Source organism: Vallicoccus soli (genome assembly GCF_003594885.1).
Taxonomy (GTDB): Bacteria; Actinomycetota; Actinomycetes; order Motilibacterales; family Motilibacteraceae; genus Vallicoccus; species Vallicoccus soli.
The window spans coordinates 57,152-113,186 of the sequence record NZ_QZEZ01000006.1 but is presented as its reverse complement, the minus strand read 5'-3'; the positions used below and the strand labels follow the sequence as shown (position 1 = coordinate 113,186).

The 56,035-nt window shown below is 76.6% G+C and carries 56 protein-coding genes and 1 pseudogene (2 of these 57 cut by a window edge); 28 read left to right on the top strand and 29 right to left on the bottom strand.

From position 1 onward, the window contains the following. Positions 1-1,030, top strand: the 3' portion of a protein-coding gene (locus tag D5H78_RS13245) for an alpha/beta hydrolase domain-containing protein (RefSeq protein WP_133412062.1). The gene continues 671 nt to the left of window position 1, outside the view; the window shows 1,030 of its 1,701 coding nt (coding positions 672-1,701); its start codon lies beyond the left edge, outside the window; its stop codon occupies positions 1,028-1,030. Between the two features lie 4 nt (positions 1,031-1,034). Here D5H78_RS13245 and D5H78_RS13240 read toward each other — a convergent pair whose 3' ends face one another. Then, positions 1,035-1,553 carry a nucleoside deaminase gene (locus tag D5H78_RS13240; RefSeq protein WP_119951124.1) on the bottom strand — a complete coding sequence of 173 codons (519 nt, stop codon included), beginning with the start codon at positions 1,551-1,553 and terminating at the stop codon, positions 1,035-1,037. Then, positions 1,550-2,332, bottom strand: coding sequence for a sporulation protein (locus tag D5H78_RS13235; protein ID WP_119950967.1), 783 nt, complete (start codon positions 2,330-2,332; stop codon positions 1,550-1,552). Before D5H78_RS13235 ends, D5H78_RS13240 begins: the two co-directional genes overlap by 4 nt. Before the next feature lie 240 nt (positions 2,333-2,572). Between D5H78_RS13235 and D5H78_RS13230 the strand changes: the two genes are divergently transcribed. Further along, complete coding sequence (locus tag D5H78_RS13230) at positions 2,573-3,775, top strand: MFS transporter (RefSeq protein WP_218566584.1); 1,203 nt, start codon at positions 2,573-2,575, stop codon at positions 3,773-3,775. Positions 3,776-3,986: 211 nt separating this feature from the next. On the opposite strand, the gene D5H78_RS13225 is transcribed toward D5H78_RS13230, so the two are convergent. The 4 genes from D5H78_RS13225 to D5H78_RS13210 form a co-directional block, all read right to left on the bottom strand. Then, positions 3,987-4,493 carry a GNAT family N-acetyltransferase gene (locus tag D5H78_RS13225; RefSeq protein ID WP_119950966.1) on the bottom strand — a complete coding sequence of 169 codons (507 nt, stop codon included), beginning with the start codon at positions 4,491-4,493 and terminating at the stop codon, positions 3,987-3,989. 42 nt (positions 4,494-4,535) lie between these two features. After that, positions 4,536-5,207: a glycerophosphodiester phosphodiesterase gene (locus D5H78_RS13220; RefSeq protein WP_119950965.1), complete on the bottom strand. Its 672-nt coding sequence runs from the start codon at positions 5,205-5,207 to the stop codon at positions 4,536-4,538. Next, on the bottom strand, positions 5,204-6,127 hold the full coding sequence (locus D5H78_RS13215) for a lysylphosphatidylglycerol synthase domain-containing protein (RefSeq protein ID WP_119950964.1): 924 nt from the start codon (positions 6,125-6,127) through the stop codon (positions 5,204-5,206). The genes D5H78_RS13220 and D5H78_RS13215 overlap by 4 nt, the downstream gene beginning before the upstream one ends. Before the next feature lie 76 nt (positions 6,128-6,203). Next, the gene (locus tag D5H78_RS13210; RefSeq protein WP_119950963.1) at positions 6,204-6,707 is read right to left on the bottom strand and encodes a GNAT family N-acetyltransferase; all 504 of its coding nucleotides are present in this window, start codon (positions 6,705-6,707) and stop codon (positions 6,204-6,206) included. Positions 6,708-6,801: 94 nt separating this feature from the next. Between D5H78_RS13210 and D5H78_RS13205 the strand changes: the two genes are divergently transcribed. Further along, a complete protein-coding gene (locus tag D5H78_RS13205; protein WP_218566583.1) occupies positions 6,802-7,491 on the top strand; it encodes a phosphoribosyltransferase in 690 nt (229 codons plus the stop codon). A gap of 3 nt (positions 7,492-7,494) precedes the next feature. On the opposite strand, the gene D5H78_RS13200 is transcribed toward D5H78_RS13205, so the two are convergent. Continuing rightward, positions 7,495-8,133 carry a PadR family transcriptional regulator gene (locus D5H78_RS13200; RefSeq protein WP_119950962.1) on the bottom strand — a complete coding sequence of 213 codons (639 nt, stop codon included), beginning with the start codon at positions 8,131-8,133 and terminating at the stop codon, positions 7,495-7,497. Between the two features lie 66 nt (positions 8,134-8,199). On the opposite strand from D5H78_RS13200, the gene D5H78_RS13195 reads away from it, so the two are divergent. From D5H78_RS13195 to D5H78_RS13170, 6 genes are all read left to right on the top strand, one after another. Then, positions 8,200-9,063 (top strand): class I SAM-dependent methyltransferase, encoded by an 864-nt coding sequence (locus tag D5H78_RS13195; protein WP_119950961.1) that lies wholly within the window; start codon positions 8,200-8,202, stop codon positions 9,061-9,063. Next, positions 9,060-9,896: a methyltransferase domain-containing protein gene (locus D5H78_RS13190; RefSeq protein WP_133412061.1), complete on the top strand. Its 837-nt coding sequence runs from the start codon at positions 9,060-9,062 to the stop codon at positions 9,894-9,896. The genes D5H78_RS13195 and D5H78_RS13190 overlap by 4 nt, the downstream gene beginning before the upstream one ends. Positions 9,897-9,947: 51 nt before the next feature. After that, positions 9,948-10,499 (top strand): putative glycolipid-binding domain-containing protein, encoded by a 552-nt coding sequence (locus D5H78_RS13185; protein WP_119950959.1) that lies wholly within the window; start codon positions 9,948-9,950, stop codon positions 10,497-10,499. Positions 10,500-10,580: 81 nt separating this feature from the next. Further along, positions 10,581-11,255 (top strand): alpha/beta hydrolase, encoded by a 675-nt coding sequence (locus D5H78_RS13180; RefSeq protein WP_119950958.1) that lies wholly within the window; start codon positions 10,581-10,583, stop codon positions 11,253-11,255. Positions 11,256-11,305: 50 nt separating this feature from the next. Next, complete coding sequence (gene hflX / locus D5H78_RS13175; protein ID WP_119951121.1) at positions 11,306-12,505, top strand: GTPase HflX; 1,200 nt, start codon at positions 11,306-11,308, stop codon at positions 12,503-12,505. A gap of 31 nt (positions 12,506-12,536) precedes the next feature. Beyond that, on the top strand, positions 12,537-13,340 hold the full coding sequence (locus D5H78_RS13170) for an SDR family NAD(P)-dependent oxidoreductase (RefSeq protein WP_119950957.1): 804 nt from the start codon (positions 12,537-12,539) through the stop codon (positions 13,338-13,340). Positions 13,341-13,409: 69 nt separating this feature from the next. Here the strand turns inward: D5H78_RS13170 and D5H78_RS13165 are convergent, their stop codons facing one another. Beyond that, entirely contained in the window at positions 13,410-18,854 is a 5,445-nt protein-coding gene (locus D5H78_RS13165; protein ID WP_119950956.1) for a ThuA domain-containing protein, read from the bottom strand. Further along, positions 18,851-20,161 (bottom strand): ROK family transcriptional regulator, encoded by a 1,311-nt coding sequence (locus D5H78_RS13160; protein ID WP_218566582.1) that lies wholly within the window; start codon positions 20,159-20,161, stop codon positions 18,851-18,853. The genes D5H78_RS13165 and D5H78_RS13160 overlap by 4 nt, the downstream gene beginning before the upstream one ends. Before the next feature lie 428 nt (positions 20,162-20,589). On the opposite strand from D5H78_RS13160, the gene D5H78_RS13155 reads away from it, so the two are divergent. From D5H78_RS13155 to D5H78_RS13145, 3 genes are all read left to right on the top strand, one after another. Beyond that, on the top strand, positions 20,590-21,084 hold the full coding sequence (locus tag D5H78_RS13155) for a hypothetical protein (RefSeq protein WP_119950955.1): 495 nt from the start codon (positions 20,590-20,592) through the stop codon (positions 21,082-21,084). A gap of 32 nt (positions 21,085-21,116) precedes the next feature. Beyond that, positions 21,117-21,701: a YdeI/OmpD-associated family protein gene (locus D5H78_RS13150; RefSeq protein ID WP_218566581.1), complete on the top strand. Its 585-nt coding sequence runs from the start codon at positions 21,117-21,119 to the stop codon at positions 21,699-21,701. Positions 21,702-21,808: 107 nt separating this feature from the next. Next, the gene (locus D5H78_RS13145; protein WP_119950954.1) at positions 21,809-23,002 is read left to right on the top strand and encodes a hypothetical protein; all 1,194 of its coding nucleotides are present in this window, start codon (positions 21,809-21,811) and stop codon (positions 23,000-23,002) included. 265 nt (positions 23,003-23,267) lie between these two features. Here D5H78_RS13145 and D5H78_RS13140 read toward each other — a convergent pair whose 3' ends face one another. Next, positions 23,268-23,846: an excalibur calcium-binding domain-containing protein gene (locus D5H78_RS13140; RefSeq protein WP_218566580.1), complete on the bottom strand. Its 579-nt coding sequence runs from the start codon at positions 23,844-23,846 to the stop codon at positions 23,268-23,270. Positions 23,847-24,002: 156 nt separating this feature from the next. Between D5H78_RS13140 and D5H78_RS13135 the strand changes: the two genes are divergently transcribed. From D5H78_RS13135 to D5H78_RS13120, 4 genes are all read left to right on the top strand, one after another. Continuing rightward, positions 24,003-24,551 carry an AMIN-like domain-containing (lipo)protein gene (locus D5H78_RS13135; protein WP_119950953.1) on the top strand — a complete coding sequence of 183 codons (549 nt, stop codon included), beginning with the start codon at positions 24,003-24,005 and terminating at the stop codon, positions 24,549-24,551. Positions 24,552-24,571: 20 nt separating this feature from the next. Continuing rightward, complete coding sequence (locus tag D5H78_RS13130; protein WP_165865731.1) at positions 24,572-25,093, top strand: RNA polymerase sigma factor; 522 nt, start codon at positions 24,572-24,574, stop codon at positions 25,091-25,093. After that, the gene (locus D5H78_RS13125) at positions 25,090-25,938 is read left to right on the top strand and encodes an AMIN-like domain-containing (lipo)protein (protein WP_119950951.1); all 849 of its coding nucleotides are present in this window, start codon (positions 25,090-25,092) and stop codon (positions 25,936-25,938) included. The genes D5H78_RS13130 and D5H78_RS13125 overlap by 4 nt, the downstream gene beginning before the upstream one ends. A gap of 136 nt (positions 25,939-26,074) precedes the next feature. Beyond that, positions 26,075-27,031 (top strand): peptidase, encoded by a 957-nt coding sequence (locus tag D5H78_RS13120; protein ID WP_119950950.1) that lies wholly within the window; start codon positions 26,075-26,077, stop codon positions 27,029-27,031. 30 nt (positions 27,032-27,061) lie between these two features. On the opposite strand, the gene D5H78_RS13115 is transcribed toward D5H78_RS13120, so the two are convergent. Further along, complete coding sequence (locus D5H78_RS13115) at positions 27,062-27,901, bottom strand: alpha/beta hydrolase (protein WP_218566579.1); 840 nt, start codon at positions 27,899-27,901, stop codon at positions 27,062-27,064. Between the two features lie 227 nt (positions 27,902-28,128). On the opposite strand from D5H78_RS13115, the gene D5H78_RS13110 reads away from it, so the two are divergent. Beyond that, entirely contained in the window at positions 28,129-29,079 is a 951-nt protein-coding gene (locus D5H78_RS13110; RefSeq protein ID WP_165865730.1) for a helix-turn-helix domain-containing protein, read from the top strand. Continuing rightward, complete coding sequence (locus tag D5H78_RS13105) at positions 29,076-29,729, top strand: class I SAM-dependent methyltransferase (RefSeq protein ID WP_218566578.1); 654 nt, start codon at positions 29,076-29,078, stop codon at positions 29,727-29,729. Before D5H78_RS13110 ends, D5H78_RS13105 begins: the two co-directional genes overlap by 4 nt. A 35-nt stretch (positions 29,730-29,764) precedes the next feature. On the opposite strand, the gene D5H78_RS13100 is transcribed toward D5H78_RS13105, so the two are convergent. The 6 genes from D5H78_RS13100 to D5H78_RS13080 all read right to left on the bottom strand — a co-directional run bounded on the left by D5H78_RS13100 (position 29,765) and on the right by D5H78_RS13080 (position 33,690). Beyond that, a complete protein-coding gene (locus D5H78_RS13100) occupies positions 29,765-30,223 on the bottom strand; it encodes a MerR family transcriptional regulator (protein ID WP_119950947.1) in 459 nt (152 codons plus the stop codon). A 10-nt stretch (positions 30,224-30,233) separates the two neighbouring features. Then, positions 30,234-31,277 carry an NAD(P)-dependent alcohol dehydrogenase gene (locus D5H78_RS13095; RefSeq protein ID WP_245941661.1) on the bottom strand — a complete coding sequence of 348 codons (1,044 nt, stop codon included), beginning with the start codon at positions 31,275-31,277 and terminating at the stop codon, positions 30,234-30,236. Between the two features lie 105 nt (positions 31,278-31,382). Beyond that, complete coding sequence (locus D5H78_RS13090; protein ID WP_119950946.1) at positions 31,383-32,198, bottom strand: SDR family NAD(P)-dependent oxidoreductase; 816 nt, start codon at positions 32,196-32,198, stop codon at positions 31,383-31,385. A 66-nt stretch (positions 32,199-32,264) separates the two neighbouring features. Next, a complete protein-coding gene (locus D5H78_RS19390; RefSeq protein WP_218566577.1) occupies positions 32,265-32,828 on the bottom strand; it encodes a TIGR03086 family metal-binding protein in 564 nt (187 codons plus the stop codon). Next, the gene (locus D5H78_RS19385; RefSeq protein ID WP_165865729.1) at positions 32,825-33,316 is read right to left on the bottom strand and encodes an SRPBCC family protein; all 492 of its coding nucleotides are present in this window, start codon (positions 33,314-33,316) and stop codon (positions 32,825-32,827) included. The genes D5H78_RS19390 and D5H78_RS19385 overlap by 4 nt, the downstream gene beginning before the upstream one ends. Next, complete coding sequence (locus D5H78_RS13080; RefSeq protein ID WP_119950945.1) at positions 33,313-33,690, bottom strand: ArsR/SmtB family transcription factor; 378 nt, start codon at positions 33,688-33,690, stop codon at positions 33,313-33,315. The genes D5H78_RS19385 and D5H78_RS13080 overlap by 4 nt, the downstream gene beginning before the upstream one ends. A 105-nt stretch (positions 33,691-33,795) precedes the next feature. Here D5H78_RS13080 and D5H78_RS13075 point away from each other — a divergent pair, with 105 nt between their 5' ends. After that, the gene (locus D5H78_RS13075) at positions 33,796-34,182 is read left to right on the top strand and encodes a VOC family protein (protein ID WP_119950944.1); all 387 of its coding nucleotides are present in this window, start codon (positions 33,796-33,798) and stop codon (positions 34,180-34,182) included. 72 nt (positions 34,183-34,254) lie between these two features. Here D5H78_RS13075 and D5H78_RS13070 read toward each other — a convergent pair whose 3' ends face one another. The 6 genes from D5H78_RS13070 to D5H78_RS13045 form a co-directional block, all read right to left on the bottom strand. Then, a complete protein-coding gene (locus D5H78_RS13070; protein ID WP_119950943.1) occupies positions 34,255-35,292 on the bottom strand; it encodes an Atu2307/SP_0267 family LLM class monooxygenase in 1,038 nt (345 codons plus the stop codon). Between the two features lie 34 nt (positions 35,293-35,326). After that, positions 35,327-36,253 (bottom strand): glycoside hydrolase family 43 protein, encoded by a 927-nt coding sequence (locus tag D5H78_RS13065; RefSeq protein WP_119950942.1) that lies wholly within the window; start codon positions 36,251-36,253, stop codon positions 35,327-35,329. Positions 36,254-36,285: 32 nt separating this feature from the next. Further along, complete coding sequence (locus tag D5H78_RS13060) at positions 36,286-37,467, bottom strand: GDSL-type esterase/lipase family protein (RefSeq protein WP_119950941.1); 1,182 nt, start codon at positions 37,465-37,467, stop codon at positions 36,286-36,288. Further along, positions 37,464-38,057, bottom strand: a complete 594-nt coding sequence (locus tag D5H78_RS13055; RefSeq protein WP_218566576.1) for a TetR/AcrR family transcriptional regulator — start codon at positions 38,055-38,057, stop codon at positions 37,464-37,466. The genes D5H78_RS13060 and D5H78_RS13055 overlap by 4 nt, the downstream gene beginning before the upstream one ends. Positions 38,058-38,127: 70 nt before the next feature. After that, positions 38,128-38,673 carry an AMIN-like domain-containing (lipo)protein gene (locus D5H78_RS13050; protein WP_119950940.1) on the bottom strand — a complete coding sequence of 182 codons (546 nt, stop codon included), beginning with the start codon at positions 38,671-38,673 and terminating at the stop codon, positions 38,128-38,130. A gap of 172 nt (positions 38,674-38,845) precedes the next feature. Further along, complete coding sequence (locus D5H78_RS13045) at positions 38,846-39,904, bottom strand: hypothetical protein (RefSeq protein WP_119950939.1); 1,059 nt, start codon at positions 39,902-39,904, stop codon at positions 38,846-38,848. Between the two features lie 230 nt (positions 39,905-40,134). Between D5H78_RS13045 and D5H78_RS13040 the strand changes: the two genes are divergently transcribed. From D5H78_RS13040 to D5H78_RS13030, 3 genes and pseudogenes are all read left to right on the top strand, one after another. Then, on the top strand, positions 40,135-41,166 hold the full coding sequence (locus D5H78_RS13040) for a restriction endonuclease (RefSeq protein ID WP_119950938.1): 1,032 nt from the start codon (positions 40,135-40,137) through the stop codon (positions 41,164-41,166). 64 nt (positions 41,167-41,230) lie between these two features. Beyond that, positions 41,231-41,604 (top strand): annotated as a pseudogene (locus D5H78_RS20485) (dihydrofolate reductase family protein); the annotation flags it as partial. Positions 41,605-41,653: 49 nt separating this feature from the next. Next, positions 41,654-42,187, top strand: coding sequence for a putative immunity protein (locus tag D5H78_RS13030; protein WP_119950937.1), 534 nt, complete (start codon positions 41,654-41,656; stop codon positions 42,185-42,187). 17 nt (positions 42,188-42,204) lie between these two features. Here D5H78_RS13030 and D5H78_RS13025 read toward each other — a convergent pair whose 3' ends face one another. Continuing rightward, complete coding sequence (locus tag D5H78_RS13025) at positions 42,205-42,771, bottom strand: dihydrofolate reductase family protein (protein ID WP_119950936.1); 567 nt, start codon at positions 42,769-42,771, stop codon at positions 42,205-42,207. A gap of 184 nt (positions 42,772-42,955) precedes the next feature. Here D5H78_RS13025 and D5H78_RS13020 point away from each other — a divergent pair, with 184 nt between their 5' ends. After that, positions 42,956-43,786 carry an MBL fold metallo-hydrolase gene (locus tag D5H78_RS13020; protein WP_119950935.1) on the top strand — a complete coding sequence of 277 codons (831 nt, stop codon included), beginning with the start codon at positions 42,956-42,958 and terminating at the stop codon, positions 43,784-43,786. A 132-nt stretch (positions 43,787-43,918) separates the two neighbouring features. On the opposite strand, the gene D5H78_RS13015 is transcribed toward D5H78_RS13020, so the two are convergent. The 4 genes from D5H78_RS13015 to D5H78_RS13000 all read right to left on the bottom strand — a co-directional run bounded on the left by D5H78_RS13015 (position 43,919) and on the right by D5H78_RS13000 (position 49,554). Beyond that, complete coding sequence (locus D5H78_RS13015) at positions 43,919-44,896, bottom strand: hypothetical protein (protein ID WP_119950934.1); 978 nt, start codon at positions 44,894-44,896, stop codon at positions 43,919-43,921. 45 nt (positions 44,897-44,941) lie between these two features. Further along, positions 44,942-46,618 (bottom strand): hypothetical protein, encoded by a 1,677-nt coding sequence (locus tag D5H78_RS13010; RefSeq protein WP_133412060.1) that lies wholly within the window; start codon positions 46,616-46,618, stop codon positions 44,942-44,944. Positions 46,619-46,792: 174 nt separating this feature from the next. Then, positions 46,793-49,078, bottom strand: a complete 2,286-nt coding sequence (locus D5H78_RS13005; RefSeq protein WP_119950932.1) for a PQQ-dependent sugar dehydrogenase — start codon at positions 49,076-49,078, stop codon at positions 46,793-46,795. A gap of 257 nt (positions 49,079-49,335) precedes the next feature. Beyond that, a complete protein-coding gene (locus D5H78_RS13000) occupies positions 49,336-49,554 on the bottom strand; it encodes a hypothetical protein (protein ID WP_119950931.1) in 219 nt (72 codons plus the stop codon). A 97-nt stretch (positions 49,555-49,651) separates the two neighbouring features. Between D5H78_RS13000 and D5H78_RS12995 the strand changes: the two genes are divergently transcribed. The 3 genes from D5H78_RS12995 (at position 49,652) to D5H78_RS12985 (ending at position 51,990) form a co-directional block, all read left to right on the top strand. Beyond that, positions 49,652-50,302 carry a maleylpyruvate isomerase family mycothiol-dependent enzyme gene (locus D5H78_RS12995; protein ID WP_218566573.1) on the top strand — a complete coding sequence of 217 codons (651 nt, stop codon included), beginning with the start codon at positions 49,652-49,654 and terminating at the stop codon, positions 50,300-50,302. A gap of 99 nt (positions 50,303-50,401) precedes the next feature. Beyond that, on the top strand, positions 50,402-50,779 hold the full coding sequence (locus D5H78_RS12990; protein ID WP_119950930.1) for a YciI family protein: 378 nt from the start codon (positions 50,402-50,404) through the stop codon (positions 50,777-50,779). After that, a complete protein-coding gene (locus D5H78_RS12985; protein WP_119950929.1) occupies positions 50,776-51,990 on the top strand; it encodes an RNA polymerase sigma factor in 1,215 nt (404 codons plus the stop codon). Before D5H78_RS12990 ends, D5H78_RS12985 begins: the two co-directional genes overlap by 4 nt. Before the next feature lie 56 nt (positions 51,991-52,046). On the opposite strand, the gene D5H78_RS12980 is transcribed toward D5H78_RS12985, so the two are convergent. Next, positions 52,047-54,782, bottom strand: coding sequence for an endo-1,4-beta-xylanase (locus D5H78_RS12980; protein WP_119950928.1), 2,736 nt, complete (start codon positions 54,780-54,782; stop codon positions 52,047-52,049). 232 nt (positions 54,783-55,014) lie between these two features. On the opposite strand from D5H78_RS12980, the gene D5H78_RS12975 reads away from it, so the two are divergent. Continuing rightward, positions 55,015-55,467 (top strand): DUF1801 domain-containing protein, encoded by a 453-nt coding sequence (locus D5H78_RS12975; RefSeq protein WP_119950927.1) that lies wholly within the window; start codon positions 55,015-55,017, stop codon positions 55,465-55,467. A gap of 34 nt (positions 55,468-55,501) precedes the next feature. Beyond that, positions 55,502-56,035, top strand: the 5' portion of a protein-coding gene (locus tag D5H78_RS12970) for an ABC transporter ATP-binding protein (protein ID WP_119950926.1). It continues 255 nt past the right edge of the window; 534 of the gene's 789 nt are visible here — the first part of the coding sequence; its start codon is at positions 55,502-55,504; the stop codon falls past the right edge of the window.

Sequence of the window (56,035 nt, the reverse complement as noted above, 5' to 3'; positions counted from 1 at the left end):
CGACCCCGCGGGCACCGACCCGCTGGGCCCGCTCGACCCCGACTACGTCATCGCCACGGGCCACTCGCAGTCCGCCGGGCGCCTGCACACGTACTACGGCAGCGTGCAGCCGCTCGCCGACGTGCTCGACGCGGTGGTGCTGCACGGCGGTGGCGGTCCGGTGCGCACCGACCTCGACACCCCGCTGTTCAAGCTCAACTCCGAGGGCGACGTCGCCATCGACCTCATCGGCGCCGCGCAGCGCCAGCCCGACTCCGACGTGCTGCGCACCTGGGAGGTCGCGGGCGCCTCGCACGGGGACTGGAAGCTCATCACCGACTACGGCCCGCTGCGGCTGCGCGACATCGGCTCGCTGCCCGGCGGCTACCCGGGCACGCCGCAGACCTGCGAGCTGCCGTCGCTGTCGCGGGTGCCGCAGCACCAGGTGCAGGCCGCCGTGTACGACCGCACGGTGGCGTGGGTCGCGTACGGGGTGCAGCCGCCGACGGCGCAGCCCATCGCCCTCACCGAGGACGGCGACGTCGTGCGCGACCGCCTCGGCCTGGCCAAGGGCGGCATCCGCCTGGCGGCCCAGGTGGCCCCGGTGCGCGTCAACAGCGGCGTGAACACCGGCCCGGGCTTCTGCTTCCTCGACGGCAGCTCCGTCCCGCTGGCCGAGGGTGTCCTGGCGCGGCGCTACCCCGACGTGCGCACGTACGTCGACCGCGCCGCCGCGGCGACCGCCCGGGCCGTGCAGCGCGGCTTCGTCCCGGCCGGCGTCGCGGCCGACCCGGCCTGGTACTCGGACCTGTCGCACCTCGTCGACGACCTCGCCGCCGAGGGCCGCCTCGCGGCGCCGCTCGCGGTCCGGCTCGACGCGTGGGCGCAGCGGGCCGGGCTCGCGGCGGACGACGGCCGGCGCGCCCAGGCCGTCCGCCTGCTCGAGGACCTCGTCGCGCAGGTCGAGGGCTCCCGGGCCGACGCGCCGGCGCGGGCGGCGCTGCTGCGCCAGGCCGAGGCGGCGCTCGCGGTGCTGCGCCTGCCGCTGTGACCGGCTAGTGCGGCTCCGCCGGGCCCGGTACGGGGGTCCGGGCCCGGTGGCGCCGCACGTGCAGGGCCCGCGCCCGCGCGTCGAGCGGCGGCACCGGGCCCACGACCTCGACCCCCGGGGCGACGTCGGTCACGGCGAGGGTGCGGACCGGCGGCACGGGGGCGCCGAGCTCGGCCAGCCAGCCGGCGAGCTGCGCCCCGGTCGCCGCGCAGACGATGCGCCCGAGCCCGGCCCAGCCGTGCGCGGCGGCGCACATCGGGCAGTGCTCGCCAGAGGTGTAGACGGTGGCCGCCGCCCGTTCGTCGGCGTCGAGGTGCACCGCCGCCCAGCGCGCGGCGGCGATCTCGGGGTGCTGCGTCGGGTCGCCGGTCGCGGCCACCCGGTTCCGGTCCTCGAAGCGGACCACGCCCGCCGCGTCCACGAGCACCGAGCCGAACGGGTCGTCCCCGGCCTCCAGCGCCTCCTCCGCGAGCTCGAGGCAGCGGTGCAGGTGCGCCAGCCCGGCGTCGCCGAGGGGCGTCACCACCCCCACCCGCGCCGCGCGCCCAGCTCCCGCACGGCGGCGTCGACCGTGGCGCGCAGCCGCACCGGGTCGGTCTGGTCGTGGCCGAGGCGCAGCCGGCTGACGACGTCGCGCCCCTCGGACAGCAGCCCGCCGCGCCGGTCCGCCTCCAGCACGACCTCCACGCCCCGGGGGTCGGCGAGGAAGGTCACCTCGAGCTCGTTGACCTTGCGCGCGAGCGAGGACGGCGGGCGGAACTCCAGCTCCTGGTAGAAGGGCAGGTCCGACCCGCGCAGGCGCCCCTTCTCCACGTCGCCGTGGGTGAAGCGCCAGCCCAGGCCGCCGAGCGCCTCGACGACGGCGTGCTGCACGGGCAGCGGGACGACGGTCACGGGGTCGAGGTCGCCCGGGTCGACGGCCCCCGCGATGGCTAGGCGAGTGCGCACACCGACCCGCACGCCGCGTAGGTGCCAACCGCCGAGCGCGGTGACCGGGGTCTGCCACGGCACCGCGACGGCGAAGGGCAGCTCGGTCCGGCTGCCCGGTTCCACGTGGAACCCCGTCCCGACCGTCTGGGCGCCGAAGACGACGTCCTCGCGCCACTCGTGGTCGCCGCTCTCCACCTCGACCCGGGCCTCGAGCCCGACGACGACCTCGTCGACCTGCTGCGCCACGCTGCCGCCGAGCACGACGACCCGCCCGGTCACCGAGCCCCCCGGCTGCACCGCGTCACGGTCGAGCACCGTGTCCACCGAGGCCGCCCCCGCGCCGAAGCGCGCCATGAGGTCGCGCAGAGCCATGCCGTCCCCCTCCCGGGCCGTCCGGCCCGCTGCCGTCGTCGCCGGGCCCCGTACGGACCCTGCTCCCTCGACGGGCGGAGCGCCGGCAGCGTTCCCGCGGACGTGGCGCGCGCCACGCCCGGGGCTGCGACCCGCCGCTCCGGGAACATCGGGTCCGTCGGGGGCCTTGCCCCTGGCAGAGCGAGCGTCCCGGTGCTGCGGCGTCCGTACCCCGTCCGCCCCGCACCTCCCGGAGGCCCCGTGCAGTCCCCCCGCTCCGCGCCGCTGGCCGCGAGCCTCGCCGCGCTGGCCGTCGGCGGCTTCGGCATCGGCACCACCGAGTTCGCCACGATGGGCGTGCTGCCCGAGGTGACCGGCGACCTCGGCGCCACCATCCCCGAGGGCGGGCACCTGGTCTCGGCGTACGCGCTCGGCGTCGTCGTCGGCGCCCCGCTGCTCGCCGTGCTCGGCGCGAAGCTCCAGCGGACCACGCTGCTGCTGCTCCTGCTCGTCGGCGTGGCCGTCGGCAACGCCGCGTCCGCGCTGGCCCCCGGCTTCGGCTCGCTGCTCGTCGCCCGCTTCGCCGCCGGCCTGCCGCACGGCGCGTACTTCGGCATCGGGGCCGTCGTCGCCGCCGCGCTGGCCCCGCCGGACCGGCGCGCCCGCGCGGTCGCCTTCGTCATGCTGGGCCTCACCATCGCCAACCTGCTGGGCGTCCCGGTGGCGACCTGGCTCGGGCAGGAGCTCGGCTGGCGCACGACGTACGGGTTCGTCGCCGTCGTCGGCCTGCTGGCCGTCGCCGCCGTCGCGCGGTACGTCCCCGCCGTCCCCGCGCAGGAGGGCGCGACGGCCCGCCAGGAGCTCGGCGCCCTGCGCCGGCGCCAGGTGTGGCTCGCGCTGCTCACCGGGGCGATCGGCTTCGGCGGCTTCTTCGCGGTGTACAGCTACATCTCTCCGACGCTCACCGACGTGACCGGCACCAGCGAGTCGGTCGTGCCGGTCATCCTCGCCGTCTTCGGCGTCGGCATGACGCTCGGCACCCTCGTCGGCGGCCGCCTCGCGGACTGGAGCATCCCGCGCACGGTGCTGCTGGGCCTGGGCGCCAACGCGGTGCTCCTGGTCCTCTTCACCTGGACCGCGCACGCCCTCGTCCCCGCGGCAGTCACGCTGCTGCTGTTCGCGGCGACCGGCTCGGCGATGATCCCCGCCCTGCAGATGCGCCTCATGGACGTCTCGCCGGACGCGCAGTCCCTCGCCGCCGCCCTGCACCACTCGGCGCTCAACGTCGCGAACGCGCTGGGCGCCTGGCTCGGCGGCCTCGTCATCGCCCTCGGCTGGGGCTACACCGCCCCGGCCGCGGTCGGCGCGGTGCTCGCCCTGCTCGGCATCGTGGTGTTCGCGTACTCCGTGCGCTCGGACCGGGTGCGTCAGCGGGCCAGGGCCGTGGAGCTCGCCGCGGCTTGAGGCCCGGCACAGCGGGGCGGTGGTACGCCCGTCCCGGCGCGGCCCATGAGGGGCGCCCTCAGGCGGGCACCGGGGCCCATGAGGGGCACCCTCAGCCGTGCATGTCCCCTGAGGGGCACCCCCAGCAGGGTCGAGCCTGCTGAGGGGCACCCTCAGGGGCCCGACGCGCCTCCGGGTGCCCCTCATGCGTCACGCGGGAAGCGCCCGGGCGTCACAGCCCGTCGAACGGCGGCGCGTACCGGAACACCCCCGCCAGCCCGGGGTCCCACGCCGTGAGCCTGCGCAGCTGGAAGTGGGCGCCCCAGGCGGGGTCGGGCGCGCGCACGCCGGCGCCCTCGGCGGGCCCGAAGCCGTAGCGGCCGTAGAGCGCGGGGTCGCCCAGCAGCACCACGCACGGCTCGCCGAGGGCGTCGGCGGCGCCGAGCACCGCGTGCAGCAGGGCGCCGCCGATGCCGCGGCCCTGGTGCGCGGGCAGCACGCCGACCGGCCCGAGGGCGGGGACGCGCTGCCCCGCGAGGCTGCCGGCGCTGGTGACGACCGACCCGACGACCGCGCCGCCGGCCTCGGCGACGAGGGTGAGCGGCGCGAGCAGGTGCCCACCGGTGCGCAGCGCCGCCGCGAGGGGCGCCTCGGTGCGGGCGCCGTCGGCGAAGGCGGCCACGTGCACCGCGTGCACGGCGGGGACGTCGGCGGGCAGCTCACGGCGCACGAGGACCACGGGCCCCAGCCTGAGGACGCCCTCGCGCGGCGTCCACCCGGGTCAGCCCCGGCGGGCCGCGACGAGCGCGGCGAGCACCCCGGGGTCGTCGGTCGTGACGCCGCTGACCCCGAGCGCCGCCACCCGCTCCAGCGCGCCCGGGTCGTTGACCGGCCAGGTCGTGACCAGCCGGACCGAGCGGTGCAGCTCGTCGACCAGCCCGGTGCTGAGGTGCGAGCGGTGCACGGCGACCCCGTCGACGTCGCCGCGGCGGACCCGCTCGCGCAGCGCCCCGACCTCCGCGCCCGTGCGCGCCGACACCATCACCCGGGCCCAGTCCAGCGGCAGGAAGCGGTCCAGCGACGGCCAGAGGCGCGAGCAGACCCACACCTCGCGCCCCGGCGCGGCCTCGTGCAGCAGGGCGGCGAGGTGCTCGCCGACGTCGGGCGTGCGGCCCTTGAGGTCCAGCAGGAACGTCGCGCCGCCCGCCGCCGCCTCCAGCACCTCCGGCAGGAGCAGCCGGGGGCGCCAGGCCGGGACGACCCGCCAGGCGTCCCAGAGGAACGGCAGGGGGCCGGCGGTCTTGAGGTGGCGCACCTCGAGGCGCCCCCCGTGGCTCCAGACGTCGGCCTCGACGAGGTCCGCGCCGGCCGCGAGCGCAGCGTGCAGGCCCTCCAGCGAGTTGCCCGCGCGGTGGGCGATCGCGAGCGGCGCCCCGCCCCCGGCCGGGATCACGCCGCGGCGGCGAGGCTCGGGACGGGCTCGCGGCGGTGCGCGGCGAGCGGCTCGACCGGTGCCAGGCGCGCGGCGCGGCGGGTGAGGAGCAGCGCGGGCGCGCCGAGCAGGACGCCGGGCAGCCAGGCGAGCGCGGCCTTGAGGGCGACGGCCCCGACGGCGGCCTGCCACGGGACGCCGAGCGCGGCGAGGGCGGCGGCGAGCGCGGCGTCCTTGGGGCTGGCCCCGTGCGGGCCGGGCAGGGCGCCGGCGAGCTGGCTCGCGGCGAAGGCCCCGGCGATCGCGGCCGGCGCGACGTGGTGCCCGGTCGCGGCGAGGCAGCCGAGCAGGAGCGCGACGACGGAGGCCTGGTACCCCATCGACAGCAGCACGCCGGCCGCGAGGCGCCGCGGGGCGGGGAGCCGGCGCTCGGGCACCCACTGGGGCCGCACGCGGTGCACGACGAGGACGGTCAGGGCCAGCGCGGCGCCGGCGCCGAGCGCGGGCAGCAGCAGGCCGAGCGGCAGCGTGGTGCCGGCCAGGGCGACGAAGGCGGCGAGCCCGACCGCCCCGACCACGCGGTCGAGGGCGACCTCGGCGAGGCCCGACGGCGTGGCCATGCCCGTCCCGTGCAGCCGGCGCACCCGCCAGAGGTCCGCGCCCACGTGGCCCGGCGTGGCCAGGCCCAGCAGCTCGGCCTCGGCGAACGCGCGCAGGTGCCAGCGCCGCGAGCGCCCGCTCTCGCCGATCGCGTACCAGCGCAGGGGGCACAGGACGTACTTGCCGACGACCCACGGCAGCAGGCCGAGCAGCGCCGGCAGGAGGGACACCTCGGGCAGCGCGGGCAGCGTCACGGCGGGCACGGCGAGGGCGGCGACGAGCAGCGCGGCCCGGGCGACGCCCCCGTACGTGACGCGGGGGGCGCTGGCGCGACGGGTCATGGAGGAGGCTCTCGGTCGGGGACGGCTCCGCCTTGAGGCGTACCCGACGGGCAGCCCCGGCACGCCTGCCGCAGCCTCACAGCCGCTTCGTGAGGATCGTGGTGGGTCGCAGGGTCCCGTACGGGTCCGCGGCGTACGCGTCGACCGTCCCGACCCGCTGCCAACCCCAGCGGGCGTAGACCGCCTCGGCCGGGCTGCCGGTCTCGGTGTCCAGGACGAGGACGGTCCGGCCGAGGGCGCGCGCCTCCTGCTCGAGGCGGGCCATGAGCGCGCCCGCGACGCCGGCGCCCCGCGCCCGGCGCAGGACGAGGAGCTTGGCGACCTCGGCCCGGTGCGCGCCGTTGGGCATCGCGGACGGGTGCAGCTGCACGCAGCCCACGACCGCCCCGTCCCGGTCGCGGGCCACCCAGGTGGACGCCCCGCCACCCAGCGCTCGCCGCCAGAAGGCCCGGGCGCCCTCCAGGTCGAGACCGCTGAGGAAGCCGACGCTCGCCCCGCCCTCGACCGCGTCCACGAGGAGCGCGGCGAGCCCGTCCAGGTCGGCGGCGCCCGCCGGCTCCACGGTGGTCACGCGCCGCATCCTGCCCGGCCGCAGGTGCCCGCCGCGACCCCTGCGGTCCGCCCGGTCCGGGCCCGACCCGCCCGGCGCGCCCGGGCGTCGGGAGGCGGGAGGCGTGGGCGGTCGGCCCGGCGGGCAGCCGTCGTGCGTGGCGGGACCGGGCCGACCCCCGTACCCCGACCGGCGGGCCGCCGGGCGGGTGCTGGCCGCCGCCCTCGCGGGCGGCACGGGCGGTCAGGACGCGGTGGTCCTGGGCCTGCCGCGCGGCGGGGTCCCGGTGGCCGCCGAGGTGGCGGCGGCGCTGGGCGCGCCGCTCGACGTGCTCATCGTGCGCAAGCTCGGCCTGCCCGGGCGGCCGGAGCTGGCGATGGGCGCGGTGGCCGCGGTCGGCGACGAGGTGCGCACCGTCCTCAACGAGCACGTCCTCGCCCGCGCCGGGGTGGACGACGCGACCCTGGCGGGCGTGCGCGAGCGGGAGCTGGCCGAGCTCCGGCGGCGGGAGGCGGCGTACCGGGGGGACCGCGCGCCGGTGCCGGTCACCGGCCGGGTCGCGGTCCTCGTCGACGACGGGCTGGCGACCGGGGCGACCGTACGGGCGGCCGTCGCCGCGGTGCGCCGCTCGGCCCCCTCCCGCGTCGTGGTCGCCGTGCCGGTCGGGTCCGCCGAGGCCGTGCGCGACGTCGGTGCCGAGGTCGACGCCCTCGTCTGCCCGTGGGTGCCGGAGCCGTTCCTGGCGGTGGGCCGCGCGTACGTCGACTTCGGCCAGACGGGCGACGGGGAGGTGCGCCGGGCCCTGGGCGGCTGAGCGCTACGGCTCCTGGCCGGCGGCACGGCGCGCGCGGGCGACGACGTCCTCGAGGACCGCCCGGTCCGCCGTCGCCGCGGCCACGTCCTGCGGCCACCCCGGCACGACCTCGCCGGCCCAGGCCGCCCACTGCTCGACGAGGGCGTAGTAGTCGGTGAGGAACCGCGACACGAGCAGCAGCTGCGGGAGCCGCTCGGGGAAGGGGCCGGTGCCGTCGAGGTACTGCTGCCCGACCGCCGCGCTCTCGGCGGCCCGCTCCCTCGCCCACGCTCGCGCGGCGGCGAGGGTCGCCAGCAGGTCCTCGCGGGTCCCGTTCTCGCTGAAGAGCACGTGGAGCAGCTGCTCGGCCTCGAGCACCGGCCCCGCGCCGGGCTCGCGCAGCCACTCCGCGAGCGCCTCCCGCCCCTGCGGGGTGATCGCGTAGACCGTGCGCGGGCGACGGCCGACGAGCTCCCGCGCGCCCGTCGCGAGCCCGTGCGCGACGAGCTTCTTGGGCTCCTCGTAGAGCTTGCTCTGCGCCCGCGGCCACACCAGGCCGACCGAGCGTCCCATCTGCCGGGTCAGCTCGTACGTCGACCACGGCCGGACCGCGAGCAGGCCGAGGACGGCGTACGAGGTCGTGGTCAGCGCACCCCTTGACACCGGTACTCCCTTCGGGACTACTGGGAGGACGAGGCCGTACTCCCGAGGGGACTGTAGGAGGACCCGATGGCCACCACCGAGCGGGCGCGCGTCGACGAGGGCAACCGGGCGCAGGAGCGGACGTGGGACGGCGACGAGGGGGACTACTGGGCCCGGCACGCCGACCGGTTCGACCGGTCGGTCGCGGGCTACCACGACGGCTTCCTCGCGGCGGCCGGCGTACGGCCCGGGGACCGCGTCCTCGACGTGGGCTGCGGCGCCGGGCGGACCACCCTCGACGCCGCCCGGGCCGCCGGGGAGGGCGGCGCGGTGGGGGTCGACCTGTCCTCCCGACTGCTCGAGGTCGCCCGGCGCCGGGCACGCGCCGAGGGGGTGACCGGGGCCCGGTTCGTCCGCGCCGACGCCCAGGTGCACCCGTTCGCTCCCGAGGCGCACGACCTCGTCGTCTCGCGGACCGGCGCGATGTTCTTCGCCGACCCCGTCGCCGCCTTCGCCGGCCTGGCCCGCACGACCCGGCCGGGCGGGCGGCTCGTCCTGCTGGTCTGGCGCGCCGCCGCGGAGAACGCCTGGATCACGCAGGTCGCCGGCGCGCTGTCCGGGGTCGCGGCGCCGCCGACGGCCGGCACCGCCCCCGGCCCGTTCTCGCTCGCCGACCCGCGGCACGTCGAGGCGGTGCTGACCGCCGCCGGGTGGTCGGGGGTCGCGCTCGAGCCCCGCGACGCGCCGCTGTGGTTCGGCGAGGACGCCGAGGACGCGCTGCGGTTCCTGCTCGGGCTCTTCGGCTGGCAGCTCGACGGCCGCCCGGCCGCGGACCGTGAGGCCGCCGTCGACCGCCTGCGGGCGAGCCTCGTCCGGCACGAGGGTCCCCGAGGGGTGCGCTACGCCTCGGCCGCCTGGCTGTGCACCGCCCGGCGCGGGCCCGGCCGGTGAGCGCCGGGCCCGCCCGGGAGCACGCCGGCTCCTTCCGCGACGTCGACGCGGGCTCGCAGGCGCAGCGGGCCGCGGCCGTGGCGGCGCTCGACGTGCAGGCGCAGCTCCCCGCGGTCCGCAGGCTCAAGGCGTGGGCCGTCGAGCAGCTCGACCCGCGCCCCGGCGCCCGCGCGCTCGACGTCGGCTGCGGGACCGGCGAGGACGTCCAGGGCCTGGCCCTGCTGGTCGCCCCCGGCGGGCGGGCGCTCGGCGTGGACCCGAGCCGGGCGATGGTCGAGGTGGCGCGGCGCCGGGCCGCGACCACCGGCAGCGCCGCGCGCTTCGCCGTCGGCGCGGCCGAGCGGCTCCCCGTCGGGGACGCGGAGGTCGACCTGGTGCGCGTCGAGCGGGTGCTGCAGCACGTGCCCGGACCGGCCGCGGCCGTCGCGGAGGTGCACCGCGTCCTGCGCCCCGGCGGCCGCGCGGTGCTCGTCGACACCGACTGGCGCACGCTGGCCGTCTGGCCCGGCGAGCCGGCGGTGGTGGCGGCCGCGCGCGAGGCCTGGGCGGCCCGGGTGCCGCAGCCGGCGGCCGGCGCCCGCCTGCTCGACCTCGTGGCCGAGGCCGGCTTCACGGACCCGCGGCTCACCGCGGAGGTGCTGCTCCTGCGGCCCGCGGGTGCCGGCGACCCGCCGCTCGGCCTCGTCGTCGCCGTCGCGGCCGCCGCCGGCCTCGACCCGGGCGCGGTCGAGGCGTGGCGCCGGGAGCTCGCGCGGGCGGCCTCGCGCGGCACGCTCGTCGTCTCGGTGACCGTGCTCGCCGTGAGCGCCGTCCGACCGCCCCTGCCGCGGTAGCGCCGGCCCGACCGCTGGTGCGGCCGGGGGCCCCGCTGCTTCACTGGCGCCGTGGCCCCTGCCCTGCCCCCGTTCGCGGCCTGGCGCTTCACCGGCGCGGTGGACGGCTTCGAGGTGCTCTACGCCGAGCCCGGCCGGCTGCGCGGGCACACCTCGGCGGTGGAGGACGGCCAGCCGTACGCCGTCCGCTACGACGTCCGCCTCGACGACGCGTGGCGCACGCGCGAGGCCCGGGTCTGGTCCGACACCGTGGCGGGCCCGCGGGAGACGACGCTGCGCTCGGACGGGGAGGGCCGCTGGACCGTGGACGGGGCCCCGGCGCCGCACCTCGACGGCCTCGTCGACGTCGACCTCGAGGCGTCGGCCTGCACCAACACGCTCCCGGTCCACCGGCTCGACATCCGCGGGGACGCGCCCACCGCCGCGTCGGCGGCGTACGTGCAGGCGCTCGACCTCACCGTCCGCCGGCTCGACCAGACGTACCGGCGGCGCGACGCGCACCGCTACGACTACACGTCCGAGGGGGGCTTCGCGGCCCTGCTCGTGTACGACGACGCCGGGCTGGTCCTCGACTACCCCGGCATCGCGGTCCGCCACGCCTGAGCACGGCCCCCGTCCGCCCGCCGGGCGTGGGAGGTCGTCGCGCGGGTAGCCGCCCCGCCCGACGACGGACAGGAGGGGACCGTGCCCGAGCCGGACGACCCGGGTGCGGCGGGGGTGACGGCCCTGCCGCAGGTGCGCGAGCTGGCGCTGCCGGGCCGTCGACCGCCGCTGCTTCTCGTGCCGCCGGGGGCCGATGAGGACCCGGCGCCGCGGCCGCTGCTCGTCTTCCTGCACGGCGCCGGCGGCACCGGCGAGCAGGGCGTGCCGCTGCTGCGCGGGGCCGCCGCCGCGCACGGGGCGCTCGCCCTGCTGACGACCTCGCGCGGGGCGACCTGGGACCTGCTGCTCGGTCGGCTCGGGCCGGACGCCGATGCGCTCGACGCCGCGCTGGACCAGGTGCGGGCCGAGCGCGCGGTGGGACGCCTCGCCCTCGGCGGCTTCTCGGACGGGGCCTCGTACGCCCTGTCGCTCGGGCTCGCCGCGGGGGACCGGTACGAGGCGCTGCTCGCCTTCTCGCCCGGGTTCGCCGCACCGCCGCGGCGCGTCGGGCTGCCCCGGGCGTTCGTCGCGCACGGCACCGACGACGCGGTCCTGCCCGTCGAGCGCTGCGGGCGCCCCGTGGCCCGCGACCTGCGCGGCCGCGGGCACGAGGTGCGCTACGAGGAGTTCCGCGGCGGCCACGTCGTCCCGCGGCCCCTCGTGGACGCGGCGCTCGCCTGGTGGCTCGACGGACCTGCACCCGCCCGCGGCGTGTGACCCGCGGCCGCCCGGGTAGCCGCGCCCCCTCAGGTGACGAGGGGGTCGTGGTGGCGGGAGCGTGGCTCATCGGGCGCGAGGACGCGCGGCGCAGCCGACAGGCGGTGGACGGGGAGCGGCCCCGCGCGGTCCTCCTCGCGGTGCACCGCAGCGACGACCGGGCGCCCGCGGGCGGGCGCCCGCTGCCCGTCGTCGGTGCGACGGGCTCGCCGCTGTCGCTCGACGAGCTGGAGCGGCTCGCCGACACCGACGGCATCGACGTCGTGGACCGGGTGGTGCAGGAGCGCGGACGGCCCGACCCGGCGACGTACGTCGGCGCGGGCAAGGCCGACGAGCTCGGCGAGGTCGTGCGGCGCACCGGCGCCGACGTGGTCGTCGCCGACGAGGAGCTCAGCCCGGCGCAGGCGCGGAACCTCGAGGAGCGGGCGGGCGTCCGGGTCGTGGACCGCACCGCCCTCATCCTCGACATCTTCCGCGAGCACGCGCGCACCGCGGAGGGCCGCACCCAGGTGGAGCTGGCGCAGATCGCGTACCAGCTGCCGCGCCTGCTCGGCCACGGCCGCGAGATGTCCCGGGTCGGCGGCGGCCGGGTCGCGGGCGGCGCCGGCATCGGCGTCCGCGGCCCCGGCGAGATGCGCCTGGAGGTCGAGCGGCGCCGCCTGCGCTCGCGCGCGGGGCGGCTGCGCCGCGGCGTGGGCCAGCTCGCCGAGCGGCGGGCGACCACCCGGCGGCGGCGGGCGCGCAACGAGGTCCCGGGGGTCGCGCTCACCGGCTACACCAACGCGGGCAAGTCCGCGCTGCTCAACCGGCTCACCGGCGCGGACGTCGCCGTCGAGGGCGTCCTGTTCGCCACGCTCGACCCGACCGTGCGCCGGCTGGTGGTGGACGGCACGACGATGACGGTGGCCGACACGGTCGGGTTCGTCCGGCACCTGCCCCACCAGCTCGTGGACGCCTTCCGCTCCACCCTGGAGGAGGTGGCCGAGAGCGACCTCGCGGTGCACGTGGTCGACGCGTCCGCGCCCGACGCCATCGACCAGCTGACGACGGTGCGCGGCGTGCTCGCCGAGGTCGGGGCGGGCGACGTCCCCGAGCTGCTCGTGCTCAACAAGGTCGACGTCACACCGGCGGACCGCCTGGAGGGGCTGCAGCGGGCGTACCCCGACGCCCTCGCCGTCTCCGCGCTCACCGGGCAGGGCGTGCCCGGGCTGCGGCAGGAGCTCGCGGCGCGGCTCGCCACCGCGCGCTGAGCGGGCACAGAGGGCTCCTAGGGTCGGGACCATGAGCACCCCACGCCGCGGCGTCCTCGTGACCGGCGCGTCCCGCGGGATCGGCGCGGCCGTCGCCCGCCGCCTCGCCGCCCACGGCGACCGCGTCGCCGTCCACCACCGGGCGTCGCGCGAGCGCGCCGAGGAGGTGCTCGCCTCGCTCGACGGCGACGGGCACGTGGTCGTCGGGGGCGACATCGGCGACCCGGCCGCGGTGCCGTCCATGGTCGCGACCGCGGCCGACGCGCTCGGGCGCATCGACGTCCTCGTCAACAACGCCGCGCTCTACACCGAGCCGGCGCCGGGCGGGCACCGGCGGCTGGGCCACCCGCTCGACGCGACCCCGTACGAGGAGTGGGTCGCGGCCTGGCGCCGCACGGTCGACGTGAACCTGCTCGGCACGGCGAACGTCACCTGGTGCGTCGCCCGGCACATGCTCGACGTCGACCCGGAGCCGGGGGCGCCGCGGGGGCGCATCGTCAACGTGGGCTCGCGCGGGGCGTTCCGCGGCGAGCCGGACGTGCCCGCGTACGGCGCCGCGAAGGCCGGCGTCCACGCGCTCGGCCAGTCCCTGGCGCTGGCCCTCGGCGAGCACGGGATCGCGGTGTCCTCGGTGGCGCCCGGCTTCGTCGCCACCGACATGGCGGCCGAGCACCTGGAGGGCCCGGGTGGCGACGCGCTGCGGGCGCAGAGCCCGTTCGGCCGCGTCGCCGCGCCGGAGGAGGTCGCGGCGGCCGTGGCCTACCTCGCCTCCGCCGAGGCGGAGTGGGCCTCCGGCGCGGTGCTCGACCTCAACGGGGCGTCCCACCTGCGCTGAGGGTCCCCGCACGCGGAGGAGCCGCCGGCCCGAGCGGACCGGCGGCTCCCCCTGGGTGGCGCGGTGGCGTCAGCCCTCGCGCACCTGCGCGGTCAGCGCCGCCGCGTCGCGCTGCAGGACGCTGCGCGCCACGCCGGCGGTGACGCCGCCGAGCTTGCCGCGGAACGCGTCGAGCTGGCGCACGGCCTGCTTGGCGCGGCCCGCCGCGGCGTGGGCCTCGGCGCCGTCGAGGTGCCGCACGAGCGCCTTCGCCGTCGCCGTCGTCATCGCCCGCTCCGCGCGGAACCGCTCCACGAGGGCCCGCACGTCGGCGAACGAGGTGGTGACCGTGAACGGCACCTCCAGCGTCGCCTCGTTGCCCGCGGCGTCCGTCCCCGTGACGACGAGGAGGTGGGCGCCGAGGGTCAGGCGGTGCAGCTCCAGCGCCGCGCCGGGCTGCAGGCGCGCCCCGTCGAGGCGCGCGCTGACCGTGCCGGCGCCGGACACCGCGTCGACCGCGCGCCAGGCCGGCGTGAGGTCGAGCGAGTCCCCGTACGAGCCGCCGGCCGCGAGGCCGGTGACCTCCAGGCCCGGCGCGGTGGCGTCGATGCGCACCTGCACCCGGCCGACCGGCGAGGTGTTGCCCGCCGCGTCGGTCGCCCGGAAGCGCACGACGGTGGTGCCGTCGGCCGTGACGGTGACCGGGCCGGTGTACGCCGCCCAGCGCCCGGTGCCGACGCGCCGCTCGACCCGCAGGTCGCCGGGGCGGTCGTCGGTGGCCGCGAGCGCGACCGTGACCGGGCCGGTCCACCAGCCGCCCTGCCCGCTGGGCGAGGACGGGTCGAGGGTGGCCTCGACGGTGGGCGCGGTGGTGTCCGCCGGCGGCGGCTCCTCGTCCCCGACCACCCGGAAGTGGTCGAAGCGCGCCGTCGCGCTCTCCTGCTGGGCGGCGCCCAGCGTGAAGAGCCCGACCCGGCCGGTCGTGGCGGCGAGCGCGTTGGTCACGGTGCCGAGCTCGGTCCACGTCTCGCCGTCGGCGGAGTACGAGCCGGTGAAGGTCGACCCCTCCTTGGCGAGGCGCAGGTGCCAGACCCCGGTCGCCAGCTGCGTGGCGTCCGGCGGGTTGGCCTGGACCACGTCGCCGACCTCGCTGCGCAGCTCGATCCGGCGCGACACCGGCGAGCCGGCGGCGTTCTCGGTGACCAGGTCCAGCTTCACGTAGTCGCCGTCGCCGGCGTACGCGATGAGACCGCCCTGCTGGTACTGCTGGTCGAACGCCGACCCGTCGATGAGCGTCTCGACGGTCCAGTCCTCCTCCGGCTGCGGCTGCAGCAGGAAGTTGCGCGGCGGCGTGCCGCCGGTGCCGTAGATGTCGCCGTCACCGGTGTCGAGCTCCAGCCACCCGCCGGCGACGCGCAGCGCCGAGGCGTCCTCGCGCAGCACGGTCCAGCGGCAGCGGTCCAGGGCGGTGCCGTCGAACTCGTCGTCCGGCCCGGGGGCGGACGCCGTGTCGTCGGGCGTGATCTGGAACCAGTCGAACACCGCGTCGACGACCGGCCGCTCACCGCTGCCGGCGAGGGAGATCAGGCCGATCTTCGGGTCGGTGATCCCCGCGAGCGACTTGGTCTGCGGCATCTGCGTCCAGGTGCTGCCGTCCGCCGAGTACGACGCCGTCAGGTTGCTGCCGTCGCTGGTGAACCGCAGGTACGCGGTGTCGGGGAAGGCGTCGCCCAGCTGCGGGCTGTTGCTCTCGCCGACCTCGTTGGGGTTGCCGCCCTCCTCGCGGATGAACTGCACGACGCGCTCGGCCTTGGACGGGCTCGCGAGCCCGGCCCGGGCCTGCAGCACGACCTTGGCGTAGTCCTCGTCACCGCCGTAGATGACCAGACCGGCCTGCTGGTACTGCGTGCGCGCCGGCAGGGTCACCTTGGTGGTGGCCTGGAACGGCCCGCTGGGCAGGTCCTGGAGCACGATGTTCGGCGTCGTGCCCGCGCCCGCGCCGTAGATGTCGGTCTTGGTCGTCGGGAGGACCAGACCGCCGTCGCGGACCCGCAGGTCCTGGTTCTCGCGCACGACCGTCGTCCAGCGCGAGCGGTCGAGCTCGGTGCCGAGGAAGTCGTCCGACCGGCCGGTGAGGCAGGCGGCGCTCGGCGCCTCGACGACGACCTGGACGGTCGCCTCGGTGCTCGCCCCGCGCGCGTCGGTCACGGTGACCCGTGCCGTGTAGGTGCCGGGGCTGGTGTACGTGTACGACGCCTCGGCGCCGGTCTGCGCCGGCGCGCCGGGCACGCCGACGTCCCAGCGGTACGTGAGGGCGTCGCCCTCGGGGTCCGTCGCCGTGGCCGACAGGGCGACCGTAAGCGGCGCCGTCCCGCGGGTCGGCGTGCCGGTGGCACCGACGACCGGGCGCTGGTTGTCCGTGACGCCCTTGCCGACGAAGCGCAGGTAGTTGACGTTGAACCCGCCGCTGACCGCCACGAAGTAGAGCGGGCCCTCGCCGGTGGCCGAGCCGTCGTGCGCGACCGTCAGGTCGCGGTAGACCTGCCACCCGCCGGTCGCGGGCACGTCGACCGCGCCGACGGCCGGGCCGTCGGGCGCCCCGCTGCGGATCTCGAGCCGTCCGCCGCCGGGCTCGGACGCGGCCCGCACGACGACCTCGTCGACGGCGAGCAGGTCCATGGGCTCGTACGCCCACCAGTCGCCGGTCTCGATGTAGCCGAGGTTCTGCCCGCCGCCCGCGGTGTCGCTCGTGGTCTCGCGGACCACGCCCGCGTCGCCGCCGGCCGGGGAGCCGGGCAGGCGCCCGGTCTCGCTGAAGAACTCGGCCTGCTTGAGCTTGGGCTGCAGCACGTGCAGGTCCCGCCCGGTGAGGGGGGAGGCGCCGTCGTTGCCGCCGTCGGTGTAGCGCGCCTCGACGACCGAGAAGATGTCCGCGGTGTCGCCGTGGCCGTCCTCGCGGAACGTCTGGAGCACGCCCTCGCACCCGGTGTACGCGTCGCCGGGGTGCGCGTGGCTGTCGTGCCCGAGCGCGACCTGGACGACGACCCGGGAGCAGTCGACCTCGCCGTCCTCGGGGTCGGCGACCGTGACCTCGTAGCGGACCTGGTCGCCGAAGTCGGCGAAGCCGCCGTTGTCCGGGAAGTCGATCCGCACCGTCGGCGTCGTGTTGCCGACGACGATCGGCACGTTCGCGACCGCGGTCTGCCCGTCCGCGTCGGTGACGGTCAGCTGGGCGGTCACGTCACCGGTCGCGGTGTACGTGTGCACCGGGTCGGCCTCGGTGCTCGTCGTGCCGTCGCCGAAGTCCCACGCGAAGGTGACGGCGGTGCCGTCGGGGTCGCGCGAGCCCTCGGACGAGAACTGCACGGTCAGCGGGGCCGGGCCGCTCGTGACGTCGGCGGACGCGCTGGCGATCGGCGCGCGGGTGCCGCTCGTGTAGTCGACGCGGTAGACGCCGGAGTCGTCGTTGTCGCCGCCGAAGCCGGAGCCCCACTCGATGAGGTAGAGCGCCCCGTCGGGACCGAACTCGAGGTCCATCGGCCGCTTGAACGACATGGTCTCGAGGATGCGGTTGATGTCGACGACCCGCGACGCGGTCTCGTCGAGCTGGAAGGAGAAGAGCTGGTTGGTGTTCCACTCGCCGAACACCGCCTTGCCGTCCCAGTACGCCGGCCAGCCCCGCTCGGAGGTCTGCTCGGGGTCGTACCGGAAGACCGGGCCGCCCATGGGCGCGCCGCCGCCGCCGATCTCGGGGGCGTTGGTCTGCTGGCCGTTGTTCGCGTACCAGATCGTCGCGTCGACGGCCGGCGGGAGCTGGCGCAGGCCGGTGTTGTTCGGCGAGTCGTTGACCGGCGCGTCGCAGTCGAAGGCCCCGCGCGACTGGCTCGTCGCGAAGTCGAAGTCGACGTACGCCGTGTCGCTGTGGCAGTACGGCCAGCCGTAGTTGCCGGGCTCGGTGATCAGGTTCCACTCGACGCGGGCCTCGGGGCCGCGCGTCGGGCTCGCCGCACCGGCGTCGGGGCCGTAGTCGCCCACCATGACGTGCCCGGTCAGCGGGTCCACGCCGAGGCGGAACGGGTTGCGGAAGCCCATCGCGTAGATCTCGGGCCGGGTGAGCTCGGTGCCGGGCGCGAAGAGGTTGCCGGCCGGGACGTCGTACCCGCCGTCGGCCTTGGGCGTGATCCGCAGGACCTTGCCCCGCAGGTCGTTGGTGTTGCCGGACGTGCGCTGGGCGTCGAAGTCCGCGCGGCCCGCGCGCTCGTCGATCGGCGTGTAGCCCCCGGACTCGAACGGGTTGGTGTTGTCGCCCGTCGTGATGAGGAGGTTGCCGTCCTTGTCGAACTGCAGCGACCCGCCGGCGTGGCAGCAGCGGGTGCGCTGCACCGGGATGTCGATGACCCGCGCCTCGGTGGCGAGGTCGATCGTCGAGCCGGCGCCGACGGTGAAGCGCGAGACGCGGTTCACCGGCTCGGTCCCGGCCGGGGAGTGGAAGAGGTAGATCCACCCGTTGTCCGCGAAGGCCGGGTCGAGCACGAGGCCGGTTAGGCCGTCCTCGTTGCCGGTGAAGACCGGGACCCGCGCGGCCGTCGTCGTGCGCTGGGTCTGCGGGTCGACGACCTGCACGCGCCCGTCGCGCTCGACGTAGAAGACCCGCCCGTCGGGGGCGATGTCGAGCTCCATCGGGTTCTGCGTCGAGGTGTCGAGCGCGACCTTCTCGTAGGAGGAGGACTTGCCCGCGGCGCAGTCCGCGTCCTCGACGCCCGCGGCGGTGCGCAGGCCGCCGAGCAGGTGCTCGAGGAACTCCGGCTCCGCGTACGACTCGCGGGTGTGCCCGCCGCCGGTGTACCAGGAGCGGCCGCCGTCGACGTCGGAGCACCAGGCGATCGGGTGGTCCAGGCCCATCGCGCCGCTGCCGGCGTCGAACGAGCCCTCGTCGAGCGAGGCGAGCACGTGCACGTCGCCGCGCGGGTTGCTCTGGAAGCCGTACCACTCGTCGAAGCGGCTCCACTCGGCGTCGAGGTGGTCCGTCGACGGGTGCGCGTGGTCCTCGACCTTGACGGTCGCGGTCTGGTTCTGCGGGTGCGCCTTGAAGTACGCGCCCACCAGCTCGCCGTACCACGGCCAGTCGTACTCGGTGTCCGAGGCGGCGTGGATGCCGGCGTAGCCGCCGCCCGCCTGGATGTAGCGCTCGAAGGCGCCCTGCTGCTCGGGGTTGAGGACGTCCCCGGTGGTGGAGAGCCAGACCACGACGTCGTACTGCGCGAGGTTGGCGTCGGTGAAGGCGGCGGCGTCCTCCGTGGCGTCGACGGAGAAGCCGTGCTCCTCGCCGAGCGCCTCGATGGCGGCGATGCCGGTGGGGATCGAGTCGTGCCGGAACCCGGCCGTCTTCGAGAAGACGAGGGCCGAGAAGGCCTCGTCCCCGGGCGCCTCCAGCGCCTGGGCCGCGGGCGCGGCGAACGCCCCCGCGGTGGGCAGCGCCAGGGCTGCCGAGAGTGCTGCGACGACCGCTGTGCGCAGTCGTCCACGTGGTCTCACCGGTGGTCCTCCTCGTCGAGGGTCAGGACGGTGCCGCTCCCGGCGGGAGCGGTCACGAGGGTCGGGTCGTCGAGCACGGCGTCCAGCGCCACCTGGGCCCCGCCGCGCGCGGCGGCCGTGAGCCCGAGGGTGGACCGGACGACGCGGGCGCCCCCGGCGCCCGGCGCGACGACGCGGACCCGCAGCTCGTCGAGCAGCGGGGGCATGAGGTGCTCGCCGAGGGCGGCGAAGTAGCCGCCGAGCACGACGAGGCGGGGGTTGAGGACGTTCACGAGGATCGAGGCGCCGACGCCGAGCGCGGTGCCGACCCGGGCGAGGGCCTCGGCGGTGCGCGCGTCGCCGGCGTCGGCGCGCCGGGCCAGCAGGGCGAGGCGGGCCTCGAGGTCCAGCGACGGGTCGCGCACCGGGTCGCCGGGGTCGGCCGCGGCCCGCAGGAGCGCGGCGAGCCCGACGAGGGTCTCCCAGCAGCCGCGCCGGCCGCAGCCGCACAGGTCGCCGGCCGGGTCGAGCGGCATGTGCCCGACCTCGCCGCCGAACCCCGCGGCGCCGCGCAGCAGCCGCCCGTCGACGACGAGCCCGGCGCCGACGCCGACCTCGCCCGTGAGGTGCAGCAGGTGCGCGGCCCCGTCCGGCCCGGCGACCGCAGCCTCGGCGAGCGCGGCGAGGTTGGCCTCGTTGTCGACCCCCAGGGGCAGCCCGCGCCGCACGGAGCCGCCGAGCCGGCGGTCCAGGGCGTCGAGCACGGGCACGTCGGCCCAGCGCAGGTTCGGCGCGTACGCGACCCGCCCCTCGGCCTGCTCCACGAGGCCCGGGACCGCGACCGTGGCGCCGACGGGCCGGGCGCCGGCCGCGGCGGCCGCCGCGCAGGCCCCGTCCACCAGCCGGGCGGCCTCGTCGAGGGCCGCGTCGACGCCCGCGCGGGGCACGTCGAGCGGGGTCCGCGCCGCGTGCACGACGCGCCCGCCGAGGTCGAGGACCACCGCGGCCACGTAGCCGACGTTCACCTCGACGCCGACCCCGGCGGTGCCGCCCCCGGCCAGGGCCACCTCCTGCCCGGGCCGTCCCACGGTCCCGCGGTGCAGCGCGCCCCGCTCCACGAGGAGCCCGCGCTCCACGAGCTCCCCGACGAGGCTGCTCACGGTGGCCTTGTTGAGCCCGGTCGCCGCGGCGACGCCGGCCCGCGACGACGGCCCGCCGTGGCGCAGGTGCCGCAGGACGACCCCGAGGTTCGTGCGCCGCACGGCGACCTGGTCCGCCGGCCCGCGCGTCAGCGGCGGCGCGACCGGCAGGACGAGCGGCTGCCCCACGGACCCTCCACCTCGAGCGGCGGGACGGTGCGGCGCGGCCCCGCGCTGGGGCGGGGTCCGGTCGGCGCACACCGTCGTGCGAAGCGGCTCTCCGGGGATTCGGATGCCGGGCCGCCAAACTAGGAGCGGGTCAACGGCCCGTCAAGAGGCGGTTCACGGGGAGTCATGGGACGGAGCGGGGCGTTCCGGGCGTCCGGGCTGCCCCTGTTGACCACGTGGGGCACCCGTAGGGGTGCCCCGCGAGGCGTCCTGGCCTCGTGAGGCACCCGTACGCCTCGTCCGGCGGCCTGGGGGTGCCCCTCATGCGGCCGCGCCTGAGGGTGCCCCTCATCGGTACGCGCGGCAGCCCCCGCTGCGCCGTCCGGGTGACGCTCCTGGCCGGGGTACGGGCGGCGCCGCTAGCGTCCGCCGGGCCGGGAGGAGGCACCGTGGGCACGGGCGTCGGGATCGTGCTGCTCGTCGCGATCGGCGTCGGCTTCCCGCTGCTGGCCCTGCACGTCGGGCGCCGGTTCCCCCTGCCGGGGGCCCCGGCGGCTCCCGACGACGAGTGGGCGCTAGCGCGACGGCTCCGGCTGAGCTGGCAGGACGAGGACGCTGTCGCCCGGGCGCTGGGACGCGGCGAGCGCAGCGCCGACGCGAGGCTCCGTCCCGCCGTGGTCGCCATCGGCCGGCACCGGCTGCAGCAGCGCCGGCGGGAGCGGGCGTCGGCGCTGCGCTTCGCCCGCCGCTGGCGCTACCCGGTCGCGGCGGCCGCGGTCGTGGGCGCGGCGCTGGTGGTGCGGGGGCCGGCCCCGTCGTACCTCGACCTCGGCAGCCTGGCGCCCGGGCTGCTCAACGGGGTCGGGCTGGCGCTGCTCGGCCGCCTGCAGCGCCGGCGCCTGGAGCGGGCCGTGCGGCTCAACCAGGACAGCGCTTCCCCGTGACGCGGCCCGGCCCGCGGTGGCAGGCTGTCGCCGTGGCGCAGACCCAGCCCGAGCTCGTCGTCCGCGACGTGGCGGCCTGGCGCGAGTGGCTCGCCGAGCACGGCGACGAGCAGCTGGGCGTCTGGCTCATGCTCGCGAAGAAGGGCACGACGGAGCCGACGAGCCTGACGTACGCGCAGGCCCTCGACGAGGCGCTCTGCGAGGGGTGGATCGACGGGCAGGCGCGCGGCGGCGAGGGCGGCACGTACTGGCAGCGCTTCACCCCCCGGCGCGCCCGCAGCATCTGGTCGGTGCGCAACACGCAGTACGTGGCGCGGCTCGTCGAGGAGGGCCGCATGCGCCCGCGGGGCCTGGCCGAGGTCGAGCGCGCGAAGGCCGACGGCCGGTGGGACGCGGCGTACGCGGGCCCGGCGACGATCGAGGTCCCCGACGACCTCGCCGCCGCGCTGGCCGCCGAGCCCGCGGCGCAGGAGCTGTTCGGCAGGCTCAGCGGGCAGAACCGGTACGCCGTCCTGCACCGGGTGGTCACGGCGGTCCGGCCCGAGACGCGGGCGCGGCGCATCGCGCAGTACGTGGGCATGCTCGCGCGGGGCGAGACGCCGTACCCGCAGCGCTGAGCGGGGCTCACCCCTCCCGCACCGGGGCGTACGGGACGTAGAGTCCGCGCCGTCATCACTCGCCGTCGCTGCGCTGTCGCTCAGCGACTCCCCGGTAGGACTGCTGCATGCTCAAGCGCACCCGCTGGTCCCTCGCCGCCGCGACGGGCCTCGCCCTCGGCCTCGGCCTCGTCACGCCCGCCGCGGCCGCCCCCGGCCCGGTCGCCGCGCCGACGGCCGCCGCCGCACGGACGACCGCCGCCGCCACGTCCGCCGCCCTCCCGCCGGCGCTCGCCCGCCTGCTCCCCGCCGACTGGGACCAGCGCCGCGCCGCCGCGGCGGCCCGCCTCGGCGTCGAGCCGTCGCCGGCGCAGGAGGCGCTGGAGCGCGTCATCGACCCCGCCGACCACGCCTGCGCCCCCACGGCCCTGGACGCCTTCGTCGAGGACCTCGTCGCCGGGGTGCCGACCGAGGACCTGCTGGTCCTCGCGCTGTTCGGGGGGCTCGACGTGGCGACGTACGACGCCCTCCTGCACGGCACGGCGAGCGACCCGCGCTACGCGCTCGACCCGGACTACCGCAAGGAGCTGAGCACGTCGTTCCGCTCGGCCCAGCGCTTCTGGGACGTGCAGAGCTCGGACATCCAGCTGCTCGCCATGCACGGCGCGGCGGCCCAGGACGCCGCCCGGGTCGAGCGGTTCTACCGCGAGGTGTACGGGGTCCCCGCCGCCGACGCCCGCGAGCTCGCCGCCCTGGTGGTGGACGCCGTGCGGCGCCTGCCCGGGGGCGCGGACAACCCGCTGCTGACCCTCAACGCGTACGCCTTCACCGCCGAGGGCGACGACGACCCGCTCGTCGCCGGCGTGCCCGACAAGATCGTCTTCGGCGACGGCATCCTCGCCTTCCTCGAGCACCTCCGCATCGCCGACGTCGGGGCCCGGGCGATCCTCGCCCACGAGTTCGCGCACCACGTGCAGTTCGAGCAGGACCTGTTCGACTCGCCGCTGACCGGCCCCGAGGCGACGCGGCGCACCGAGCTCATGGCGGACGCGTTCGCCACGTACTTCGCCACCCACAAGCGCGGCCTCACCCTCAACGCGAAGCGGCTGCTGCAGGTCGAGCGCTCGTTCTTCGAGGTGGGCGACTGCTCGTTCGAGAGTGACGGGCACCACGGCACGCCGGCCCAGCGCCTGCGCGCGTCGCAGTGGGGCGCGGACGTCGCGCGCAGCGCCCAGAAGCAGGGCCACGTCCTGCCCTCGCTCGTGCTCGCGGGCCGCTTCGAGGCCGCCCTCCCCGGGTTCGTCCGGCCCGACGCGGGCTGACCGCCCACCGCCACCCCATGAGGGGCACCCCGAGGCGGTCCGCGCGCATGAGGGGCACCCTCAGCAGAGTCGAGTCTGCTGAGGGGCACCCCCAGGCGTCGCGCCCGCCAGAGGGTGCCCCTCAGGGGTCACGCAGCGCACCGTCCCCCACCTCGGCGCTGCGCCGTCCGGGTGGAGCCAGCGCGGTGCACGGGCCGTCCGCACGGTCCTCACCGGTGCGGAGGCGCCGCCCCCGCGGGAGCGGCCCCGGACCACGCAGCGCCGCTCAGCGCTTCTCGCAGGCGATCCCGTCGTCGTCCCGGTCGAGGTCGCGCTGGCCGACGCCGCCGTCGTTGAGCGCGTACGCGGCGGCCGAGGGCAGGTACGTCGTCACGGGGGTGCCGCTCGTACGGTCCTTCGCACCCGGCGTGCCGACCCCGTGCGGGTAGTGGCTGTTCAGCCCGTCGCAGTTCCGGTACGGGGCGAGCGCCGGGTAGACCGTCAGGCGCAGGACCCGGGAGGAGGCCGCGTTCGTGGTGGCGGTGCGGCCGACGGCGGTCCGGTAGTAGGTGGTGCGCGACGGCCGGACGGCGACCGCCGCGTTGCCGGCGCGGTCGGTGCGGACCAGGGCGAGGGTGTTCCAGCGCGCGGCGTCGCCGGAGCTCTGGAAGCCGAGCCCGGTGACCATGCCCGGGCGCACCGCCCCCGAGAAGCGGACCGCCTGCCCGTTGTGGATCCACGACGCGGACAGGGCGGCCCCGAGGCGCACGTCGACCGGGGCGGCCTGCGCAGCGGGCGCCCCGGCGAGCGCGGGGGCCCCCGTGACCAGGAGGGCGGACAGGGCGGTGCTGAGCGAGCGGTTCACGGTTCCCCCCGAGGTCGCAGCAGGACGGAGCGCACGCTAAGCGGCAGACCGTGCTCTCGTACGCCGAACGGGTGAACTCGGATGTCCTAGCCCCCTAAGCGCCGCGCCGCCCTCGGGCGTCAGGGACAGGTCAGCACCACCACGGGAGGGGAACCCATGCACCGCACCGCCGCCGTCCTCGCCGCCGCCGCGCTCGGGGCGTCGTTCGTCGCGACCGCGCCCGCGCCCGCCGCGCAGGGCGCCGCCTGCCGCACGGACTGGGGGTCGACGGTCGAGCGGGACCGCTCGTCCACCCCCGCCGAGGTCGTCGGCGTGCGTGCGGGCCGGCACGCCTGCTTCGACCGGCTCGTCGTCGACCTCGGCCGTGGCCCCGCCGCCGGCTGGTGGGTCGGGTACGTCCCCGAGGTGCGCCAGGCCGCCAGCGGCGACGTCCTCCCGACCCGCGGCGGGGCGTCGCTCCAGGTCACGGTGCACGCCGCGGCGTACGACGAGGACTACCGCCCGACGTACCGGCCGCGCGACCCGCGCGAGGTCGTGCCGGTCGCGGGCTACCGCACCTTCCGGCAGGTGGTGTGGGCCTCGAGCTGGGAGGGTGACACCGGGCTGGGGATCGGTACGCGGGCCAGGCTGCCGTTCCGTGCGTTCGCCGTGGCGGGTCCGGGCGGCACCACCAGGGTCGTCGTCGACGTGGCGCACACCTGGTAGCAGCAGGTCCGGCGGGGAGCGTGGACGACGGGGGGCGGGTGGCGGGCGACGACGCGGACGCGGTCTGCCGGCGCGAGCACCCGCGCCTCGTCGCCGCGCTCACCGCGTACACCGGGGACCGCGACCTCGCCGTCGAGCTGTCCCAGGAGGCGCTGGCGCGCGCGCTGCTGCACTGGCGCGAGGTCCAGGGCATGGACGCGCCGGGCGCCTGGCTGCACCGGGTCGCGATGAACCTGGCGAACAGCCACTTCCGGCGCCGCCGCTACGAGCGCCTGGCCCTGCGCCGTGCCGCGGCGCGCGTGCCGGCCTCCGTCGACGCCCCCGAGCCGCCGCTCGGCGGCGCCGTCAGGACAGCGCTTGCCGAGCTTCCGCCGCGGCAGCGCGAGGCGGTGGTGCTGCGCTACGTCCTCGACCTGTCGGTCGAGCAGGCGGCGGAACGGATGGGCTGCGCCGCCGGTACGGTGCGCGCCCTCACCGCCCAGGGGACCGCCCGCCTGCGGCGGCACCCGGGCCTCGCCGACCTGCAGGAGGTGCTCCCATGACCGACCCGCGCGATGCCCTGCGCGGCGCCGGCGGCCCGCCCGCCGACGACCCCGACCTGGCCGCGGTGCACGCGCGCGCCGGGCGCCTGCGGCGCCGGCGCCGGGCCGCCACGGCCGCCGGGACGACCGCCGTGCTCGTCGCCGTCGTCGGCGCCGGCGCGCTGGTCCTCGGGCCGGGCGACGACCGGGGCGGCACCGTCGTCGCCGTGCCCACCGCGACGGCACCGGCCACCCCGACCGGCACCCCGACCGGCACCCCGTCCGGCACCCCGGCGCCGACGACCGCGCCGACCCCCGACCCGCCGGCGACGCCCGACGGGCCGGGCCAGGACGACGAACCGGACGACGAACCGGACGGCGAACCGGACGGCGACCCGGACGGCGACCCGGACGGCGGGCCCCCGTTCCCCGCGGACACCCGCGACGACACCGCCGAGCTGCAGGGCGGCGGGGGCCTGACGGTCACGGACATCCGCACCGGCCGTCAGGACGGCTACGACCGGGTGGTCTACGAGCTGGAGGGGCCCGCGGGGGCGCTGCCCGGCTGGCGGGTGGGCTACGTGGACGAGGCCCTCCAGGAGTTCAGCGGCGCCCCTGTACCGCTCGCCGGGGGCGCGGCGCTGCAGGTGCTCCTCACCGGCATCGCGAACGAGCCGCCGGCGGGCCTCGAGCCCTTCACCGGCCGGCGCCTGCCCGGTGACACCGCGCTCGTGCGCGAGGTGGTGACGACGGGGGCCTTCGAGGGGGAGGCGCAGTCGTTCGTCGGTCTCGACGCCGAGGCGCCGTTCCGCGTGACGCTGCTGGAGGACCCGGCGCGCGTGGTCGTCGACGTCGTCGCCCCCTGACCACCGCGCGCCAGGGGCCGTACGGGTCGCCCGCCGGCCCGGGGGTGCGAGCAGGCGCCCGTCCTCCTCAGCCCCGCGGCGCACCGGCCGATGGGCCCGGCGCCGCCCAGCGCCCCGGGCGGCGCGGGAGGTCGTCGTGGAGCAGGACCCGGAGCAGCACCCGGAGCAGCACCCGGTGCGGCCGGCCGGTGGGCCGGAGCTGCCCCGCTCGCCGTCCGGCCGGGTGCCGCGGTGGGTGCGCGACGAGGCGGCGGCCCGGGACGTCGTGCCGGAGCCGCGCCGTCCGGCCGTGCGCGGGCCCCTGCGCGTGCTGGGGCGCCAGCTCCTGCTCGGCGCCTCGGTCGTCGCGGCGCTCGCCTGGGGGGCGCTCGGCGGTCCGGTGCCCCCGCTGCCGGGGGCGGCTCCCGCCCCGTCGCCGGTCGGGCCGGACCTGCCGACCCCGGGGCGCGGCGCGGCCGGCGCGCCGCTGGGCGAGCCGGCGCCGCTGGCCGCCACGAGCGCCGCGTACCGGTTCCTGCACCCCCGCGAGGGCGGGGCCACGGCGTACGACCCGTGCCGGCCCGTGCACTACGTCGTCCGCCCCGACGGCGCCCCGCCCGGCGGGGACCTGCTGCTGGCCGAGGCGGTCGCCCGGGTGGGCACGGCCACCGGCCTGCGCTTCGTCGCCGAGGGGGCCACCGCCGAGGGCCCGGTCGAGCGGCGGGCGCCGTTCCAGCGCGACGCGTACGGGGACCGCTGGGCGCCGGTCCTCGTGGCCTGGGCGACGCCGGCGGAGGCGCCGCGGCTCGCCGGCGAGGTGACCGGCTACGCGGGCAGCCACTCCGTCACGGCACCGGGCCGGCCGCCCGTCCTGGTGACCGGCGAGGTGGTGCTGGACGCCGGGCAGATGGCCCGCGTCCTGGCTCGTCCCGGGGGCTGGGCCGCGGCGCGCGGCATCGTCCAGCACGAGCTCGCCCACCTCGTCGGCCTCGGCCACGTCGACGACCCGACGCAGCTCATGCACCCCTCGACCGGCCCCGTCACCGACTTCGCGGCGGGCGACCTCACCGGCCTCGCGGTCCTCGGCCGGGGTCCCTGCGTGCCGGAGGTCTGAGCCCCGGCACCGGGCCCCCGCCCTGCCGCGTCAGGCCGGCTCGACCCGCGGCGTGCGCGCGTGGGCGGCCGCCCACTCCAGCGCGTGGTCAGCAACCGCTTCCCAGCCGGGCGCCGCGCAGGTCCAGTGGTCGCGGCCGGGGTACTCGTAGTACTCCGTCACCGCGGGCGACTTCTCCCAGTGCGCGGCGTTCGAGCGGTTCACCGAGGGCGGCATGATGTGGTCCTCGCCGCCGGCGATGAACAGCAGCGGCGCCCGGTCGGCGCTGAAGTCCACCCAGGTCTCCTGGTGCCCGGGCTTGAGGTTCGCGAGCACCCCGTACGCCCACAGCCAGCGGCCGGGGGCGCCGATCGCGTAGCGCGCGTGCGCGGCGTCGGAGTCCTCGCGGCTCAGGGTGTTCGTGAAGGCGTAGTGGAACTCCTCGGGCGTGAACTCGACGGCCCGGTGCACCGTCGCCGGGTTCCGCAGCGCCGGGAAGAGCGAGCGCACCTGCGACAGCGGCGTGACGCGCACGCCCTCGGGGGGCGCGGAGTCGATGGCCACCCCGGCCGCCCCGAGGCCCCGCGCCAGCAGCAGCTGCGTGAGGGTGCCCCCGAAGGAGTGGCCGATGATGAGCGGCGGGCGGTCCAGGGCCTCGACGACGCCCGCGAGGTAGTCCACGGTCTCCGGAACCGTGAGGTCCGCGATGCGCTGCGGCTCGGCGCGCAGCCCCTCGACCTCCACCTCGAAGCCCGGGTAGCCGGGCGTGAGCACCCGGTACCCCTTCGCCTCGTAGTGGGGCACCCAGTGCTCCCAGCTGCGCGGCGTCATCCAGAGCCCGTGCACGAGCACGACCGTGTCGGGTGCCCCTGCGCCCATCGTCCCGTCCATCGTCGCGTCCTCCGTCGCCGCTCGTCCGTCGTCGCGGGGCCGCGCCGCCCCCGGTGGCCGCGACCGTACGGGCGCCGCCGCACACGGGGGCGGCCCTGCGTGCCGCCCCGTCGGCCCTGCGTGCCGCGCCGGGAGCGGTCCCGGCCCGCCGGCGCCGGGCCCCGCGACCCTTGCCGGGACACGGCCGCCCGCCTACCGTCGGGCGCGGGCGACCTCGGGAGGCTGCGGTGGGCGTGCTGCTCGACACCCGCGAGCTCGCGCCCGGCGAGCGCGCCGAGGCGCTGCGCACGGCGCTGCGCGAGGCCAGCGGCTCCACGCACGTCGACCTCGACGGGGACGGCGAGGTCGAGGGACGCCTCGAGCTCCGCCCGCTGGGGCCCGTGCGGCTCTTCACCGCGGCCACCACGGGCGTCGCCATGGCCCGCACCGAGCGGGCGGTGCGCGGCGCGTCCCCCGACGCGGTCGCCCTCGCGGTGCACGGCACGGGCACCGGCCGGTACGAGGGGGGCAGCAGCCGCCGGGTCGTCCGCGGCGGCGACCTGCTCCTCGTCGACATCACCCGCCCCTTCCGCTTCTCCTGGACCGGCCGCGGGTCCTCGGCGTCGGTCCAGGTGGCGACCGCCGACCTGGGGATGCCGCTGGAGGCGGTGCAGCGCGCCGCGGCCCGGCTGCCGAGCAGCCCGCTGCACGCCCTGGTCCGCCGGCACCTGCTCGACCTCGCGCGCAGCCCCGCCGCGACCGCCGGTGCCGCCACCGAGGCCGTCGGCGGCGCGACCGCGCAGCTCGTACGGGCCCTGCTCGCCTCCGCCGACGACCGGGCCGGCGACCGGGGCGCCGTGCTGGAGGAGACCCTCGTGGCCCAGGTGCGGGCGTACGTCCGCCAGCACCTGCGCGACCCCGAGCTCGGCCCCGACGCGGTGGCCGCGGCGCTGTCGGTGTCGCGGCGCCAGCTCTACCGGGTCTGCGCGCGGCACGGGCTCAGCCTCGAGCAGCACGTCATCGCGCTGCGCCTGCAGGGCGCCCGCGACGAGCTGGCCTCGCCGGCGGGGCGCGGGCGCACCGTCGCCGCCGTCGCGCACGCCTGGGGGTTCAGGGACGCGACCCACTTCGCGCGGCGGTTCCGGGCGGCGTACGGCGTGCTGCCCCGCGACGTGCGCGACGGGGGTGCGGGGCGGTGAGCCGGGACTGGGACGTGCGCGGCTCGCAGCTGGCCGCCGAGGCGATCGCGGCGGGGGCGCCGACGACGTGGTTCGACCGGCTGTACGCCGAGGGCGAGGCCGGCGCCGTCGGGATGCCCTGGGACCGCTCGGCGCCGCACCCGCTGCTGCGCACCTGGACGGCCGGGCGGGGCCTGCGCGGGGAGGGCCGCACCGCGGTCGTCGTCGGCAGCGGCCTCGGCGCCGACGCCGAGCACCTGGCGTCGCTCGGCTTCCGCACGACCGGGTTCGACGTCGCGCCGACCGCGGTGCGCCTGGCGCGCGAGCGGCACCCGGGCAGCCCGGTCTCCTACGAGGTGGCGGACCTCCTCGCCCTCCCGGCGGCGTGGCGGGGGGCGTTCGACCTCGTGGTGGAGGTCTACACGCTGGGCGCGCTGCCCGATCCGCCGCGCTCGGACGCCGCGCGGGCCGTCGCCGGCCTCGTCGCCCCCGGCGGCACCCTGCTGGCCGTCGCCTTCCGCCGGACCCCCGCGACCGGCCCGGCGGACGGCCCGCCGTTCCCGCTGGCCCGTGCGGAGGTCGAGGCCCTCGCGACCGGCGGCCTCGAGGTCGTCGCGGTCGAGGAGCACGACGGCCCGCACTGGCGGGCCGAGCTGCACCGACCCGCCTGAGCAGCGGTCCGGGGCCACCGGCGGGCCACCGGTCCTCAGCCCGGGGCCGACGCCGTCGCCGCCCACGCCGGCGCCCGGTCCGAGGCCTCGTCCTCGCAGTCCAGGCCCTGCGCGATGAGCCCCCGGTAGTCCTCGATCTTCCCCCGCACCAGCGCGAGGTCGCCCTGCAGCTCCGCGAGCCGCTGCTCGACCGCCGCCGCGTGCCGCTCGAGGACCGCCATGCGCACCGGGTGGGTCGCGAGCTCCCCGCCCCCGGCCTGCACGAACTCGCGCACCTGCGCGACCGGCATGCCGGTGCGGCGCAGCGCCTGCACGAGCCGCACGAAGCGGATCGCCGCCGGGGAGTACCGCCGGCGCCCGTCGGCGGTGCGCACGACCTCCGGGAGCAGGCCGGTACGCTCGTACCACCGCAGCGTGTCCACGCTCAGGCCGGTCGCCGCCGACACCTCGCGGATGCCGAGGTAGGGCGCGGGCGGGGCGGCGCACGTCGTCATGGCCCCCACGCTAGGCAGTGGCGCCGGGGACCGCGAGCACGAAGCGGCCGCGCACGTCCCCGCGGTCGAGGCGGTCCAGCGCCTCCTGCACCCGCTCGAGCGGCAGCACCTCGACGTCCGCGACCACCCCGTGCTCCGCGGCGAAGGCGAGCATCTCCGCGGTGTCGCGGGTGCCGCCCGAGCCGGAGGCGGTGAGTCGGCGCCGCCCGACGAGCAGCGGGAGCGCCGGGACCTCGTAGGAGGCGGGGATCCCGAGCATGCAGAGGGTCCCGTCCATGTCGAGCACCTCGACGTACGGGCCGAGGTCGTGCGCCGCCGGGGCGGTGTCGAGCACGAGGTCCAGCGAGCGCGCGGCGGCGGCCATCGCCGCGGCGTCGCGGGACACCACGACCTCGTGGGCGCCGGCGGCCCGTGCGTCGTCCGCCTTCGCCGCCGAGGTCGTGAACACCGTGACCCTCGCGCCCAGCGCGGCCGCGAACTTCACCGCGAGGTGGCCGAGGCCTCCGAGGCCGACCACGCCGACCCGCACGCCGGGGCCCGCGCCGTACCGGCGCAGCGGCTGCCAGACCGTGGTGCCGGCGCACATCAGCGGCGCGGCGCCGGCCGGGTCGAGGCCGTCCGGCAGCGGGTACGCGAACGCCTCCCGCACGACGTACTCGGTGGAGTAGGCGCCGAGGGTGCGCGAGCCGTCGACCCGGTCGACGCCGCCGTAGGTGAGCGTGGGGAACTCCAGGCAGTAGCTCTCCTCGCGCTCGCGGCAGCTCCGGCAGCGCCCGCACGCGTCGACGATGTTGCCCACCGCGACCCGGTCGCCGACGGCGAACCTGGTCACGTCCGGGCCCACCGCCTCGACCACGCCGACGAACTCGTGCCCGGGCACGACCGGCAGGTCGCCCGCCCGCGCCCCCTGCACGGCGTGCAGGTCGGTGTGGCAGACGCCGCAGTGCGTCACGCGCACCACGACGTCGTCGGGCCTGGGGTCGCGGCGGGTGAACCGCCAGGGCCGCATCGTCCCGCCGGGCTCGGTCAGGGCCCAGCCGTCCACGTCGCGCACGACGTCCTCCTCCCGCCCGGGCGGGGCGCCCGGACGGTGCGGACGCTAGGAGCTGGAGCGCGCTCCAGCGCAAGCCGGAGCGCGCCCCCTGCGCGCCCGGTCCGGCTAGTCCTGCTTCGGCTCGGCCATCTGCCGGTGCGCCGCCGCCTTGAGCTTGTCGGGGAGCACCGCGTTGGCGACGCCCTGGAGCTTCGTGCTCACCGAGCCCGCGACGACCTTGTCCTTGCCGTCCATGAGCGCCTCGAAGCCCTGCTTCGCGACCTGCGCCGGGTCGTCCTTGGAGCTCTGGCCGACCGTGGTGTCGTCCATGTCGGCGCGGTGGAAGAACTCGGTGTCCGTCGGGCCCGGCATGAGCGAGGTGAGGGTGACGCCGGTGTCCTTGAGCTCGTTCTGCAGGGCCTCGGTGAACGACTGCAGGAACGACTTCGAGGCGTTGTAGACCGCCTGGAACGAGCCCGGCATGGTCGAGGCGATCGAGGAGGTGACGAGCACGCGGCCCGCGTCGCGCGACGCCATGTCGCGCAGCACGCGCTTGGCCAGGTGCACCGTCGAGCGGACGTTGAGGTCGATGACCTCGAACTCGTCGTCGAGGTCGATGTCGAGGAAGGCGCCGCCGCGGCCGACGCCGGCGTTGAGCGCCGCCGCGTCGAGCGGCCGGCCGGTGGCGCGCACGGCGGCCCACAGCTGCTCGACGCCGTCGTACGTGCGCAGGTCCGCCTGCACGTGCTGGACGGCGGCACCGCTCTCGGCCAGCCCCTCGGCGGCCAGGGCGACGGTCGGGTCCTCGGCGGTCACGACGAGGTCGAAGCCGTGCTCGGCGAACTGCTTGGCCAGCTCCAGGCCGATGCCGCTGCTGGCGCCGGTGACGAGGGCGAGGGGGCGGGCGGTGGGGCCGGCCCCGGTCAGGGTGGTGTCGGTCATGCACCCCCGGTACCCCGTCGCGCGCGGTTGACCGCCCGCTCCCGGCGCCCCTCCCGTCCGTGCCTCCTACGGCCGCCGGCCGATGAACGCGAGCAGCCGGGTCTGCGCGTCGGCACCCTCCGCGACCGGCGTGCGCGGACCGTAGTGACCGCTGCTGCGCAGCGCCGCGTCGAACGGCTCCATGCCGGCGAGCAGCTGCGCGCACCGCGCCTCGTCGAGCCGCTCGTCCTGCCCCGTGGCGCGCGCCAGGTCCCACGTGTGCAGGAAGACGTCCGGCGTGACGAACCGCTCCACCGCCTGGTCCAGCGCCACGTCCCCGGTGTGCGGGTTGCGCAGCACCCGCCCGGGCGTCGCCGGGTCGTCGAGCAGCGCCTGCACGCCGTCGCGCCACGCGGCCCAGGCGCCCGCCGGGTCCTCGCGCCACGGGGGCCCCGCCGGGAGCTCGACGCCGGCGCCGCCGCGCAGGAAGGCCGACGTCCAGTCCACGAGGTGGCCGACGACGTCGCGGGCGACCCAGCCCGCGCAGGGCGCCGGGGCGTCCCAGGCGCCGACCGGGACCCCCTCGACCCGCCGGCCGAAGGCGTCCGCCGCCGCGCGGAAGCCCTCGGCCGGCGTCGGCACCCCGCTCACGCGCCCTCGGCGAGGACGTCGTCGAGGCGCTCGTACCCCTGGCGGACGCCCGACTCCATGCCGCTGGCGAGGAAGGCGTCGCGGGACTCGAAGGAGTCGACGAGGGAGGTGGCGGTGAGGCGCGTACGGCCGTCGCCGAGGTCCTCGAGGACCAGCCGCTCGAGGGCCACCCCGTCCGGCCAGCCCTCGAAGGTGAAGGTCTGCACGATGAGGCTGTCGGGGCGGACCTCGTGGAACGAGCCGTGGAACCCGTACTCCTCGCCGTCGCGGGTGTGCAGGTAGCGGTAGGAGCCGCCGGTGCGGCAGTCGTAGTGCTCGACCGTCATCGTGAGGTCGCGCGGGCCGAGCCAGCGCACGAGCAGCTCGGGGTCGGTGTGGGCGCGGAAGACCTTGGCCGGCGGGGCGTCGAACTCGCGCACGATGCGCACGAGCGGGACGGCGGCGTCGGCCTCGATGCTCGTCTCGCGGTGGCTGGTGGTGGTGCTCACGGCTCCTCCTCGGGGTCACGCGGTGCGGTGGGTGGCGGTGCGGGTGCGGGGTCGTCGGGCAGCTCGGCCAGCAGGGCGTCGAGGCGCTGGTAGCGCTCCTCCGCCCGGCGGCGGTAGCGCTCGAGCCAGGCGGTCATGAGGTGCAGCACGTCGGCCTCGAGGTGCACGGGCCTGCGCTGCGCGTCGCGGCTGCGGCTGACGAGCCCGGCGTCCTCGAGCACCCGCAGGTGCTTGGAGACGGCCTGCAGCGTCACCGCGTACGGCGCCGCCAGCTCGTTCACCGTCGCGTCGCCCACCGTCAGCCGGGCGACGATGTCGCGCCGGGTGGGGTCGGCGAGCGCCGAGAACGCCCGCGAGAGCTGGTCCGCCGCCACGTCGGCGCCTCCTTGTTCAACCGCCTGGTTGAGTACGAACGTAGACCCGTCGCCGCGCGCGGTCAACGCCCTTCCCGGGCGCCGGGGAGGTCCTAGCGTCGGCGCGTGCACCGCAGCCGCCTGTCCACCCTGCTCGTCGACGTGCCGGCGGCCGACGCCGGGCGCAGCGCCGCGTTCTGGTCCGGGGCCCTGGGGGCTCCTCCCCGGCACCCGCCGGGCGAGCCGGGGTTCACCGAGCTGGCGGGCGCGGTGCCGGGGCTGGTGACCGCCGTGCAGGCCCTCGGCGGCGCGGACGCACCGCGCTACCACGTCGACCTGGAGACCGACGACGTCGACGCGGAGGTCGCGCGCCTCGTCGGGCTCGGCGCGGTCGAGGTGTCGGCGTGGCAGGGCTGCCGGACCCTGCGCGCCCCCGGCGGGCACCTGCTGTGCGTGGTCCCGCTGCACAGCGACCCCGGGGAGTTCGCGGCGGCGGCGCGCACCTGGCCCTGACGGGGCGGCCCAGGCGGCCCAGGCGGCCCAGGCGGCCCAGGCGGCTCTGGTGGCTCAGGTGGCTCAGGCGCCTCAGGTGCCGAGCGCCGCCCGGACCCGCGGGGCCACCTCGGTCCCGAGCAGCTCGATGCCGCGCAGGAGGTTGTCGTGCGCGAGCCGGACGTTCGTCATCTGCAGGTTGAGCCGCACGACGCCGCCGAGGTCCTCGTGGATGCGCAGGGCCTTCGCCGCGACGGCCTCGGGGTCCCCGATGAGGAAAGCGCCGTCCTCGTCGCGGGTGGCGTCGTACTGCGCCCGGGTCGGCGGCGCGAATCCGCGCTCCCGGCCGATCTTCGTGAACATCTGCGCCCAGCCCGGGTAGAAGTCGTCGGCCGCCTGCTGCGTCGTCTCGCCGACGAACCCGAAGCAGTGCAGGCCCACCTGCAGGCGCTCCGGCGGGTGGCCGGCGAGGCGCCCGCTCTCCCGGTAGAGGTCGACGAGCGGGCGGAAGCGGGCCGGCTGCCCCCCGATGATCGCGACCATGAGCGGCAGGCCGAGGGCGCCGGCGCGGGCGAACGACGCGGGCGTGCCCCCGACGCCGACCCAGACCGGCAGCGGGTCCTGCAGCGGCCGCGGGTAGACCCCCTGCCCGGTGAGCGCGGGGCGGTGCCGCCCGGACCAGGTGACCCGCTCGCGGTCGCGCACCCGCAGCAGCAGGTCGAGCTTCTCGGCGAACAGGTCGTCGTAGTCGGCGAGGTCGAGCCCGAACAGCGGGAACGCCTCGGTGAACGAGCCGCGCCCCACGACGAGGTCGACCCGCCCGCGGCTGACGAGGTCCAGCGTCGCGTACTCCTGGAACAGCCGCACCGGGTCGGCGGCGCTGAGCACGGCCACGGCGCTGCTCAGCCGGATCTGCGTCGTGCGGGCCGCGGCGGCGGCCAGCAGCACGACGGGCGCCGAGTCGAGGTACTCCGGGCGGTGGTGCTCGCCGATGCCGAAGCTGTCGAGCCCGACCCGGTCGGCCCGCTCGACCTCCTCGAGCAGGTCCTGGACCCGCTGGGTCGGCGTCACGTCGACGCCCGTCGCGGGGTCGGTGACGGTGGAGACGAAGCTGTCGACGCCGATCTGCACGGGCCCACCCTGCCAGGGGACGCGGCCGCGCGCCTCAGAGCTCGGCGGGTTCCCACGTCGGGCCGAGCACCCGGGGCCCCTCTGCGGTCCACGCGAGCGGGTCGATGCACATCCGCCGGGCCGTGCCGTCGGGGTCCCAGGCGTGGTAGGCCATGACGTCCCGCCCGTCGGGGGTGGTCGTGATGCTGTTGTGCCCGGGCCCGACGACGTGCCCGGGGACCGTCCTCAGGATCGGCGCGCGGCGCGGCTCGGTCCACGGCCCCAGCGGGTGGTCGGCGACGGCGACCCCCACCCCGTACGACGGCTCCTGCCACGAGCCGCCGCTGTAGAAGCACCAGTAGCGGCCCTCCCGCTCGACCACGGCGGGACCCTCGAGGGTGTGCCAGTCGTACGTGCGCCCGTACATCTCGCGCCCGCGCAGGAAGAGCTGCCAGTCGTCGGACGGGGTGAGGACGGTCCGCGGCTCGCCGCGCAGGCGGTCCATCCCGTCGAGCACGTCGACGGCGAGCATCGTGCCGACCCGGTCGCCCTCGAGGACGTCGCGGGCGTGGAAGAGGTACCAGGTGCCGTCGCGGTCGCGGAACGGGCTGGGGTCGATGGCGAAGCGCTCGTGCGGCGTGAGGTCGACGCCCCGGTCCACGAACGGCCCCAGCGGGTCGTCCGCGACGGCGACGCGCAGGTGGTGCCCCGCGTCCCCCTCGCCGACGGAGTAGTACATCCACCAGCGCCCGTCCGCCTCGCACACCTCCGGCGCCCAGTAGTCGCTGCCCAGCCCCTCGACGGGCACGAGCGCCCCGCCGGCCGAGCGCCAGGTCACGAGGTCGTCGGACTCGAGCACCTCGAAGGCGCGGCCCTCCACGTGGCGGCCCGTGCCGTAGGCGACGAAGCGGCCCTGCGTGCGCAGGACGAAGGGGTCGGCGAAGTAGGCGTCGTGCACGGGGTTGCGGTAGCTGACCGGCATGGGGCCATGGTCCACCCGGCCGCCGCAGCTCGTCAGGCCGGGCACCGCGCAGCGAACGGGCCTCCCGGCCCGAAGGCGAGCCCGGCGAACCGCTCCCCGACCCGCCGGTGCGTGGCCGCGTCGGGGTGCAGGGCGTCGGGCAGCGGCAGCTCGGCGGCGTCGGCCTCGCCGTAGAGCTCGAGCCCGTCGAGCAGGTGCAGGTGGGGGTCCTCCGCCGCGCGCTGCGTGTGGACCCGCCGCAGCTCCTCGCGGACCACGCGCAGCGTGAGCCTGCCCTGCGCCCGCTCGGCCGGGTCGCCCGTCGCCCGGAAGCGGACCCGGCCCTCGGCGAGCGCCTGCTCGTCGAACGCCGCCGGGCCCGGCGTGTCCTCGTGGATGGGGCACAGCAGCGGCGTGACGAGCAGCAGCGGCGCGTCGGGGTGCCCCTCGCGGACCGTGTCGAGGAAGCCGTGCAGCGCGGGGCCGAGGGCGCGGCGGCGCATGAGGTCCGCGTTCACGAGGTTGATGCCGACCTTGACGCTGACGACGTCCGCCGGGGTGCCGCGCAGGGCCCGCGCGGTGAACGGGTCGAGCAGCGCGCTGCCGCCGAGCCCGACGTTCACCAGCTCCACCCCCGCGGCGAGCGCGGCGACCGCGGGCCACGTCGTGGACGGGCTCTGCGCCCCCGAGCCCTGGCTGATCGAGCTGCCGTGGTGCAGCCAGGTCCGTCGGCCGCGGTCGGGCAGCGGGGCGACCGGCGCGTCCGTGCGCAGCGCCACGAGCTCGGTCGTCTCGTCGTGCGGCAGCCACACCTCGACGTCCTTCGCGCCGGGCGGCAGGCCGTCGAACCGCAGCGTCCCGGGCTCACCCGGGCTCACCTCGAAGGTGCCGGCCCGCGGGTCGACGGTGAGGACGCTGCCGCCCTGCACGCTGCCGCGGGCGACGAGCCGGCCGTCGACGAGGAGGTCGTACGTGCCGTCGGGGCGGGGCGGCGCGCCGACGTACGCGCGCTTGGTCGGCAGCACGTCCAGCTCGAGCACCGTGGCCGACGTGCGCAGGGCGACGCGCACGCCGGAGGGCTGCGACGCGGCCATGCTCAGCTGCGGGTCGGCGCCCTGGGCCCGGGCGCGCGCGGGGAGCCGCTGCGGCAGCACGCCGCGCGGGGTGGGCTCGAGCTCCAGCGCGCCGCGCACGAGGTCGCCGGTGAGCGGGGTGGTGGTCAGGGCGGTGGTCATCGGGGTGCCTCGTGGTCGTGGGTACGGGTCGCGGGCCAGCCGCTCAGCGCGGCGTCGAGCGCGGCGAGGGCGCGGTCCCAGCTCGCGGCGGGCGGGGGGTCGGAGTGGTCGAAGCCGCCGGCGGCCTCGAGGTCGACGAAGCCGCGGAGGGTGCTGCCGACGAGGCGCACGGCGTGGACCTCCTCCTCGCCGGTGAGCGCGTAGCCGCGCACGGCCGCGCGCATGAGGCCGGCGAGGCGCGGGCCTGCGCTGCTGGCCGCCTCCTCGGGGTCGAGGCGCAGCGCTGCCGCGACCCAGCGGCCCGGGTGCTCGCGGGCGTAGTCGCGGTGCACGTCGCCGAGCGCCCGGAGCGCGTCGGCGCCCGAGCGCCCGGCGAGCGCGGCGCCGGAGCGCTCGGCCAGCTCCTCGAGCGCGAGCAGCGCCACGCGCACGCGCAGCCCCCGCGCGCCGGGGACGTGGGCGTAGAGGGCCGGGACGGTGACGCCGAGCCGCCGCGCCAGCGCCGACGGGGTCAGCGCGTCGAAGCCCTGCTCGTCGGCCAGCTCCGCACCCGCCTGCGCCAGCAGCGCCGGCGTCAGCCGCGGTCGCACGGTCGCACCTCCGAGGGTTAATGACCTTCAGACATTGCTGAAGGACTGTAACCCAGGCGGGGTGCTCGCGTCACCAGCGGTGGGCGACGTCCAGGACGACCCGCGAGGCGTCGCCGGGGCCGGGCAGCGCGAAGGCCCGGACCGGCAGGCGCGCCCGTACGCCGAGCGCCAGCGTCGTCCCCGCCTCGAACGAGCCGGCCCAGGCGACCTGGCGGAAGGTCCGGTAGCCCGCCACGTCCACGACGTGGCGCCGGTCGCGCGGCAGGTACGTCGGCTCGCCGCTCCCCTCGTCGTACGCGGGCGCCCACACCGTGACCTCCAGCCGGGCGCCGCCCGCGACGGGCACCGCCGCGCCGGAGCCGGGGGCGCGGACCACGGGGACGTACCGGACCGAGAACCCCTGCGGCAGACCGGCCACGTCGACGACGAGGCGGTCGAAGCAGGCGTGCCGGCCGGAGCGGACGTCGGTCACCGAGCCCACCTGGTAGTCCGGCGCCTGCTGGTGCAGGCTCCCCCAGGTGATGCCGCAGTACGGCGCGGCCGCCGCCGGCGGGGCCACGAGGGCCACCGCCCCCGCGAGCGCCGTGGCGGCCAGGGCGCAGGGCAGCCGGTGCATGGCGGACCTCCCCGGGCCGGGCGTCGACGAGCGGCCCTGCTGCCAGTTGATCACCGGGACGCCGAGGGCGCCAGGGGGTGCCGGCGGTGCACGAGCGGGGAAGCGCCGGCTCGGGGGGCAGTCGTCCCCCGAGCATCAACGGCGCGTCCCGCGCGGGCGGGACGACGTCGACTCAGCGCAACACGTTCGAGGAGGTTCGGCCGAACACGCGGTCGGTCTCCCAAGCGACTGCTCGGTACGTGCCGGCGTAGCGGTTGAGGTGGGGGACTCGAGTGCAACCAACGTCGTCAGTGGCTGCTGTCTTCACGTACTTCCACGTCCCGTCGCGACGCTGCTGCTGGAGGGTGACCCTCGCCCCTCGCCACGGCGAGAAGCGACGGGCCGGGGGACGGTAGTGGGCGAGGCAAGCCCGCAGTTCGACCCGCTCGCCCGCCCGTCGCGCGGACAGGGACGTCTTCGACCCGTACTTGACGACGGTGTGGGACTCGTGGAGGGCGAGGTAGCCGCGGTTCGCCCACAGCGAGGATCGGTAGCTCCCCAGCCTCAGGTCCGTGGACCGCACAGGCCAGACATCGATCTGTCGCTTCTCCGGGTGTCGTAGGTCCGAGTAGTGCAAGCGGTGCCAAGTACCGCCGACGGGCGCGTGGATGTCGAACGACGTGACCGACGACTCGTAGCAGGTGTTGGTCAGCGCCACCGGGACGTTGCGGTCGATCCCGTCGATCGGCAGTGCGCGAGGCAGTTCCGCGCGCAGGACGCACCGAGCGAGTCCCGACCGCAGAGGGATCTGCAGGTGCGGCTGGTGCACTTCGAGCATGACCTGGCCGATGCGCACCTCGGTGTGAAGGCCGACCCGTGTCCCCGCAAGCAGACCCGGGTCCGGGAACACGACTTCGACAGACCGGTGCACGTCATCGCAGCGGAACTGGGCTGGTGCCGTGTAGGAGGTGCGGAACTCGAGGACCTCGGGTGAGGGTAGCTCCGGGTACCGGAGGAAGTTGTTGTGGGTCGTCACGGCATGTCGCACCGCGCCGTGGAGCACGCCCGACTCGGTGGTGCTGCACCTGCCCTCCCCCCGCAACCGGAGGCGGCTCCGGTCGTCCCAGGTGACGTCAGTCAGCGCGAAGCGCGCGTCCGCGTGTGGAAACCCGTCGTGATCGGCTGCAGCGGGCGACACGCAGAGCACGAGTACGCCGAGCAGCAGCGAGCCGGCGACCAGGAGCCTCTTCACGCCTCACCTCTCCGTTGGTGGGTCGCAAAACTAGGGCCTGGCGCGGGAGCCGTACAGAAGCGAAACCTCCCTGGCGCTCCTGCACTGGGCAAGAGCGCTCGATCGGCCGACGCTCTTCACACCCTGGTGGGATTCGCAGCACGGGGTGCTGCTTCGCAGCAGCGAGAGAGCCCGAGCCGAAGTAGGTTCTCAGCCGAGTTCCGCTCGTGCCGGAACGGAGAGGCGGGGCCATGACCGCAGTGTGGGGGATCCACAACGACACGCTCGGGAGCGAATTGTTCGAGGAGGGGTTCGTCAGCATCGGCTGGGACGCCCTGCCGGACCTGCGCTCCATCGGCCTAGATCGGGATCGACTGAAGATCGCCCTCGCCGACGCGTACCCCGAGCGCAAACCGGGCGCGTTCGCGGTGTGGGCGGGCATCCTCCACCGGTTCGGCGTGGAGATGGCTCCAGGGGACCTCGTCGTGGCGCCCTACAAGAAGGAAAGCACCATCAACATCGGGGTCGTGACCGGCCCCTACGAGTTCCACGCCGGCGCGACGACGCACAGGCACAGGCGCAAGGTGGAGTGGAAGAGGACCGGCCTGTCGCGCACCATGTTCTCGCAGGCGGCCCTGTACGAGCTCGGCGCCTTCCTCACCGTCTTCGGCATCCGTAAGCACGACGACGAGTTCCGCGCGGCGCTCCAGGCGAAGACCGACACGGAGGCAGCCGTCGCCAGAGCGGTCGTCCGAGCGGCACCGGGCGACGCCGAGTTCGAAGCGGCGGTGGACGAACCTCGGGCAGGCCGGATCCACCGGCACACTCGCGATTTCGTTCTTGAGCGACTGAGGCGCGATCTGAGCCACGAGGAGTTCGAGCAGTTCACCGCTGACCTCCTCCGCGCCCTGGGCTACGTGGCGAGAGTGACTGCATACTCTCAGGACGGCGGAGTGGACGTGATCGCGCATCGCGACCCGCTCGGCGTCGAGCCACCGCTCATCAAGGTGCAGTGCAAGCATCAGACCACGACGGTCGGCGCTCCCGAGGTGCAGCAGCTGGTCGGTACGCAAGCACACGGCGAGCTATCGCTCTTCGTCACTCTCGGGGGGTACAGCCGTGAGGCGCTCTCGATCGAGAGGGTGCGCCAGGGCTTGCGGTTGATCACGGGCGAGGAGCTCATCGACCTCGTCCTGCAGCAGTACGACCACCTGTCGCAGACGTGGCGGCAGCGAATACCGCTGACACCAGTGCTCGTCGTCGACGACGCAGCAGACCTCTGAGAGCGACCGTTACCGGGGGCACGCTGGACTCCTCGCGGCGCCGCGCGCGGATCCGACGGCGTGGTTCGACCTGACCGACGGCTGGGGCGGGGACCCGCCGTCCGGGATCGACCACGTCATGGTCGTGACCCACCGCCCGGCGCCCGAGGGCTGGGACCCGCCGCGCCGTTCCACTTCGTCTACGGCGTCGACGCAGCCGTGGCTACGGTGCAGGACCTCGCAGGGGACCGTCTCGTCGTGGTCGCCGCCGGCGACGTGGGTGGCCAGGTGCTCGCTGCGGGCCTGGTCGACGAGGTGCGCGTGGACGTCGCCCCCGTCGTGCTCCGCTCCGTCAAGCGCTTCTTCGAGTCGGTCGAGGCGCAGCACCTGCTAGAGGGTCCGGACGAGGTGGTCCGGGGCGACCGGGTGCTGCACCTGCGCTACCGGGTGCACCGCTGACCGGTTGGACGGGCCGCGCGGGTCCACGAGGACGCGCGACCATGGGGACGTGCCACCCCCCGCAGACCGCATCGACCTCAGCACCGCGGAACTGCGTGACATCGCGCGCTTCTCCGCCGACCGTGCCCGCACCGCCCTGGCGGCCTACGAGGGCCAGCACCCGGACGACAGCAGGCCGCGCGGAGCCGTCGACGCCGCGGACGCCTTCGCCGCCGGCGGCCCGCGCAGCGCTCGGCAGCGGGCGACGGCATGGGCCGCGCACCGCGCAGCCCGCGACGCCACCACCCCCGCGGCCCGGGACGCGGCCAGGGCCGCCGCGCACGCGGCCGCCAGCGCCTACCTGCATCCCCTCGCGGACGCCCACCAGGTCAAGCACGTGCTCGGAGCGGCGGCCCACGCGGCCCACGCGCTCGAGCTGCTCGCGGGCGGCGACCGCGAGGTGGGTGAGCGAGAGGTCGAGCAGGCGGGCAGGCACGCCCCGCCGGGCCTCCGCGCCGTGCTGCGCAGGCTGCCGCCCGCCCCCGCTGGCGGCGGCAGGGCGGGCGAGCTCATGCGCCGCCTCGACCTGGAGCTGCGGCGCTGAGCGGGGCGGGACCCGCCTCAGGCGGTGCCGCGCACCGCGTGGCGCAGGTAGACCGCGCCGCTGTCGAACCGCCCGTGGTCCAGCAGCTCCAGGTCGAGCCGTACGCCGAGCGGCAGCGCCGGCTTCCCGCCGCCGACGAGCACGGGGTGCAGCAGCAGGACGCACTCGTCGACCAGGCCGTGCCGGAAGGCCTCGGCCCCGAGGGTCGCGCCTCCGATGCTCAGGTCCGCCGCGGACGACTCCTTGAGCCGTCGCACCGCCTCGGGCTCGAAGCGGCGCTCGATCCTCGTCCTCGCCGTCGACCCCCCGTCGAGCGTCGAGGAGTAGACGATCTTGTCGGCGTCCCGCCAGATCCCGGCGTACTCGCGGACGACCGGCGGCCGGCCCTCCAGCCAGTCGTCGCCCTCCCAGACGCGCATCGCCTCGTACATGCGCCGCCCGTAGAGCGACGTGCCGATGCCCCGCTCGTGCTCGTTCCAGAACGCGTGCACCTTCTCGTCGGGCTCGGACCAGTCGAACGAGCCGCTCTCGTCCTCCACGTAGCCGTCGAGCGACGTGTTCGCCGCGTAGATGAGCTTGCCCATGAGTTCTCCCGCCCCCGTCGAGGGCCACAGCGTGCAGCGCGGGGACGGCACCGGCAAGGGCAATACCGGGACGGTCGCTCGGGCGGCGGTGGCCGCGGTCGGAGCGCGGACCGGCGATGAGTCCCGGCGGGCCCGCGGGTCTGCCCCCCGACGACCCGGACGACACGACGCGAGGAGGCACCCGGTGCTGACACAGGTCGCAGAAGGGGTGCTGGTGCACCAGAGCGAGCTGCTCCGCAACAACACCGTGGTCGTGCAGGGCCGGGACGGGGTCCTGCTCGTCGATCCCGGCATCACCGCCGACGAGATGGCGTGCCTCGCCGACGACCTGGACGCGATGCGCCAGCCCGTCGTGGCCGGCTTCTCCACGCACCCCGACTGGGACCACGTGCTGTGGCACCCCGCCCTCGGCGGGGCCCCCCGCTACGGCACGGCCGCATGCGCCGCCGTCATGCGCGGTGTGTTGTCGGAGGAGGACTGGAGGACCACCGTCGTCGAGGGGTTCCCGCCGGAGATCGCCGAGGAGATCCCCCTCGACCCGTTCGGCCTCGTGACCGCCCTGCCCCCGGGCAGCGCCGAGGTCCCGTGGGAGGGGCCCCGCGCGCGGATCGTCGAGCACCCCGCCCACGCCCAGGGCCACGCGGCGCTGGTGGTCGAGGACCGCGGCGTCCTCGTCGCCGGCGACATGCTCTCCGACGTCCTGGTCCCCTTCCCCGACCTGGGCTCCGCGACGGGCCTCGAGGACTACCTCGAGGGGCTGCGGGTGCTCGAGCGCGTGGCGGGCGAGGTCGACGTCGTCGTCCCCGGCCACGGGTCCGTCGCCGGGGCCGACGAGGCCCGCCGGCGGGTCGACCTCGACCGCGCGTACGTCGAGGCGCTGCGCGACGGCCGGGTCCCGGCCGACCCGCGGATCGGCCCCGACGCCGCGTACGGCGCGGACTGGATGCCCGGCGTGTACGAGTGGCAGCGCCAGCAGGTCGCCGAGCGGGACCGCGCGACGCCCGCTGCGCCGTAGTCTCGTCAGGGTCCCCCCGGTCGCGCCCGTGCTCCGGGACGGGTCCACCCGACGCTTCCGCCCGCGCGGGCAGGTCGGGGACGAGGGCTGGGAAGTCCCGGGACCCAGGCCCTCGTCCTGCGGGCCCGTCTCTCAGGCGCCGACCAGGCGACGGGCTTCGTGCCACACGAGGCTGAGCTGCTCGACGACGTCAGGGTCCACGGCATCGCGAGGAGGTTCCGCCCCTGCGTCCATGAGGTGGTGCATCGGGGCGACGATGCCGCGCTCGACGTGCTCGAGCCCCTCGGTCGTGACGAGCCATCCCGGCGCGATGACAGCCCTCAACGCCCACCGCTCGCGGGCGCCGGCACCGAGCGCCGCCCTACGACGCAGCGCCACCGCGAGCCCCCACGCCAGCTGCTCCAGCACGACGTCGGGCGGGACGCTGGGAGCGCCGGCACCGAGCTCGCGGCGCAGGCTGCGGTCGACCTCGACGAAGCACTCCTGCACGGACCAGTCGGGCTCCCACCAGACCGTGCAGGACGAGCGGGCCTGGCCCTCCCCTGTCGGGGTGACGCTCAGGAGGAGCTGGTGCGCCACGACGGGCGCGAGGTGGGTCGCGTTCGACCGCCTGGTCACCGTCACGGAGAAGCCGCGGTCGATGCAGGACAACGAGACGTGCACCGAGAGCCCGCCCCTGTTCCTGTGCCGAGCGATCGCCCGTGCACGTTCGGCCGCCTCCATCGCCCCCATCACGGACAGGTACGTCGGCTCGTCGGAGATGGCGCGCGCGGGGGCGACGAGGTCCGCCCCGTCCCGGGCGCGCTGCTCCGCCACACGACGGGCCGTCTCGTCCGCCGCCTCCCTCAGCCGGTCGCTCACCTCGGCCAGGGACTCCTGCACGTCGACCACGCGACCGCCGAGGTCGTCGATCGCACGGTCGGTCTGCTCCGTGGCGCGGGCCAAGCGCCGCTCCAACGCCCGCTCCATGAGCAGGAGGGGGATCGCGAGGAGGACCGTCGTCCCCAGGTTCGCGAAGACCGATGAGGCGTAGCCGCGCGTGAGTGCCCCCAGGACGACCAGCCCGGCACCCACCAGCGTGATGGCGCCCAGCCAAGCCCTCTGGTGCACCGCTCCTCACCTCCACCCGAGCACCCGTGCAGCTGCGCGTCGCCCTCAGCGCGTCGTCACGCGCTGCACCAGCGCGTCGAGCTGCTCGAGGGCCTCCCGCGCGCTCTCGCGGGCCCGCTCGAGGCCCACGGCGACGCCGCGGGCGAGCACCTCGTCGAGCCGCTCGTCGAGCGAGTCCTGGTCGACCTGCTCGTCCTCGGCGAAGGCCTGGTGCACGGCGGTGACGGCGGAGCCCAGAGCCAGGTCGAGCACGGGGGAGGGGTCGAACCACGGGACCTGCTGGGGTGCGGGCCGGCTCTCGAGGTCCCGCGGCAGCCACGGGTCGACCTCCGGGAAGAGCTCCGGCAGCGCCTCCTGCCAGACCAGGTCGAGCACCAGGCGTACCGACTGGCAGGCGCTGGTGCGCCGCCCGAGGACGTCGCGCGCCTGCTTGCCGATGTGCCACAGCAGGACCGGGTGGGCCCGCCGCAGGTCGACCTCGGCGGTGGTCGCCACGGCCTCCACCACCCGGTGGTGCCAGACCAGGTCCCACAGCAGCCGGCGGTTCATGCAGCGGAGGAGTCCGGGCGGGCTGATCCACGTGGCGGTGTTGCGGTAGTAGGTCCGTACGCGCGCGAGGTGGCTCGCGCCCGCCGGGGTCGCCAGGAAGCCGCTGTCCTTCGGCGGTGCGGCGCCGGCCGCTCCGATGAGGTTGATGTTGACGAAGTGGTGCCAGGTCGCGTCGGTCACCACGCGCCCCACACCAGCCAGGTGCCCGTCGTAGGCGGCGATGCCACCGAACGTGTGGCCCTGGGTGGCGTCCTTGGTGCCGGACTTCGTGCCGCCGAGCACCGTCGAGGTGGCGATGACCTCGGGGACCGGCTTCGGCCCGCCGCCGACGGCGGGCGGGTACTCGACGAACGACGCTCCGCCGACGTCCACCACCTGCGAGGTGTCGGCCGGCTCGTGGCACTCTCCCTCGTGCGGGTGGTCCGGCATGACGGTGATCGCGCCGTCCGGCCCGCACAGCAGCGGGTGCGGGTAGACGGCCTCGAACAGACCCACGCGGGTCCGGTACCAGCGCGGCGTGATGACCTGCGGGACGTCGTCGGACTGGTCGTCGAACGTCGACGCCGCGTCGTGGCCACGCCGGTTGGTGTCGTTGCGCCGGTGGCCGCCCATGGACACCTCGTCGACGCCGGGCGTGGAGTCCCACAGCCGCATGGAGCGGACCCGGGGGATCCGCTCGCCCATGGCCCTGCCCAGGGCGGCGTGGTCGCCGGTGGCGAAGACACCCCCACCGGCGTCCATGAACTCCGCGACGGCACGGACCTCCCGGTCGGTGATCCCGGGCGCGCTCTCGATCCCGAACATCCACAGCTGGTCGTACTGGTCCGCCGCGAAGTGGCCGCGGTCGTCGAACCGGAAGCCGGAGATGCGGCGCTCGACCCGGCCGTCGTCCTCCATCATGGCGTCGCCGCCGCGCGAGCGGCGGTGCGCCAGGGTGATGCGGAAGTGCGCGGGGTACGTCCCCGACAGCAGCGTCGTGACGAAGGTCCGGAGCCCGAAGTCACCGGAGCCGAAGTCGAGGCCGCCGTCGGTGACGAGCAGCACGCGCACTGAGCACGGCCGCCACCAGCGCAGGTGCAGCCGCTGCGGCTCCAGCGCGTGCAGCACGTCACGCCGGTCGATGAGCTCGCGCAGCTCCCGCTCGTCGAGCCGCGTCAACCGTGCCTCGTCCATGGCGTCCTCCCCCTCGAACGGTGTCCCTGTGCGGGTTGCTCGAGGGAGGCCGCCCGCGCGGCGGCAGATACCCGGGCGGCGGCAGGTACCCGGCCGGCGGCGTAGGCAGGGAGCGGGGCACCCGCCCGTGGCGGGGCCCCGCTCCCTGGTCGTGCGGTCAGTCCGGCCCGCGGCTCACGGGGTCGGCTCGGGCTCCTCGTCCGCGTCCGGTCGCAGGACGACCTGGGCGCTGCCCTGCAGGGACTCCTCGCCCTCCGGCGGGTCGTCGGCGTACGTCGCCACGAAGACGGCGGCGACGTCCGGGTCCTGCGCGTGCGCGGAGTCCAGCGGCGGGACGTTGATCTGGCCCGAGCAGCCGGCGGAGCCGGACTGCGGGTGCCCGTGCTGGTCGTGCCCGAGGATGTAGGACACGGTGATCCGCGCGCAGTCGACGGGCTGGTCGTCCTGGACGTCGACCGTGAACGTCACGGGCTCGCCGTAGTCGAACGACCCGTCGACGGGCTCGACCGTCAGGGTCACGACGGGGGCGGCGTTGCCGACCCGTACCTCGACCGACGACGCGGCCCAGCGGCCGGTCTGGTCCTCGACCCGCAGCGTCGCCCGGTAGACCCCGTTCTCCGCGTAGGTGAACGTCGGGTCCTCCTCGGTGGAGTCGACGACGCCGTCGGCGTCGAAGTCCCACGCGTAGCGCAGCCGGTCGCCGTCGGCGTCGATGACGTCGCTGGTGAACGCGACGGTGAGCGGCGCGAGCCCGCCCTCCGGGTCCGCGGACACGTCGACCTCGGGAGAGCGGTTGCCGCGCACGAAGTCGATGCGCGACAGCTGCGCGTCCGGGTTCTCGGAGAAGAAGCCGTCGCCGTACTCGAGGACGTAGAGCGCGCCGTCCGGGCCGAACTCCATGTCCATCGGGTTGTCGACGATCCCGGTGTAGCCGAACTCGCGGATGTCGGCGAGGCCGCCGCGGCGGTCGAGCCGGAACTCGCGGATGATGTCGCGGCTCCACTCGTAGAACAGCACCGCGTCGTCGTAGTAGCTCGGCCACTTGATGCGCGACGGGTTGCGCCCGGCGAAGTGGTACGCCGGGCCGGCCATCGGCCCGATGCCGTCGCCGCCCACCGCCGTGCCGTTGGGCGACTGCTCCGGCGGCACGACCTCCGTGGGCCCGAGCTCGGGGAAGAAGGGCGACTCGTCGTACGAGTACCAGACCTGCGGCCAGGCGACCGGGGGCGCGTACCGGCGCCCGGCGCTGGTGAGGACCGTGTCACCCACGCGCGTGTCCACGTTCCAGCGCGAATCGTTGAGCGGGCGGTTGCAGGTGAAGTACGGCCCCGACTGCTCGGTCTCGAAGTCGTAGTCCCGGTACGGGATGGTCGGCGTCACGCAGAACGGCCAGCCGAAGTTCGCCGGGCGCGTGACGTTGATCCACCGGCCGTGCCCGGCCGGGCCGCGCGCGGGGTCGGCGTCCGGCGCGTCCGGGGAGTAGTCCGCCACGTAGACCTCGCCGGTCTCGCGGTTGACCTCGAACCGGAACGGGTTGCGGAACCCCATCGCGTAGATCTCCGGCCGGGTCCGTGCCTGGCCGGGGCGGAACATGTTGCCCTCGGGGATGGCGTACCCGCCGCCGGGGCGGACCCGGATGCGCAGGACCTTGCCGCGCAGGTCGTTGGTGTTCGCCGAGGTGCGGCGCGCGTCGAAGGCGGGGTTGCGGTACTCCCGCTCGCCCTCCTCGTTCACGCGGACCCGGTCGTCGAGGGGCGCGTAGCCCTCCGAGGCGAACGGGTTCGTGTCGTCGCCGGTGGACAGGTAGAGGTTCCCCCGGCCGTCGAAGGCGATCTGGCCGCCGACGTGGCAGCAGATGCCGCGGTCCTGGGTGACGTCGATGATCTGCTGCTCGGAGTCGAAGTCGAGCTCCCAGCCGTACTCGCGCGCCGGCGTCGCCGGGTCGTCCGCCCGGTCGACCAGCTTGAACCGCGAGAGCCGCAGCGGGCCGCGGAACGCCGCGAAGTCCTCCGGCGTGCCCCACTCCGGCGCGTCGCCCTCGTTGACGAGCGGCGACTCCGGGTCGTCCTGCGGGGTGTCCATCGCCGGCGAGTAGTAGACGTAGACCCACCCGTTCCGGCGGAACTGCGGGTCCACGGCGATGCCCTGCACGCCCTCCTCGTCGTGCAGGTAGAGCCCACCCGGGTGGTCCTTGAAGTCCGCGACCAGGGTGCTGAGCCCGGTGAGCGGGTCGTTCATGAAGACCTCGCCGGTGCGGGCCGAGTAGAGGACCCGGCTGTCCGGCAGGACGGCCAGGCTCATCGGCTCGCCCGGCTCGTCGTCCAGCGTGACCTTCTGGAAGCGCTCGGGCGCCGGCGGCTGGCCCGCGGGGACCCCGCGGTCCGCGCTCGCCACGGGTGGCGCCGCGAGCAGGCCCCCCACGGTCACCGCTGCGCACAGCAGTACTGCTCCTCGTCGCATGGGCGGACTCCCTCTCCGACGGCTCTCGTCCCCCGACTGGCCAGGCAGTAGCGCCGGAGGACGACGGAGGGAGGCCCCGTACAGAGCACGCGGGTCACCCGCAGTACCGGCGTCCTCGACGGTACGCAGGGGAAGGTAGACCTCGGACCGACCGGTGCGTAACCCCTCCAGCCCCCCTGTCTCGGACGAGACTGCTGCCATGCCGTCCGGCACGGGCGCAGACCAGCACGGGACCGGACGAACCGACCCGCCGGCAGCTACTCCGGCAGCAGGTCCAGGCGGTCGTAGCTCTCCGCCAACGCGGTCGCGACGAAGGTCCAGCCCTCGACCAGCCCCGGCAGCTCCGGTGCGTCCAGCCCCCGTGCGGCGGCCTCCCGCCGCTCGGCCTCGAGGTGCGCGACGACGTCGCGTGCGTACCCCACGAGGGCGGCGACCGCGTCGGGCTCGAGCGCCGGGGGCTCCGGGAAGGTCTCCACGGCACCGAGCCTGCCCCATCCGGGACGGCCGGACCGATGAGGACGGGCGGGTCGCGCGGTCATGGTCATGCCCCACACCCGTCCCCCGGAGGTCCCCGTGCCCCAGGCCACCACCGTCCGCGGCGCCCTCTGGGCCGCCGCCCACGCCGAGCGCGCCGCCCTCGCCGACGACCTCGAGGGGCTCGACGCGGCGCAGTGGGCGACGCCCTCGCTGTGCGGGCGGTGGACGGTGGAGGAGGTCGTCGCGCACCTGACCGCGGCCGCGTCGGTCGGCCGGCTGCGGTGGCTCCGGAGCATGGCCGGCGCCCGGTTCGACGCCGACCTGCACAACGACCGGCGCCTCGCCGAGCACCGCGGGGCGACGCCGGCGCAGACCCTGGAGCGGTTCCGCCGCGTCACGACCCGCACGACCGGCCCGAGCGGGCACACCGCGGCCTGGCTGGGCGAGGTGGTCGTGCACGCCCAGGACGTGCGGCGCCCCCTCGGCCTCCCGCGCACCCCGCCGGTGGGGGCCGTCACCCCGGTCGCCGCCTTCTTCGCCGGGCGGGACTTCACGGTCCCCGGGCGCAGCACGGCGCAGGGCCTGCGCCTGGAGGCGACCGACGGGCCGTTCGCCGCCGGCGCCGGTCCGCTCGTGCGCGGCACGACCCTCGCGCTGGTCATGGCCATGGCGGGGCGGCGCGCGTACCTCGACGACCTGGAAGGCCCCGGTGTCGCCACGCTGCGCACCCGGCTCGCCGACGGCTGACGGCCCGACGCCCGGCCTGTCGATCGGGCTCGGCCAGGATCGTCATGGTGGCGTGGACCGGGCCGCAGGGGCCCGGCGCGACCCGAGAGGACGTCCCCGATGCGCTACACCCTGGTGCTCCACTGGCCCGAGGCGACCACCGAGGAGCTCGGCGAGGAGGCGATGGCCGAGGGGCAGCGCGCCTTCGCCGCGTACGGCGCCGCGCTCGAGCAGGCGGGCGTCCTGCTGTCCGCCGAGGTCCTGCAGCCGTCCGTCGCCACGACGACGGTCCGCGCCGGTGACGGCGGGCTGCTCGTGCAGGACGGCCCGTTCGCCGACACGAAGGAGCAGCTCGGCGGGACGGTCGTCATCGACGTGCCCGACCTCGACGCGGCGCTGGAGTGGGCGCGGCGGGCGCCCAACGCGGCGTGGGGCGCGGTCGAGGTGCGGCCCGGGGCGACGTACTGGGCCGACGGCTCCTGGCGCCCGAACGCGTGAGCCGCGCGGACGCCCACGCGGCGGCGGAGCGGGCGGCGCGGGCGTCGTACGGGCGCCTCGTCGCCCTGCTCGCCGCGCCGTCCGGCGACGTCGCGCTCGCCGAGGACGCGCTGGCCGCGGCCTTCGAGCGGGCCCTGGCCACCTGGCCGGCGGCGGGTGTGCCGCGGAACCCGGAGGGGTGGCTGCTCACGGTCGCCCGCAACCGGCAGCGCGACGTGTGGCGCTCGCCGGCGCACCGGGGGAGCGTCGCGCTCGTCGCCGCCGCCGAGCAGGGGGCGGACGCGCACTCGCCGCTGGACGACCTCGACCCCGACGCGCTGCCGGACCGGCGCCTGGAGCTCCTGTTCGTCTGCGCGCACCCGGCGGTCGACCCGGCGGTCCGCACGCCGCTCATGCTGCAAGCGGTGCTGGGCTTCGACGCCGCGCAGGTCGCCGCCGCCTTCCACGTGCCCGCGGCGACGATGGCGCAGCGGCTCGTCCGGGCGAAGCGGCGGATCCGGGACGCGCGCATCCCGTTCGCGGTGCCGGGCCGCGCGGCGATGCCGGAGCGGCTGCCTGCGGTGCTCGAGGCGGTGTACGGCTGCTACGCCATCGACCGGTCGGACGAGGCGCACCACCTGGCCGTCACCCTCGCCACCGCGCTGCGCGACGAGCCGGAGGCTTGGGGGCTGGCGGCGCTCGTGACCCTCGCCCGGGCGCGGGCGGGCGCGGCCCCGCCGGGGGCGTACCTGCCGCTGGACGAGCAGGACCCGCGGACGTGGGACGGGGCGCTGGTCGCGGAGGGGGAGGCCTACCTGCGCCGAGCGACCCCCGGCCCGCTCGGCCGGTTCCAGTGCGAGGCCGCGATCCAGGCGGTGCACTGCGCGCGGGCCCGGACCGGGACGACCGACTGGGCGGCGCTGCGGACCCTGCACACCGCGCTGCAGCGCCTCGCGCCCACCCTCGGCGGGGCGGTCGCCCTCGCGGCAGTCACCGGTCGGGTCGACGGCGCGGCCGCGGGGCTCGCCGCGCTCGACGACCTCGCCGACCGGGGAGAGCGCTTCCAGCCGTGGTGGGCGACCCGCGGGCACCTGCTGACCGAGGCGGGGCGGCCGGCGGAGGCCGCGGACGCGCTGGGCACGGCCGCGGACCTGGCGACCGACCCGGCGCAGGCGGAGCACCTGCGGCGGCGGCGGGACGCCCTGCGTCGACTCGGCCCGGCTCCTGCCTGACCCGGGCGCGCCGGAGCCCCCGGCCCTCGCGGGAGGACCGGGGGCTCCGGGGTGCGTCAGCGGGCGACGCGGGTCAGCGCGGTGTCGACGTTGTCGCGCGGCGCCGGGTCCGCCGTCCGCGAGGCCACGGCCCCGAGGGCGGCGACGACCCGGCCGCGCGGCGCGGTGACCCTGCCGGTGAGGGTGAAGGTGGCGGAGGCGCCGGGCGCGAGGGACGGGACCGTCCAGCGCGTACCGCTGACCTTCGTGCCGGCCACCGTCACCGTGCCCGTGCCGGCGCCGCCGGTGGCCGACGCCTGCTTGACCCCGGACGCGGCGAGGACGGCGGTGACGCCCTCGGCCGCGGTCGGGCCGTCGTTGCGGACCGTCAGGGTCCAGGTGCCGGTGGCCCCGGTACGCAGGCTCGCCGGGCCGGTGACGTCGGCCTCCAGGTCGGCGGCGACGCGGGTCACGACGACGTCGAAGGTGCCCGGCGTGGCCCGGTTCCCCCGGCTGTCCTGCGCCGTGCAGGTCACCGTCGTCGTACCGAGCGGGAAGCGCGATCCCGAGGCGGGGGCGCAGGTCGGCGCGATGCGCCCGTCGCGGGTGTCGCCGGCCTCCGGCAGCGCGTACGCGACCCGGGCGGACGTACCGCTCGTCGTCACCCGCACGGCGTCCCGCGCCGCGATGCGCGGCGGGAGCACGTCGGCCGGGCGCGGGGCGAGCTGCGCCGGGTCGACGGTCCCCCAGTACGCCGGGGCGGCCTGCAGGTCGTCGTCGAACGGCAGCGGCTCCTCCCAGGGCCGGGCCGCGGGCCAGGTGCGCAGCCAGCTGCGGGCGTTGCTGATGCCCCAGAAGGTCACCGACTCGACGGACGCCGCGTGCCGGCGCAGCATCGCGAAGAGGTCGCGGTAGTAGTAGCCGACCTCGGTGGCCGCCTCGCCCTCGGGCATGGCGGGGGAGTGCTGCGGGACGGTGCCGTTCGAGACGTCGGCGCCGTTGTTCTCCTTCGAGTCGCTGACGTCGAGCTCGGTGATGACCTGCAACAGCGACGGGTCGAGCCGCTCGACGGCGGTGAGGGAGTCGTCGAGCCACTGCACGGGCCGGGCGAAGTCGACGTGGGCCTGGTGCCCGACGCCGTCGATGGGCACGCCGCGGGCCTTGAGGGCCCTCACCAGCGAGAGGTAGTCGGCCCGCTTCGCCGGCATCTCGGTGTTGTAGTCGTTGATGAACAGCTGCTGCTGGGGGAAGTACCGGTCCGCGAGCCGGAAAGCCTCGTCCACGAAGGTCTCGCCGAGCACCTGGAACCAGCGGCTGTCCCGCATGTCGTGCGGGTTGGCGGTGTCGCCGTCGGCGATGACCTCGTTGACGACGTCCCACGCCCAGATCGGGCTGTCGCCGTCGGGGTAGCGCGCGTCGATGTGGTCGGCGATCCCCTTGATGTGCGCCTCCATGCGGGCGCGCAGGATCGCCTGGTCGGCCGGGCTGCTCGTGAGGTCGCGGTCGCCGTCCTTGAAGAACCAGGCCGGGGTCTGCGAGTGCCACACGAGGACGTGGCCGTACACCTGGGTGCCGGTGGCGTCGGCGTAGTCGAGCAGACGGTCGAGGTTGGCGAAGGTGAACTGCCCCTCGACCCGCTGCACGCTCTCGGGCTTGCCGTCGTTCTCCGGCGTGAACGCGTCGAAGTGGCGCTGCAGCAGCGCCGACGGGCGCCCCACGGTCTCGCGCTGGTCGATCGCGACGCCGACGTGCTCGAAGCCCTGCGCACCCAGCACGTCCTTGAGCGGCGGCACGTCCTGCACCGGCGTCTCGACGACGCCGCGCAGCGCGAAGTCGTCGACGAGGAAGTCGACGCCGGCGTCGCCCTCGACGTAGACCTGCGCGGTGTCGACCGGCGCGCCGAGGGTGTACGTGCCCTTCAGCTCGGTCCACGCGTCGGCGGTGACCACGCCGCTGGCGCCGCCCACGTTCTCGTACGCGGTGGGGGTGCCGGCGCGGTCGCGCTGGACCGACACCCGCAGCGAGGCGGGGGCCTCGCCGGGCGCCAGCTTCACCCAGACGCTGACGCTGACGGTCTGCCCGACGGCCAGGCCCTCGGTGACGTCGCGGGTGGGGCCCTGCCAGGACTGCAGGCGGTTCGTCACGGCGAGGCTCGCCGAGCCGCTGCGCGCGTCGGCGGTGGTCGTGGCGACCTGCGCGTCGCCGCGCGGGCCCCAGCCCTCGAGGCCGGTCTCGAAGCCGCTCGACAGCGCGGTGCCGGTGCCCGGCTCGACCGGGGCCGCCGCCTCGCCGACGATGCGGACGTCGTCGACGTAGAGGTCCTGCGTGGCGTCCGGGCTCTCGAGGTAGAGCTCGAGCTGGCTGACCGCCGTGGCGTGCGTGTAGGTGCCGGCGACCCTGGTCCACCCGCCGTCGCTGACGGGGACCTGCCAGGCCACGGTGTCGTACGCGGTCGTGCCGCCGGTCGGCGTCCGGGCGACGCTCGCGGTGACGACGTCGGTGCCGCTGCCCTCGGGCAGGCGGACCCACGCCTCGACCTCGTACGTCCCGGCGTGCATGACCTCGCGGGCGTCGAGGCCCGGGCCGTGCCAGGTGTCGGTGCGGCCGGTGACGGCCAGGCCCTGCTCCCCGGTGCGCGCCGCTGCGGCGGACACCGCCAGCTGCGCGGTGCCGCGCCCGGCCCAGCCGCCGGTACCGTCCTCGAAGCCCGTCGCGTAGACGGTGCCGGGTGCGGCGGTCGCGGCCGGCGCCACGAGCGCCAGGGGTCCCACCAGTCCGAGCAGGGCGATCCCCGCTCCACGTCGTCGTGCCATGCGCTCGCGCTCTCCTCGCACAGTCGTCGCCCTCGACAGGCCTGCGGTGCCCGCGTCTCGGAACAGTTCCGAGAACCGACCGGGAACTTCCGGAAGTGCAGCACGGTGCGGTCCCGCCGTCAACAGGTGGCGGGCCACGGGCCCGGATCGGTCAGGAACGGAGAAGCGGCGGGCACCGCGGCGCCCTTAGCGTCGGCAGCGACCGGTCCGAACCACCACGACGGGGGCAGCGATGAGCCGTACCGACGGGAGCACGACGAGCAGCGGTCTCTCCGAGCGCGAGCTGGCGGCGGTGCGCGAGCGCGCCGCGGAGCTGCGGCAGGAGTCCGGCTCCGGCGGCAAGGGCGCGAAGGGCGCGAAGGACGAGGCCGCCGTGCTCGCCAAGATCGAGCAGATGGCCGAGCCCGACCGCAGCACCGCGCTGCGCCTGCACCGCCTGGTCGCCGACGCCGCCCCGGACCTGCGGCCCAAGCTCTGGTACGGCCAGCCCGCGTACGCCCGCGGCGGCAAGGTCGTCTGCTTCTTCCGCAGCGGCCAGGACGACGGCGAGCGCTACTCGACGTTCGGGTTCACCCCCGAGGCGCGGCTCGACGACGGCAGCGGCGCGTGGCCGACCTCGTACGCCGTCGCGGACCTCACCGAGGCGGCCGCCGAGGCCCTCGCCGCGCTCGTCGCGCGGGCTTGACCTTGACCCTGGGTCAACCCCGCACGCTCGCCGCATGGCGACCACAGACCTGCAGCCGGAGCCCGGGCCGGCGATCCACGTCCGGGGCCTCGAGAAGTCGTACGGCGACCTGCCCGTGCTCCGCGGCGTCGACCTCGCCGTGGAGCGGGGCAGCATCGTCGCGCTGCTCGGCTCCAACGGGGCCGGCAAGACCACGCTCGTACGGATCCTGTCCACCCTGCTGCGCGCGGACGCCGGGTCGGCCCGCGTCGACGGCTTCGACGTGGCGACGCAGCCGTACGACGTGCGGGAGTCCATCAGCCTGACCGGGCAGTTCGCCGCGGTCGACGGGGTGCTCAGCGGGCGGGAGAACCTCGTGCTCGTCGCGCGGCTGCGGCACCTGCCGGCGCCGGGGCGCGTCGCGGACGAGCTGCTGGCCCGCTTCGGCTTGGCGGATGCGGCGCGGCGGCGGGTGGCGACGTACTCGGGCGGGATGCGGCGCCGGCTCGACCTGGCGATGAGCCTCATCGGGGACCCGCCGGTGGTGTTCCTCGACGAGCCGACGACCGGGCTGGACCCGCAGTCGCGG

Coding starts and splice junctions, on each gene's coding strand:
- D5H78_RS13235 (WP_119950967.1), bottom strand. CDS start 2,332: ATGGCTCTGCGCGACCTCATGGCGCGCTTCGGCGCGGGGGCGGCCTCG.
- D5H78_RS13215 (WP_119950964.1), bottom strand. CDS start 6,127: ATGACCCGTCGCGCCAGCGCCCCCCGCGTCACGTACGGGGGCGTCGCC.
- D5H78_RS13210 (WP_119950963.1), bottom strand. CDS start 6,707: ATGCGGCGCGTGACCACCGTGGAGCCGGCGGGCGCCGCCGACCTGGAC.
- D5H78_RS13195 (WP_119950961.1), top strand. CDS start 8,200: ATGGCCACCACCGAGCGGGCGCGCGTCGACGAGGGCAACCGGGCGCAG.
- D5H78_RS13170 (WP_119950957.1), top strand. CDS start 12,537: ATGAGCACCCCACGCCGCGGCGTCCTCGTGACCGGCGCGTCCCGCGGG.
- D5H78_RS13145 (WP_119950954.1), top strand. CDS start 21,809: ATGCTCAAGCGCACCCGCTGGTCCCTCGCCGCCGCGACGGGCCTCGCC.
- D5H78_RS13135 (WP_119950953.1), top strand. CDS start 24,003: ATGCACCGCACCGCCGCCGTCCTCGCCGCCGCCGCGCTCGGGGCGTCG.
- D5H78_RS13125 (WP_119950951.1), top strand. CDS start 25,090: ATGACCGACCCGCGCGATGCCCTGCGCGGCGCCGGCGGCCCGCCCGCC.
- D5H78_RS13115 (WP_218566579.1), bottom strand. CDS start 27,901: ATGGACGGGACGATGGGCGCAGGGGCACCCGACACGGTCGTGCTCGTG.
- D5H78_RS13100 (WP_119950947.1), bottom strand. CDS start 30,223: ATGACGACGTGCGCCGCCCCGCCCGCGCCCTACCTCGGCATCCGCGAG.
- D5H78_RS13090 (WP_119950946.1), bottom strand. CDS start 32,198: ATGACCGACACCACCCTGACCGGGGCCGGCCCCACCGCCCGCCCCCTC.
- D5H78_RS13065 (WP_119950942.1), bottom strand. CDS start 36,253: ATGCCGGTCAGCTACCGCAACCCCGTGCACGACGCCTACTTCGCCGAC.
- D5H78_RS13060 (WP_119950941.1), bottom strand. CDS start 37,467: ATGACCACCGCCCTGACCACCACCCCGCTCACCGGCGACCTCGTGCGC.
- D5H78_RS13050 (WP_119950940.1), bottom strand. CDS start 38,673: ATGCACCGGCTGCCCTGCGCCCTGGCCGCCACGGCGCTCGCGGGGGCG.
- D5H78_RS13040 (WP_119950938.1), top strand. CDS start 40,135: ATGACCGCAGTGTGGGGGATCCACAACGACACGCTCGGGAGCGAATTG.
- D5H78_RS13025 (WP_119950936.1), bottom strand. CDS start 42,771: ATGGGCAAGCTCATCTACGCGGCGAACACGTCGCTCGACGGCTACGTG.
- D5H78_RS13010 (WP_133412060.1), bottom strand. CDS start 46,618: ATGGACGAGGCACGGTTGACGCGGCTCGACGAGCGGGAGCTGCGCGAG.
- D5H78_RS13005 (WP_119950932.1), bottom strand. CDS start 49,078: ATGCGACGAGGAGCAGTACTGCTGTGCGCAGCGGTGACCGTGGGGGGC.
- D5H78_RS12990 (WP_119950930.1), top strand. CDS start 50,402: ATGCGCTACACCCTGGTGCTCCACTGGCCCGAGGCGACCACCGAGGAG.
- D5H78_RS12980 (WP_119950928.1), bottom strand. CDS start 54,782: ATGGCACGACGACGTGGAGCGGGGATCGCCCTGCTCGGACTGGTGGGA.
- D5H78_RS12975 (WP_119950927.1), top strand. CDS start 55,015: ATGAGCCGTACCGACGGGAGCACGACGAGCAGCGGTCTCTCCGAGCGC.